53 protein-coding genes, 1 rRNA gene, 1 pseudogene and 1 other annotated feature (1 of these 56 cut by a window edge) are annotated in these 51,786 nt (G+C 43.5%); of the genes and pseudogenes, 37 read left to right on the top strand and 18 right to left on the bottom strand.

All coding sequences use genetic code 11. The features are described 5' to 3' along the window. Positions 1–95: ribosomal RNA gene (gene rrf, locus MHN02_RS08125) — 5S ribosomal RNA — on the top strand; the annotation flags it as partial. 326 nt (positions 96–421) lie between these two features. Next, positions 422–1,159: a transporter substrate-binding domain-containing protein gene (locus MHN02_RS08120; RefSeq protein WP_171338675.1), complete on the top strand. Its 738-nt coding sequence runs from the start codon at positions 422–424 to the stop codon at positions 1,157–1,159. A 224-nt stretch (positions 1,160–1,383) separates the two neighbouring features. On the opposite strand, the pseudogene MHN02_RS08115 reads toward MHN02_RS08120, so the two are convergent. Further along, positions 1,384–1,740, bottom strand: a pseudogene (locus MHN02_RS08115) (transcriptional regulator); the annotation flags it as partial. A 47-nt stretch (positions 1,741–1,787) separates the two neighbouring features. Between MHN02_RS08115 and MHN02_RS08110 the strand changes: the two are divergent. The 7 genes from MHN02_RS08110 to MHN02_RS08085 all read left to right on the top strand — a co-directional run bounded on the left by MHN02_RS08110 (position 1,788) and on the right by MHN02_RS08085 (position 8,354). Continuing rightward, entirely contained in the window at positions 1,788–2,219 is a 432-nt protein-coding gene (locus tag MHN02_RS08110) for a hypothetical protein (RefSeq protein WP_014976963.1), read from the top strand. A gap of 149 nt (positions 2,220–2,368) precedes the next feature. Next, entirely contained in the window at positions 2,369–3,220 is an 852-nt protein-coding gene (locus MHN02_RS08105) for a DUF692 domain-containing protein (protein ID WP_239245446.1), read from the top strand. Then, positions 3,217–3,981, top strand: coding sequence for a putative DNA-binding domain-containing protein (locus tag MHN02_RS08100; protein WP_239245443.1), 765 nt, complete (start codon positions 3,217–3,219; stop codon positions 3,979–3,981). The genes MHN02_RS08105 and MHN02_RS08100 overlap by 4 nt, the downstream gene beginning before the upstream one ends. A 153-nt stretch (positions 3,982–4,134) precedes the next feature. Beyond that, positions 4,135–4,257 carry a hypothetical protein gene (locus tag MHN02_RS21640; RefSeq protein ID WP_256253717.1) on the top strand — a complete coding sequence of 41 codons (123 nt, stop codon included), beginning with the start codon at positions 4,135–4,137 and terminating at the stop codon, positions 4,255–4,257. 22 nt (positions 4,258–4,279) lie between these two features. Next, on the top strand, positions 4,280–4,816 hold the full coding sequence (gene apt / locus MHN02_RS08095; RefSeq protein WP_014950051.1) for an adenine phosphoribosyltransferase: 537 nt from the start codon (positions 4,280–4,282) through the stop codon (positions 4,814–4,816). Positions 4,817–4,857: 41 nt separating this feature from the next. Next, complete coding sequence (gene dnaX, locus MHN02_RS08090; RefSeq protein WP_239245441.1) at positions 4,858–7,989, top strand: DNA polymerase III subunit gamma/tau; 3,132 nt, start codon at positions 4,858–4,860, stop codon at positions 7,987–7,989. 38 nt (positions 7,990–8,027) lie between these two features. Next, positions 8,028–8,354 (top strand): YbaB/EbfC family nucleoid-associated protein, encoded by a 327-nt coding sequence (locus MHN02_RS08085; RefSeq protein ID WP_014950049.1) that lies wholly within the window; start codon positions 8,028–8,030, stop codon positions 8,352–8,354. A 136-nt stretch (positions 8,355–8,490) separates the two neighbouring features. Here MHN02_RS08085 and MHN02_RS08080 read toward each other — a convergent pair whose 3' ends face one another. After that, on the bottom strand, positions 8,491–9,279 hold the full coding sequence (locus MHN02_RS08080) for a ferredoxin--NADP reductase (protein WP_239245439.1): 789 nt from the start codon (positions 9,277–9,279) through the stop codon (positions 8,491–8,493). 237 nt (positions 9,280–9,516) lie between these two features. Between MHN02_RS08080 and MHN02_RS08075 the strand changes: the two genes are divergently transcribed. The 7 genes from MHN02_RS08075 (at position 9,517) to MHN02_RS08045 (ending at position 16,290) form a co-directional block, all read left to right on the top strand. Beyond that, on the top strand, positions 9,517–10,239 hold the full coding sequence (locus MHN02_RS08075) for a hypothetical protein (RefSeq protein ID WP_239245437.1): 723 nt from the start codon (positions 9,517–9,519) through the stop codon (positions 10,237–10,239). Between the two features lie 241 nt (positions 10,240–10,480). Then, positions 10,481–11,428 (top strand): hypothetical protein, encoded by a 948-nt coding sequence (locus tag MHN02_RS08070; RefSeq protein ID WP_239245435.1) that lies wholly within the window; start codon positions 10,481–10,483, stop codon positions 11,426–11,428. 5 nt (positions 11,429–11,433) lie between these two features. Continuing rightward, complete coding sequence (gene recR / locus MHN02_RS08065; RefSeq protein WP_014950045.1) at positions 11,434–12,033, top strand: recombination mediator RecR; 600 nt, start codon at positions 11,434–11,436, stop codon at positions 12,031–12,033. 240 nt (positions 12,034–12,273) lie between these two features. Further along, entirely contained in the window at positions 12,274–14,196 is a 1,923-nt protein-coding gene (gene htpG / locus MHN02_RS08060) for a molecular chaperone HtpG (protein ID WP_239245433.1), read from the top strand. Between the two features lie 338 nt (positions 14,197–14,534). Continuing rightward, on the top strand, positions 14,535–15,179 hold the full coding sequence (gene adk / locus MHN02_RS08055) for an adenylate kinase (RefSeq protein WP_014950043.1): 645 nt from the start codon (positions 14,535–14,537) through the stop codon (positions 15,177–15,179). Between the two features lie 147 nt (positions 15,180–15,326). Next, positions 15,327–15,722: an MAPEG family protein gene (locus MHN02_RS08050; RefSeq protein ID WP_014976958.1), complete on the top strand. Its 396-nt coding sequence runs from the start codon at positions 15,327–15,329 to the stop codon at positions 15,720–15,722. Between the two features lie 253 nt (positions 15,723–15,975). Continuing rightward, a complete protein-coding gene (locus tag MHN02_RS08045; RefSeq protein WP_156086625.1) occupies positions 15,976–16,290 on the top strand; it encodes a hypothetical protein in 315 nt (104 codons plus the stop codon). Between the two features lie 361 nt (positions 16,291–16,651). Here MHN02_RS08045 and MHN02_RS08040 read toward each other — a convergent pair whose 3' ends face one another. Both MHN02_RS08040 and lepB read right to left on the bottom strand, forming a co-directional pair. Continuing rightward, on the bottom strand, positions 16,652–19,246 hold the full coding sequence (locus MHN02_RS08040) for a TonB-dependent receptor (protein ID WP_156078560.1): 2,595 nt from the start codon (positions 19,244–19,246) through the stop codon (positions 16,652–16,654). Between the two features lie 448 nt (positions 19,247–19,694). Further along, positions 19,695–20,348, bottom strand: a complete 654-nt coding sequence (lepB, locus tag MHN02_RS08035) for a signal peptidase I (protein ID WP_061486123.1) — start codon at positions 20,346–20,348, stop codon at positions 19,695–19,697. Between the two features lie 330 nt (positions 20,349–20,678). Between lepB and MHN02_RS08030 the strand changes: the two genes are divergently transcribed. The 3 genes from MHN02_RS08030 (at position 20,679) to MHN02_RS08020 (ending at position 25,650) form a co-directional block, all read left to right on the top strand. Continuing rightward, the gene (locus tag MHN02_RS08030; protein ID WP_343212215.1) at positions 20,679–23,594 is read left to right on the top strand and encodes a pitrilysin family protein; all 2,916 of its coding nucleotides are present in this window, start codon (positions 20,679–20,681) and stop codon (positions 23,592–23,594) included. A gap of 258 nt (positions 23,595–23,852) precedes the next feature. Continuing rightward, on the top strand, positions 23,853–24,698 hold the full coding sequence (locus tag MHN02_RS08025; protein ID WP_049588640.1) for a formate/nitrite transporter family protein: 846 nt from the start codon (positions 23,853–23,855) through the stop codon (positions 24,696–24,698). 91 nt (positions 24,699–24,789) lie between these two features. Continuing rightward, the gene (locus MHN02_RS08020; RefSeq protein WP_168463728.1) at positions 24,790–25,650 is read left to right on the top strand and encodes an alpha/beta hydrolase-fold protein; all 861 of its coding nucleotides are present in this window, start codon (positions 24,790–24,792) and stop codon (positions 25,648–25,650) included. 157 nt (positions 25,651–25,807) lie between these two features. Here the strand turns inward: MHN02_RS08020 and hisIE are convergent, their stop codons facing one another. From hisIE to hisG, 8 genes are read right to left on the bottom strand one after another with little or no spacing between them, the layout of a single operon-like run. Beyond that, complete coding sequence (gene hisIE / locus MHN02_RS08015; protein ID WP_239245429.1) at positions 25,808–26,425, bottom strand: bifunctional phosphoribosyl-AMP cyclohydrolase/phosphoribosyl-ATP diphosphatase HisIE; 618 nt, start codon at positions 26,423–26,425, stop codon at positions 25,808–25,810. After that, complete coding sequence (gene hisF, locus MHN02_RS08010; protein ID WP_239245427.1) at positions 26,422–27,234, bottom strand: imidazole glycerol phosphate synthase subunit HisF; 813 nt, start codon at positions 27,232–27,234, stop codon at positions 26,422–26,424. The genes hisIE and hisF overlap by 4 nt, the downstream gene beginning before the upstream one ends. Further along, positions 27,216–27,953, bottom strand: a complete 738-nt coding sequence (gene hisA, locus MHN02_RS08005) for a 1-(5-phosphoribosyl)-5-[(5-phosphoribosylamino)methylideneamino]imidazole-4-carboxamide isomerase (RefSeq protein ID WP_039225201.1) — start codon at positions 27,951–27,953, stop codon at positions 27,216–27,218. The genes hisF and hisA overlap by 19 nt, the downstream gene beginning before the upstream one ends. Beyond that, positions 27,953–28,582, bottom strand: coding sequence for an imidazole glycerol phosphate synthase subunit HisH (gene hisH, locus MHN02_RS08000; RefSeq protein WP_187446637.1), 630 nt, complete (start codon positions 28,580–28,582; stop codon positions 27,953–27,955). The genes hisA and hisH overlap by 1 nt, the downstream gene beginning before the upstream one ends. Beyond that, positions 28,582–29,652 (bottom strand): bifunctional histidinol-phosphatase/imidazoleglycerol-phosphate dehydratase HisB, encoded by a 1,071-nt coding sequence (gene hisB, locus MHN02_RS07995; protein WP_239245425.1) that lies wholly within the window; start codon positions 29,650–29,652, stop codon positions 28,582–28,584. Before hisB ends, hisH begins: the two co-directional genes overlap by 1 nt. Further along, the gene (gene hisC / locus MHN02_RS07990) at positions 29,649–30,728 is read right to left on the bottom strand and encodes a histidinol-phosphate transaminase (RefSeq protein ID WP_239245422.1); all 1,080 of its coding nucleotides are present in this window, start codon (positions 30,726–30,728) and stop codon (positions 29,649–29,651) included. The genes hisB and hisC overlap by 4 nt, the downstream gene beginning before the upstream one ends. Beyond that, positions 30,728–32,032, bottom strand: a complete 1,305-nt coding sequence (hisD, locus tag MHN02_RS07985; RefSeq protein WP_239245420.1) for a histidinol dehydrogenase — start codon at positions 32,030–32,032, stop codon at positions 30,728–30,730. Before hisD ends, hisC begins: the two co-directional genes overlap by 1 nt. 13 nt (positions 32,033–32,045) lie before the next feature. Next, positions 32,046–32,948 (bottom strand): ATP phosphoribosyltransferase, encoded by a 903-nt coding sequence (gene hisG, locus MHN02_RS07980; RefSeq protein ID WP_014950027.1) that lies wholly within the window; start codon positions 32,946–32,948, stop codon positions 32,046–32,048. Positions 32,949–32,998: 50 nt separating this feature from the next. Further along, positions 32,999–33,117, bottom strand: a sequence feature (His leader region). Positions 33,118–33,347: 230 nt separating this feature from the next. Here hisG and MHN02_RS07975 point away from each other — a divergent pair. Continuing rightward, complete coding sequence (locus MHN02_RS07975) at positions 33,348–33,587, top strand: hypothetical protein (RefSeq protein WP_049588649.1); 240 nt, start codon at positions 33,348–33,350, stop codon at positions 33,585–33,587. A 15-nt stretch (positions 33,588–33,602) separates the two neighbouring features. Here MHN02_RS07975 and MHN02_RS07970 read toward each other — a convergent pair whose 3' ends face one another. The 4 genes from MHN02_RS07970 to MHN02_RS07955 form a co-directional block, all read right to left on the bottom strand. Then, positions 33,603–33,899, bottom strand: a complete 297-nt coding sequence (locus MHN02_RS07970; RefSeq protein WP_336246532.1) for a hypothetical protein — start codon at positions 33,897–33,899, stop codon at positions 33,603–33,605. 372 nt (positions 33,900–34,271) lie between these two features. After that, a complete protein-coding gene (locus MHN02_RS07965) occupies positions 34,272–34,844 on the bottom strand; it encodes a YSC84-related protein (protein ID WP_239245418.1) in 573 nt (190 codons plus the stop codon). A gap of 180 nt (positions 34,845–35,024) precedes the next feature. Next, positions 35,025–35,294 carry a DUF6482 family protein gene (locus MHN02_RS07960; protein ID WP_257721543.1) on the bottom strand — a complete coding sequence of 90 codons (270 nt, stop codon included), beginning with the start codon at positions 35,292–35,294 and terminating at the stop codon, positions 35,025–35,027. A 116-nt stretch (positions 35,295–35,410) separates the two neighbouring features. Continuing rightward, positions 35,411–35,893 (bottom strand): DUF2244 domain-containing protein, encoded by a 483-nt coding sequence (locus MHN02_RS07955; protein WP_239245416.1) that lies wholly within the window; start codon positions 35,891–35,893, stop codon positions 35,411–35,413. A 153-nt stretch (positions 35,894–36,046) separates the two neighbouring features. Here MHN02_RS07955 and MHN02_RS07950 point away from each other — a divergent pair, with 153 nt between their 5' ends. From MHN02_RS07950 to MHN02_RS07905, 10 genes are all read left to right on the top strand, one after another. Further along, the gene (locus tag MHN02_RS07950; RefSeq protein ID WP_014976941.1) at positions 36,047–36,955 is read left to right on the top strand and encodes a sulfite exporter TauE/SafE family protein; all 909 of its coding nucleotides are present in this window, start codon (positions 36,047–36,049) and stop codon (positions 36,953–36,955) included. Between the two features lie 113 nt (positions 36,956–37,068). Further along, positions 37,069–38,373 carry an alpha-amylase family glycosyl hydrolase gene (locus tag MHN02_RS07945; protein ID WP_239245414.1) on the top strand — a complete coding sequence of 435 codons (1,305 nt, stop codon included), beginning with the start codon at positions 37,069–37,071 and terminating at the stop codon, positions 38,371–38,373. An 85-nt stretch (positions 38,374–38,458) separates the two neighbouring features. Further along, a complete protein-coding gene (locus MHN02_RS07940) occupies positions 38,459–38,677 on the top strand; it encodes a hypothetical protein (RefSeq protein ID WP_061095423.1) in 219 nt (72 codons plus the stop codon). A gap of 318 nt (positions 38,678–38,995) precedes the next feature. Beyond that, positions 38,996–39,793, top strand: a complete 798-nt coding sequence (locus MHN02_RS07935) for a DUF3800 domain-containing protein (RefSeq protein ID WP_014951205.1) — start codon at positions 38,996–38,998, stop codon at positions 39,791–39,793. A 14-nt stretch (positions 39,794–39,807) separates the two neighbouring features. After that, entirely contained in the window at positions 39,808–40,563 is a 756-nt protein-coding gene (locus tag MHN02_RS07930; RefSeq protein ID WP_032096156.1) for a hypothetical protein, read from the top strand. Beyond that, a complete protein-coding gene (locus MHN02_RS07925; protein ID WP_032096157.1) occupies positions 40,553–41,338 on the top strand; it encodes a DUF5677 domain-containing protein in 786 nt (261 codons plus the stop codon). The genes MHN02_RS07930 and MHN02_RS07925 overlap by 11 nt, the downstream gene beginning before the upstream one ends. A 200-nt stretch (positions 41,339–41,538) precedes the next feature. Beyond that, positions 41,539–41,922, top strand: a complete 384-nt coding sequence (locus tag MHN02_RS07920) for a MerR family transcriptional regulator (RefSeq protein ID WP_014951206.1) — start codon at positions 41,539–41,541, stop codon at positions 41,920–41,922. A 77-nt stretch (positions 41,923–41,999) separates the two neighbouring features. Then, on the top strand, positions 42,000–42,344 hold the full coding sequence (locus tag MHN02_RS07915) for a mercuric transporter MerT family protein (RefSeq protein ID WP_014951207.1): 345 nt from the start codon (positions 42,000–42,002) through the stop codon (positions 42,342–42,344). Between the two features lie 32 nt (positions 42,345–42,376). After that, the gene (merP, locus tag MHN02_RS07910) at positions 42,377–42,652 is read left to right on the top strand and encodes a mercury resistance system periplasmic binding protein MerP (RefSeq protein WP_014951208.1); all 276 of its coding nucleotides are present in this window, start codon (positions 42,377–42,379) and stop codon (positions 42,650–42,652) included. Between the two features lie 49 nt (positions 42,653–42,701). Continuing rightward, positions 42,702–42,914 carry a GDCCVxC domain-containing (seleno)protein gene (locus MHN02_RS07905; RefSeq protein WP_080589192.1) on the top strand — a complete coding sequence of 71 codons (213 nt, stop codon included), beginning with the start codon at positions 42,702–42,704 and terminating at the stop codon, positions 42,912–42,914. A 30-nt stretch (positions 42,915–42,944) separates the two neighbouring features. On the opposite strand, the gene MHN02_RS07900 is transcribed toward MHN02_RS07905, so the two are convergent. Together MHN02_RS07900 and cadR are read right to left on the bottom strand one after the other, a co-directional pair. Continuing rightward, positions 42,945–44,465: an ISNCY family transposase gene (locus MHN02_RS07900; RefSeq protein WP_024016316.1), complete on the bottom strand. Its 1,521-nt coding sequence runs from the start codon at positions 44,463–44,465 to the stop codon at positions 42,945–42,947. 327 nt (positions 44,466–44,792) lie between these two features. Next, positions 44,793–45,215 (bottom strand): Cd(II)/Pb(II)-responsive transcriptional regulator, encoded by a 423-nt coding sequence (gene cadR, locus MHN02_RS07895; protein ID WP_014951210.1) that lies wholly within the window; start codon positions 45,213–45,215, stop codon positions 44,793–44,795. 79 nt (positions 45,216–45,294) lie between these two features. Between cadR and MHN02_RS07890 the strand changes: the two genes are divergently transcribed. The 7 genes from MHN02_RS07890 to MHN02_RS07860 form a co-directional block, all read left to right on the top strand. Next, positions 45,295–45,921, top strand: coding sequence for a cation transporter (locus tag MHN02_RS07890; RefSeq protein ID WP_014951211.1), 627 nt, complete (start codon positions 45,295–45,297; stop codon positions 45,919–45,921). Continuing rightward, positions 45,918–46,283, top strand: coding sequence for a DUF3703 domain-containing protein (locus MHN02_RS07885; RefSeq protein ID WP_014951212.1), 366 nt, complete (start codon positions 45,918–45,920; stop codon positions 46,281–46,283). Before MHN02_RS07890 ends, MHN02_RS07885 begins: the two co-directional genes overlap by 4 nt. After that, entirely contained in the window at positions 46,270–47,169 is a 900-nt protein-coding gene (locus tag MHN02_RS07880) for a cation diffusion facilitator family transporter (RefSeq protein ID WP_014951213.1), read from the top strand. Before MHN02_RS07885 ends, MHN02_RS07880 begins: the two co-directional genes overlap by 14 nt. Positions 47,170–47,188: 19 nt before the next feature. Beyond that, the gene (locus MHN02_RS07875) at positions 47,189–47,566 is read left to right on the top strand and encodes a hypothetical protein (RefSeq protein WP_014951214.1); all 378 of its coding nucleotides are present in this window, start codon (positions 47,189–47,191) and stop codon (positions 47,564–47,566) included. A 72-nt stretch (positions 47,567–47,638) separates the two neighbouring features. Continuing rightward, positions 47,639–49,036 (top strand): TolC family protein, encoded by a 1,398-nt coding sequence (locus tag MHN02_RS07870; RefSeq protein ID WP_014951215.1) that lies wholly within the window; start codon positions 47,639–47,641, stop codon positions 49,034–49,036. After that, the gene (locus MHN02_RS07865) at positions 49,029–49,958 is read left to right on the top strand and encodes an efflux RND transporter periplasmic adaptor subunit (RefSeq protein WP_014951216.1); all 930 of its coding nucleotides are present in this window, start codon (positions 49,029–49,031) and stop codon (positions 49,956–49,958) included. The genes MHN02_RS07870 and MHN02_RS07865 overlap by 8 nt, the downstream gene beginning before the upstream one ends. A 60-nt stretch (positions 49,959–50,018) precedes the next feature. Then, a protein-coding gene (locus MHN02_RS07860) for a CusA/CzcA family heavy metal efflux RND transporter (protein WP_032096159.1) crosses the window boundary here: on the top strand, positions 50,019–51,786 show its 5' portion. The gene runs 1,340 nt beyond the window's last position; 1,768 of the gene's 3,108 nt are visible here — the first part of the coding sequence; its start codon is at positions 50,019–50,021; its stop codon lies beyond the right edge, outside the window.

Here is a 51,786-nt window from a genome sequence, read left to right as displayed (position 1 = left end):
GTACCACCTGACTCCATTCCGAACTCAGAAGTGAAACGTATTAGCGCCGATGGTAGTGTGGGGTTTCCCCATGTGAGAGTAGGACACTGCCAGGTCCCAATTAAAGAAACCCGCCTAACGGCGGGTTTTTTGCGTTTGGAAGAAAGAAAAATAATGGGGTCAGAGTACATTAATCCCCAATCCCCTCAGCAAAACCTCAAATTGGGGTCAGAGTACTTTATTGCTTTAAACATCAGAACATAGTCATTCCCTTACCCCCCAGTGCCGCTAAATCAGTGAAATGTACTCTGACCCCATTTCTTGTGTGCTTGTGCTGTAAGCATATTTTGACTGGGAGAGATCTAGTAATAACATCTCCTTCCTATAATTTATTCACAAAATCCTATATAAATAATTTATCAGTGAATAAATCGGTAAAAATGTGAAACGTAAGGTTCTTTTAGGTTATTGCTTAATTCTTATTTCTTGGGCGTATTGCGCAAGCTCTGAAGAAAATTTAAAAACAGAAAAGTCTATTACGCTTGGTGTTGTTGAGTTCCCACCATTAGTGATTAAAGAACCCGACTCTTCGCGTTGCCATGGTGTAGCGATAGATGCAACTGTAGCTATATTGGCTAAAATGAATTATCACGTATTAGTTGAATGCATGCCTCCGGCCCGTTTGTTTGAACGTGTGAAGACCGGGAAGGTCGATGTCACAATTAATGTCAGAGGTACTTCAGCGTTAGACCAGAACGCTACATTTATAGACGCTCCATTTGTTTACTTATCTATTGTACTTCTACATAACGGACAACTTGCGGATGATAAGTCAATTTCGGCAATTCGCGGCTATGACTATTTAGGTATTCGACAGGCACTTAAGCAAGAAGGTTTCGAATTTTTTGATATGCCGACAAGTAGCGACGCAATTCACCTTTTTGATGTTGGAAGAACGTCTTATCTAATTAGCTACAAACAACCCTATCAATTTTATACAGAGTCCTTAGGTAGTCGATTGGTTGAGGTAAGTATTTCAGACAAATTGACCGTACCTTCCTATTTTGCAGTTTCAAATCACAGCAGGTACAAAGATGAACTTGTTGATAGTTTGAATCTAGTTACTACACATATAAGCGACTCTACAATATTAGAATCCTATCGAAGTGCGAATAAATAACTCTTTCCTTACCAAGCTGCACAACTATTGCCTATACGAATCGAGTGGCTCCGTGCCCCACTCAGTGTCAGGCACCTCATACTCGTGTCGAATAAAAAGCTCACTGTTAATATGGGAGTGGCAACGAATGAAAATCTTTGTTATGAGATCATAACTTAGCTGTTGCAAGCGGCTGATACGCTTTTGTATAAAGCTAAATTTCGAGGCAGTGAACAAATATGTTTAGGCCAGCACTGAGCAACGATCTCGTCAGAGGATACTACTTCTCCTTTTTGCTGGCACAACAGCAGCAGAACATCCATGGTTTTCGGCTCTATAGTCCTCTTAAGCTTGCCGAGAGATAGAGTATTGCTGGTTACATCGACTTGCCATTGACCTAGATAAAATTGTTGCTTCACCGCGTTTACCCTGTACTTTTTGTAGGTACTGTACTTAACTTTTTCTGTTAACTTATTGTAAAAGTATGCAGATGCACTTTTGTTAATATAAAACCTTTTAATATCAATGTCATAAAAATTAATTGTAAAAAAATTAATTTTTGTGAAATATCCTTTAAGCCCACAGGGTCTTTTAAAGTACACGTGCTTACTGTACGTCAAACATGACTAATATTATTGAGGGTACATCAATGAAACAAATCAAAAAATCATCAGTAGCGACAGCGTTGGGTGCAGTTGTAATTGGCTCTTTGGCGTCAACGGTTGCAGTAGCAGATGTAAATCCATTTGGTATGCAAGCATTAGAATCTGGTTACAGCCAATTCGCTGCGGAAGGCAAGTGTGGCGAAGGAAAATGTGGCGGCGACAAAGCAGAGAAAGAAGGCAAGTGCGGAGAAGGTAAGTGCGGCGGCGACAAGAAAGCTGAAAAAGAAGGCAAGTGTGGCGAAGGTAAGTGCGGCGGCGACAAGAAAGCTGACAAAGAAGGCAAGTGCGGCGAAGGTAAGTGCGGCGGCGACAAGAAAGCTGACAAAGAAGGCAAGTGCGGCGAAGGTAAATGTGGCGGCGATAAGAAAGCTGGTAAAGAAGGCAAGTGCGGCGAAGGTAAATGCGGTAGCATGTAACCGCCATTCAAAAAACATCGTGTAGCTTGAAAAAGAATGATGAAGGCTACACGAGTTACGCTTAGCAAAAAATGGCTGTCGAATGATGGCCTTTTTTGTCTAGTAACGTACGTTACTATTGTGCAATCCCATGCGGTAAAGGGGAAGATATGAAAAACATCTGTGGCGCAGGTCTTGGGTTTCGTCGGGAAATGCTAAAAGCGCTTTTACCTACATTGCCATCTGAAGTCGATTTTTGGGAAGTAGCCCCTGAAAATTGGATCCCACTTGGTGGGAAGTACCAAGAACAATTTCAGCAAGCGTCTTCGCAAGCTCCCTTTACAACTCATGGTTTATCTTTGTCTATCGGAAGTAGCGACAAACTAGATGTCGAGTTTGTAAAAACCGTTAAGCGATTTTTAGATGCAAACAATATTGCATTGTATAGCGAGCACTTAAGCTTTTGTTCTGGCAACGGGCATATGTACGATCTGATGCCAATTCCTTTTACTGAAGACGCGATTAAGCACGTAGTATCTCGAATTGTTCAAATTCAAGATATCATTGAACGACCGCTGGTCTTAGAAAATGTCTCTTATTACATTGCGCCAGGCCAAGAGATGGATGAGCTCGAATTTACCAAGAGCATACTAAATGAATCGGGTTGCAAGATGCTTCTCGACGTAAACAATGTTTACGTGAACAGTATCAACCATAAATACGATGCGAAAGCGTTTATTAACGGCTTGCCCTCAGACAAAATAGTATATGGACATATTGCTGGTCATTATGATGAAGCAGAGGATTTGAAAGTTGATACTCACGGGGCTGATGTCATTGAGCCAGTTTGGGCGCTGTTGGAGCACGCTTACCTTACTCACGGCGTATTTCCAACTTTGCTAGAGCGTGATTTTAATATTCCCCCGTTAAGCGAATTATTAGCGGAAGTGAAGAAAATTAAGCAAATTCAAGCAAAATGCGAAGCTCTTCGAGCATCAAACGTTGAAGGAAGTGTTGCGTGACTCAGTCATTTCAAACCACTCAAAAAACGTTCGTTGATGCGATCAAAGACCCACAGACATTTTGTGATAGCGACGCTGATCACATTCGTCGGATGAAAATCTATCAATCCCTGTTTTTTAACAACATCGATAATTTCGTCAGTACCGGTTTTCCCGTTTTAAAATCTATTGTGGTAAAACAGTATGGTGAAAAAGGATGGGAGAGTATTGTGCGTCAGTTTTTTATTGAGCACGAATGCCGCTCTCCTTATTTTGCTGAAATAAGTAAAGAGTTCGTTGAGTACCTTTCAACAGAGCCAAACTTCGATATTACTCTGCCTGACTTTGCTGCGGAGCTTGCTCACTATGAGTGGCTTGAGCTTGACGTTAGTATCAGAAAAAATGAAGATAATGTTGAGTTCTATCAGCAAGAAAACAATGTTTCCGCCATTAGAGTGTCACCGTATGCCTCGTTGGCGGCATATCAGTTCGAAGTCCATCTAATTGGTGAGGATTATATCCCAGAGCAACCTGCCGAAGAACAGCAGTTCTACGTTGTTTACAGAGACCGTGAGTTTGACGTTCAATTTGCTCATGTTAATCCGGTGACGGCTATTTTAGTCAACACGCTGGAACAAAATGAACTGGGAATGGAAATAGAACAATTAGCTGAGTCGTTGTGTCAACAACTTCCCCAAATTCCTTCAAACGTGCTTATAAATGGTATGAACCAGACCCTCACTGACATGTTACAAAAAGGAATACTGCTTCCAGTATCCTAAGTAACCATTACTATTTACCTGCTTTATTTTAAACTTTCGCCAGGATCTGGTCTGAAAGTGAGCGATCGATCATATTAGCGCTGTCAATCGGGCTTGCTTTCGATTAACATTTAGCACCATTTTTTTGTTCACAAAATTGTTTAGGTAGTGCAAATGGCTGACAATTCAGATTTCAAAGAAGTCTATAACAAGTGGTACTTTCTAGCATCGCTAGTAACTCTAATCGCGTTCCCGTTGATGCATATCATCGCCGGCTGGTTCACCTTCTGGTTATAACGCAGACATTCAAGGCATAATTGTGACTGCAGAATATATTAAATCAGTAGTGAAAACCGTACCTGACTATCCAAAGCCAGGTATTTTATTTAGAGATGTGACCAGCGTTTTAGAAGATCACAAAGCATTTAGTAGCTGTATCTCGTTACTTGTAGAAAAGTATCAAGGTATGGGATTTACCAAGATAGCAGGTACTGAAGCACGCGGGTTCCTTTTTGGTGCGCCATTGGCCATCGAAATGGGCATTGGTTTTGTTCCAGTGAGAAAACCCAACAAACTTCCTCGTGAAGTAGTTAGCGAGAGCTACGAGCTTGAATATGGCATGGATACATTGGAAATCCATAAAGATGCCATTGAGCCAGGTGATAAAGTCCTTCTTATTGACGATTTACTTGCAACTGGTGGAACGATAGCCGCTTCTGCGAAACTAATTCGTTCACTAGGCGGTGAAGTAAACCATGCAGGTTTTGTTATTAACTTACCGGACCTAGGTGGCGAGAAGAAATTGAGTACGCTTGATATAGAAAGCTACTCTATTTGTGAGTTTGAAGGCGAATAATCGCTATAAAGCATAACTAGCAAAAGGCGAAATACGTAATAATGAGTTATCAGGTACTAGCAAGGAAGTGGCGACCGGGCAAGTTCAGTGAACTTGTGGGTCAGGAACATGTTGTCTCTGCCATTTCAAATGCTTTGGATAACGATCGTCTACACCACGCTTATCTGTTTACAGGTACGCGAGGCGTAGGTAAAACTACCATTGCACGTATTTTTTCGAAAAGCCTTAACTGCGAAGAAGGACAAGGGGCAAACCCTTGCGGTCAATGTAACACCTGTAAAGAGATAGAGCAGGGGAACTACGTTGATTTGTTAGAGATTGACGCTGCATCAAGAACCAAAGTTGAGGATACTCGCGAGCTTCTTGATAACGTGCAATACAAGCCCACTCGCGGGCGTTACAAAGTGTACCTTATCGATGAGGTACACATGCTTTCAAAACACAGCTTTAATGCCCTGTTAAAAACGCTGGAAGAGCCACCCCCACACGTTAAGTTCTTACTGGCGACCACCGATCCTCAAAAGCTTCCAATAACCATCTTATCCCGTTGCTTGCAGTTTAACTTGAAAGCTATGTCTCGGGAGCAGATTGTTGGACAGCTACAGCATATTTTGCAGCATGAACAGCTGCCTTTTGAGCCACAAGCGCTAGCGCTTTTGGCAAGAGCCGCCCAAGGCAGTATGCGTGATGCGCTGAGTTTAACTGACCAAGCGATTGCACAGGGTGGAAATCAAGTGCTGGCATCGGTGGTAACCGATATGCTGGGGCTGATGGACAAGAACCAGTTGCTTAAAGTGGTTCATGCTGTGGTAAGTAAAAGTCCTGCTGATGTATTGCAGTTGGTCAATGACATCGCAGAGCAAGCCCCCGATTATGACAACGTACACAGCGAATTGGCTAGCCTGCTGCACCAAATAGCATTAACGCAATGGGTGCCTGAAGCATGTAAGCTAGAAACCACATCGGCTAAAGCGATATTTCAATTAGCGAAAACTATTCCAGCTGAGCAAGTGCAGCTGCTTTATCAGATTGCACTGCAAGGAAGAAAAGACTTACCGTTTGCTGCGGATGGAAAAAGTGCGTTTGAAATGACATTGATGCGAATGATGTCGTTTGCTCCAAATACCCCCATCGACGACACGGCAAGTGAAATTGAAAACGGGAGGAGTGAGCATAGTTTACCTGTAGATCATGCTTCTTCCAGTGGTGGCCCGGGAAACGTCGGTAAGCAGGAGGAAACGCCGTTAAGCGAAACTTCTGCAACCAATGTGCAGGAGGAGACGCCTTCACATCTATCGGTTGAATCTACCTCTGAACAGTCGTTAGAAAGTGCGCCATCTACCCCAGACTCACTTGCTACATCAATAATCGAAAAAGAGCAGCAAGAACAATCTACGTCTCCATTTGAATCACAGCAAGAGCAGGAACATGCAGCCGCTGATGAAAGCGAGTTGAGTGGAAGTGATACTCTGTCGGCGCTACCTCATGCAGAGTCAGGTGCAACGACAACTCAAACTACAGCACTTGAGCGTGATGCTTCACATGATGATGAATCCGTAAAGCCAGCTCCAACTTCGTCTATTGAAGAACTACCCGTAGAAAACACCGCGGAACAAGCGGTACAAACAGAAAGCGTTGCTGCAGAGCTTGAACCAACGCCAAGTGAAGTCAGTGCGCCCCATAACGAAGCAGCGCAATATTTCGATGGACCTCCGTTAGATGCGTACATGGACGATATGCCACCTCCGTCAGAAGATGATGGTTCCTTAGGTTTTGAAGGTTTTCAAAGCGCTGAGGGTTTTCATAACGCTGAGGGCTCTTATGACGCTGAAGGTTTTCATAACGCTGAGGGCTCTCATAACGCCAAAGGCTCTGATAAAAACAGCGAGTCGTTGGCGCACGAGAACGAACCGTCCTCATTAACCGCTGAAGAGCAGCTTACCTCTACGGCTGATATGTTGGCACTTCGTCAAAAGTTAAAGCAAAGAAAAGCACAAGACGCAGAGGCAAAAAGTACCAGCGCAGCAAATGCTAAGACCGAAAGTGCAAGTGATATTCAAGCGCGCTTTACCAGAAGTAAAGCCGAGGCTTTGAGTACTGCACAAACTGCACATGGAGTTAACAAGGGTAGCGATAATAGTGCAGGGCAGGCTAACGCTGATAACGAAATCAAGAGTGGTGATTTAAACCCCGTTGGGCATGAAGACAGCCTTGAGCTGCAAGACCATAGCCCTGAGCCTCTAAATAGTAGCCCTAAGCCTCTAAATAATAGCCCAGAGCTTAGAGAGAACACCCCGGAGCGTATAGATAGCGGCTCAGAACATAAAGATAATAGTGTTGCGCGAGGTGACACTACTCAACTGGAAAGTACAAATTCAGGCTCGTTTTTAGGTAATACTCACGCGCATTCTTCTGACACTATGCATACTAGCGAGTCAGAAAAGAGTCATTCTAGCTCAAACAACACGAGCGATTTCTCGCTTGATGAATTTGAAGAGGATATGCCTTTTTCAAATGACGAATCTGAGGTGCAATCAAACTCGGAAACACCGGTTGAGGATATGCCACCTTGGGCTACTGATTACGATAATCACCCACCTCAACACGTTGAAGGTGCTGACTATGTTGAAACTCCCTCTGATAGCAGTTCGAATTACGATAGTGCCCCTGAGCAGATGGAAAGTGCGGGAGATCGGTCTTTTGCGCGGGATGCTCTAAATTTTGATACGCCGCTGAGCAGTACCTATGACGGGCAGTTAAAAGCGTACTTAAATGACGGAAGCAAATTAACTCACGCTAGCCAAATTGACGAATGGAGCAATCTAGTTGAGCAAATGCCAGTTGCTGGTCTACTCAAACAATTGGTGCTGCACGCATCATTTTCTCGAGCGGGCAATCAAGTGTCCCTTGAAATTGACCATAGTCAGACGCATTTATTAAATGATAGTGCGAAAAAGCAATTGGTTGATGCAATTCATCATGGGTTGGGTGAAAACGTTGAAGTAAATATCACGTTAGGTGAACCAGCATCTACACCTTTTGCGTTACAACAAGAGATTCATGCCATGCGCCATGCGCATGCACACTCGGTGATTAAAACCGACGATACAATTCAAGCATTGCTATCGACTTTCGATGCGTCAGTGCTAACCGATTCGGTTAAAGCGCGATAGCAGAATTATTAACACCAAAACGAAGCGAGACAAAAATTATGTTTAAAGGTGGAATGGGCAATATTATGAAGCAGGCGCAGCAAATGCAAGAGCGCATGCAAAAAGCACAAGACGACCTAGCCAAAATTGAAGTAACAGGTGAAGCGGGTGCAGGCATGGTTAAAGTAACCATGACGTGCAACCACAACGTGCGTCGTGTAGACATTGATGAGTCATTGATGGACGACGACAAAGATATGGTTGAAGATTTGGTTGCTGCAGCATTTAACGACGCGGTACGTCGAGTTCAAGAAACTAGCAAAGAGAAGATGGGTGATGTAACTGGCGGAATGCCATTACCTCCTGGCTTCAAAATGCCGTTTTAAATAATTATGTAAAGCTAGAAGCGATACAGCTTGCAAGTGTTTTGCGAGTGAAATCATAGAAAGTCGCCGGCAACACGCCGGCGATTTTTATTGAAAACTTAAAATGTTGCCGATGGTCAGGCAAATGCGTTGCGCATTACTTTTCTATAAATGCTTGTTCAATTACGTAATGCCCCTGACGACGCGAGTTAGCTTTCGAGAAGCCCTTGCCGTCTAGCATAGACATAAGGTCTTGTAGCATGTTGTCGTTGCCACATAGCATGAATCTGTCATTTTCAGTGTCTAATTCAGGCATACCTATATCATCCAGCAACTTTCCGCTTTCAATTAGCTTCGTTATCCGTCCTTCATGAGCGATACCGTTTTTCTCATAACTTTCTCTCGTAACAGTAGGATAGTAAATGAGTTTCTCATGCACTTCGTCACCGAAATAAGGGTTGTTAGGAAGTTGGTGCTCAATTTCGTCTTGATAGGCAAGTTCAGAGCGCCACCGCGTTCCGTGAACTAATATAATTTTTTCAAAGCTTTCATAAATGAAAGGATCTCTGATAATACTCATAAATGGTGCTAGACCTGTACCAGTGCTGAGCAAATAAAGATGTTTTCCGGGTAACAAGAAACCAGGCACGAGCGTACCTGTAGGCCTAACATTAATCATTACCTGGTCACCAGGTTCTATATTTTGAAGGCGAGAAGTAAGCGCACCATCTGGCACCTTAATACTAAAAAATTCCAATTCCTCATCATAATTTGGGCTTGCGATGCTGTAGGCCCTCATCAGTGGCCTACCATCTACTTCAAGACCAATCATAACGAATTGACCACTTTCAAAACGAAAAGATGATTCTCTCGTTGTTTTGAAACTAAACAGAGTGTCATTCCAATGGTGAACTTGGGTTACGGTTGCGTTTATAAGATTTCGCATTCGTTTTCCTACTTACTTAGTCATCAAGCCATGCTGCCATTCTCGCACACTTTACAATGTGATAATAGTTATCATTAACGTTTGTGGTGTCGGTATACGCACGTAAAATCTAACGTGCTATCAGTTTTAAATAAGTATTTTTAGCAATAGTTCAACCAGGCCTTTCTTCCGTAACATTAAAACACTGTCACATTCAGTCATTTAGCTTGCGCATAGCAAAGGAACACAAATAATAGAATGTGGCAGTTCGAAATGAGGGGGGACGCTGTGTTAGCAAAAATGTTAAAACGCTTTCAGGCCCAACGTGATTGTGCCGTCGAAAACCCATCTATCAATAATACCGCTGTATCCCTTTGGAAGGACACAGGCCAAGTCTACTATCTAGAGAACACGCTGAAGCTCACTTATCAGTCCAACGCGGGAAAGATAACAATTGAAAAGCTCTCAATGACGTCTTTACCTCAAGTTCTTGCTGAGCTTCAAGCATTGGATACCGTCTCAACGCTAGCGCGAAAGGAAACTGCTAATCAGGTGGATGCATTTAGTGTTAGTGTGTGTGGTGTAACTTGGCAAACCGCAGACAATTGTCAGAGCATCCGTATTAAAGCGCTTCCAGAAGCTGCTACTCTGCGCAGCCCTACTGCCTGCTTCACAAAGTCTCAAGCAATTTTCAAACACGCCTTTATGCTTGAACATGATGACTTACTCACACCTGCATCATTGAGTAAGCCCAGGATCTTTACATACAATCGGATATCGTTAAATGATTTCATTAGTCAGTTAGCGCTGGCTAACGAAAAGTTAGCAAATGGGCAAAAAGCTACAGTGAGCGTTGGTCATCAAAATTTTGAAACTGCATTTACTGACCATGAGCAGTCAATCATTGAAAAATTCATAAAGCACGATGAAACCGTATTCAATAAAGATGGACGTCAACGTCTACTTACTGATAAAGGTTAGGCTTGTTTTCAGCATGATACGTTGATAATTATGGGCTGATACACAGCTTACAAATATTGAGCGCATGCCCAACTCATCGACATTAACTGTAAAATCTCATTTAACCGTTGTTCCGTAGAAAAAGTGTCCCAAATAGTTGAATGATCGTTGTATCATTGCGTTTTTTATCTTTCAGAAAACTCAACGTGTTCAGTTAACCGCTAATCGCGAAAGTTAACTCGTTAAAATAGAGGTTTTAGTAGTGCTAAGGAAAGGCTTAGTTATCACCACGGTTATTTTACTACCCATCGCAACTGTGTTGTTTTTTATGAGTATTCACGACCTGTTTAAAATGAAAACAGTAACGGTCGACCCGAAGCTTAAGGAAATTTCAGGTATAGAATACGATAAATACAAAAGGCTTTGGGCCATTAACGACAGTGGCGATGGACCTATCCTTTATATGCTCAATAAAGATGGAACTATTGAGAGGGAAGTTACAGTTGCAAATGCCAAAAACGTCGACTGGGAAGACATGACACAAAACAGTTTCGGTCATTTCTTTTTAGGAGACTTCGGTAACAATGACAACAAGCGACGCTGGTTAACGATTTATAAAATTGAAAACCCCATTGACATAAAAACCGATACCACAGAAGCAGAAATCATTAAGTTTACTTACCCGGAAATGGGAAAAGGAAAAGTAAAACCGAAAGACAAGAACTACGATTTGGAAGCGTTCGTAGAGTACAAGCGTAACCTCTACCTGTTTACAAAAAATAGAACAAAACCCTTCGATGGCATCACCAAGTTGTATAAGGTGGGAGATCATGCCGCTAACTTTGACGCACAGCTCATCGGCGAATTTAAAACCTGTACCACCCTTGAAAAGTTATGCTGGATCACATCGGCTGCAATAAGCCCTGATAGGACTAAACTGGTGCTGTTAGATTCAACAAGCCTGTGGTTATTTGAAAATTTTGAAGGCGATAACTTCTTCAGTGGCGATGTGTCGCGTATTGATTTAGGCGTAGTCACACAAAAAGAGGCAGTGACGTTTTATGACGACAACACGCTGGTTTTCACCGATGAAGAGTACAAGGGGTTATTTGGGGGCAACATTTATGAAGTTAAGCTCGACCAAGCAAAGCGGAACGTGATTAAATACCGCGAAAGCTCGAATCAAAAAGAAAAAGCACCAAAGCAGTAAATACTATGAAGTTCAGTCCGCTACTCTCAGAATTAATTCAGGCACTAACGTGTCTTCCCGGCGTTGGCAACAAGAGCGCTCAGCGTATGGCATTCCACCTATTAGAGCGTAATCGTACTGGGGCAATTGATTTAAGCAACGTATTACACAATGCCATGGAGCATATTCATCATTGTAAGCGCTGCAGAACATTTACTGAAGACGAGCTATGTGACATTTGTCGTCACCCTGAAAGAGAAGCAAGTGGCTTGTTATGTATTGTTGAAAGCCCACAAGACGTACTAGCAATCGAACAAACCTTAAGTTACAAGGGGCAGTATTTTGTGCTTATGGGTCATTTGTCTCCTATTGACGGCGTTGGGCCAGAAGAAATTGGTCTTACTGAGCTTGAGGCTCGTCTTGCCGCAGGTGGGATAAATGAAGTTATCCTCGCCACAAACCCGACAGTAGAGGGGGAGGCCACGGCACATTATATCGCTCAACTTTGTGCGAGTCATAACGTTGATGCGTCTCGAATTGCCCACGGCGTGCCGGTTGGGGGAGAGCTCGAGTATATTGATGGTAATACTCTCACCCACGCATTTTCGGGTCGCCGCAAACTATAGTACTGTAAATTGGGGTATACCCATTCTTAGTAATTAAAACACTCAACGTGGGTCTGCATCTGGCGGGCCTACGTCACGTTCTCTCTTATCGCTCGCCCACAAAATACTCAACATCAAACTTTATTGAAGATAAATCTCCTTATAAAAAATAAATTTTCGTTCTAAACGTTGAAAAGTGCGTTGAGCGACCTTACCTGTTTAACATCAAACGTGATCCATTCAACGAGGAGATATTGGATTATGGCTGAAGCAGCCCAAAAAGAAACCCACGGTTTTCAAACAGAAGTAAAACAGCTTCTTCATCTGATGATTCACTCTTTGTATTCAAACAAAGAAATTTTTCTACGTGAGTTAGTGTCAAACGCGGCAGATGCTGCGGATAAGTTACGCTTTCGTGCGCTAGAAAATGACAGTCTTTACGAAAACGATGGCGAGTTAAACGTAAAGCTTAGCGTCGATAAAGAAGCAAATACCGTCACCATTACCGATAACGGTATTGGTATGACTCGCGATGAAGTCATTGCGAACTTGGGTACAATTGCTAAGTCAGGCACTAAAGACTTCTTTAGCAAACTTTCTGGCGATAGCGCTAAAGACTCACAGCTCATTGGCCAGTTCGGTGTTGGCTTTTACTCTGCGTTCATCGTAGCTGACAAAGTAACGGTGCGAACTCGTGCTGCTGGTGCAGATGCATCGCAAGGTGTTGAGTGGATTTCAGACGGTGAAGGTGAATTCACTATTGCCGAAATCAACAAGCCTACACGCGGCACCGAGATTACGCTTCACCTACGCGAAGACGAAAAAGAATTTGCTGATGCATGGCGTTTACGCTCTATCGTAAGTAAGTATTCTGATCACATCAGTATTCCTGTGCAGATGTGGAAAGATGAAGTGCCTGAAAGTGAAGGCCCTGATGGCGAAAAAATTGAAGGCCAGCCTGGTGAATGGGAAGTAGTAAACAAAGCCACCGCGCTTTGGACTCGTGAAAAGTCTGAGATTACTGATGACGAGTATAACGAATTCTACAAGCATATCTCTCATGATTTTGCTGATCCGCTTGCATGGGCGCATAACAAAGTAGAGGGTAAAACAGAATATACAAGTTTATTGTATATCCCTTCTAAAGCGCCGTTTGATATGTGGAATCGCGACCAAAGTCATGGTCTTAAGCTTTACGTTCAACGCGTTTTCATTATGGACGACGCCGAACAGTTCATGCCTACTTATCTACGTTTTGTTAAAGGTTTGCTAGACAGCAATGATCTTCCGCTTAACGTGTCTCGTGAAATTCTACAGGACAATAAGATAACGCAAGCGCTACGCCAAGGTTGTACTAAGCGCGTATTACAGATGCTTGAAAAAATGGCGAAGAACGACAATGAAAAATATCAGTCGTTCTGGAATGAATTCGGCAACGTGTTAAAAGAAGGGCCGGCTGAAGATTTCAGTAACCGCGAAAAAATTGCTGGCTTGCTACGCTTCTCTTCTACACACGGTGAGTCTGATGCACAAACCGTATCATTAGCTGACTATATTGAGCGAATGAAAGAAGGCCAGGATAAGATTTACTATGTGACAGCAGATAGCTTGCAAGCTGCCAAGTCTAGTCCTCACCTTGAGATTTTCCGCAAGAAAGGAATTGAAGTGCTATTGATGGGCGAGCGCATTGACGAATGGTTAATGTCTCACCTTACTGAGTTTAGCGAGAAGCAGTTTGTCTCAATTGCGAAAGGAAACTTAGATTTAGGCGACTTAGAAGACGAAGAGTCTAAGAAGGCGCAAGAAGAAGCAGAAAAGCAAGTTGAAGGTGTTCTTGAGCGAGCTAAAACTGCACTTGGCGATAAGGTTGTAGACGTTAAATTTACCCATCGCTTAACAGATTCACCTGCGGTCATCGTAGCAGATGACAATGGCATGACTACGCAAATGATGAAGCTTATGCAGGCAGCAGGGCAGACCGTGCCAGACGTGAAGTATCACTTTGAGCTTAACCCTGAGCATAGCTTGGTGAAGCTGCTGGCAGATACCCAAGATGAGGAGCTGTTTAATCAGTGGGTAGGCGTATTGTTTGACCAAGCTGCATTGTCAGAACAGGGTAGCTTGAAAGACCCATCTAGTTTTGTACAGAACTTGAACACGCTTCTAATGAAGTTAGCTAAATAGAGCAATAAACCATTAGGTTTACATTTAAAAACGGGCGTAATGCCCGTTTTTTTATTTCTACGACTAACAAAAGTAAGTTTAACCATTTTATTGTGCTATATTTTGGCGGTCTAAAATTTCAAGTTAATCATATTAAGAGTTAGCTTATTCATCTTAAATAAGATGAGTTACTGAATGGGTGTAGGCGCAAATTTACAAAAGTGCCTATAAGCTGAACATATATTCGCCATTAGTCTTAAGATTAACTTTACGGTACTGCTTACACTTGTCACCCCAGTGTTGAATGTGTAAAGTGCCCGAAGTAAAAAGTTTAAAAATCATAAGCGGAGAACGCACTCATGCGAATCATTCTTCTCGGCGCTCCTGGCGCGGGTAAGGGCACACAAGCTCAGTTTTTAATGGGCAAATATGGCATTCCACAAATTTCAACGGGCGACATGCTTCGTGCTGCAATTAAAGCAGGTACAGAGCTAGGCCTTGAAGCAAAGCGTGTAATGGATGAAGGCAAACTAGTATCTGATGAGATTATCATTGGCCTAGTAAAAGAGCGTATTGCACAAGATGACTGTAAAGACGGTTTCTTGTTAGACGGTTTCCCTCGCACTATTCCTCAGGCTGACGCAATGAAAGAAGCAGGTGTCACTGTTGATCATTGCATCGAGTTTGACGTTCCTGATGATGTAATCGTAGAACGTATGGGTGGCCGTCGTGTACACCCTGCATCAGGTCGCGTTTACCACGTTGTTTACAACCCACCAAAGGTGGAAGGTAAAGACAACGAAACAGGCGATGACCTAATCGTTCGTGATGACGATAAAGAAGAAACAGTGCGCAAGCGTCTTGCGATTTACCATGAGCAAACAAAGCCGCTTGTGAACTACTACAGCGCTGAAGCGGAAGCTGGAAACTGTGAGTACCACAAGCTTGACGGTACGCGCCCAGTTGAAGAAGTGAGTGCTGAACTTGCTGAACGTTTAGGTTAATTGCCAACAACGTCAACAAAAGGTCGCTTAGGCGGCCTTTTTTGTTGCTTGTAACTTATTAGCGGATAACGTTTAATGACAACCATGAATGTTGAATTAAGCGCTGATTAATACAACGCGATATAACTAGAACATGTGGAGTAGACCATGGTTTTGCCAATCACGGCGTTTTACGCCAGCTTACTGGGTATTTGCTACCTGTATTTGTCGTTTTTAGTCATTGGCGCCAGACGTCGCCATCAAGTGGGAATTGGCGATGGTGGCCATGAAGATCTGAGTCGTTTGACTAGAGCGCACGGCAACTTTAGCGAGTACGTACCCATCACCCTTATTATGATAGCGTGTTTTGAAGCTAATACTGGCCAAGTGTGGGCTGTTCACGCATTGGGGAGCGCACTGTTATTTGGCCGTGTATTACATGCCTATGGCTTAGGTCGTCACTCAGGCGTTAGCTGGCAGCGCTTCGCGGGTATGATCCTGACTTTCCTTGCTATGCTATGTGCAGCAATAGGTAATTTGGTGCTCATTCATTTCGGATTGTAAGCGTTGCAAAAGAAGTAAATACATATATAAAAAATGCCAGCTTAGCTGGCATTTTTTATATGCGAGACTAGAGAGTTAAATGCGAAACAAGATTTAAATTTCATCAAACTACTAAAGGTAGCTGTTAATCAGGCATGTGGGACAGGTCTTTTTTCTTATCTTTACAGATATAGTGGCTTTGTCGGCACAGTTTCCGCTTTGGAAATATACAGTGTCGGAAAAGTCTTAAATTTATTAAATATAAGGAAGTACCATGGAAAGCAAAACACATTTACATTCAAATGAACTTGCACAAGAAGAGCTAGAGCAAGTTAATGGGGCATGGCTCGCTAACGTTGTAGGCGCTTTTGCTGGAGCTATTGGAGGGGTTTATGGAGCGGCTATAGCTGGAGGCGGCGGCGCTAGTTCTAAATCACTTTGGTCAGCTGGTTTAGCAGGGGCTGGCACTGGCTTTTTCAACCCTATCGGCAGTGTAGGAAGATTAGCAGGAACCATAGGGTTAGGAGTTGGTGGGGGGGCAATTGGTAATGCCGTCGATTCGCAGTATGAGGAAACAACAGACGAATAAACCTTGCAAATTAAATACGCTTTTAGAAGTCTGTAGTTTTAGAGCAAGTCAGAACATAGAAATTAGTTGATAAATTATATGCTAAAAACTCTAGTTTTATTGATACTAATAATTTTCTACACTTTTTTACTGAAGAGTAGATTTAAGGTAAAGATGATGGACGCTTGGCGTTCTGAAACAGTAGGCTCGGAGGTTATGGTTTATGTGATGATTGTATTGCCTGTGATTCTCGCATGGCTCACTACGGTGCTCTTTGAATATCTTTTTTCCTAAACACACGTTAATACATGAATGAAAAAAAGCGCTCAAGGCATGCCATTGTTAAGCAATGCCGTTGAGCGCTTTTTCGTTTTAAAGGCTTTTAGAAGCGGTAAGTTAGTTTAGAGTATACGAAGCGGCCACGTGGGTTGTGCACGCCGCCTACATAGCCGTATAAGTCACCATCACCATCACCGATAGCAAACGGAGGCTCTTCGTCAAGCAAGTTGTTTGAACCAATTACAAGGCGAAGGTTGTCGCTGTAGTTGTAACCAAACTGCAAGTCTACCAACATTTGAGAATCAACCGTTCTCGAGGTATTTTCTTCAAAGTCCAACACACCGTCGAAATCAATGTCAGGCGTGTCTTCAAACTCACCAACAAAGCTAATGTTCAAGTTGGCATCGAACGCACCTTTAGACCAGGTTGTGCCGAATAACCAACGGTGTTCTGGATAGCCATATTCGCCAGTGTACTCAAGACCGTCTTTTTCGAACTCGTTCATGTAAGACCAATCAAGGTTAAAGCGTACGTTACCGAACTCTTGCAACTCCATGCGGTAGTTGGCGCTGAAATCAACACCAGACGCTTCTTGAGATGATACGTTTTGGTAGGTGTTGAAAATCTTTTGAATTACACCTAATGACTCGCCTGGCTGCGGATCTAATCGAACACAGATTGTGCTGTCTTGGTTATTACATTCCGCGTCGTAAACTAAGCCGAATTGCTGCTCATCAATTTTGTTATCCTGCGTAATACTCCATACATCAATGCTCAGGCCTAATTCTTGAATAGGTGCGTAGATAACACCTACGTTCCAAGATTCTGACTCTTCTGCATCCAAGTTAGGGTTACCTGCAAACTCGATATTGTAATCCAACGATTCACAATCCTGACCTGTTGCATCACAGCGATATTTGTCTACAAAGAAAACACTTTTCTGTGATGGACCAAGGCCAACTTGTGCAAGAGACGGTGCTCTAAAGCCCTGAGCCCATGAACCGCGCACGGTTACTTCATCACTTGGCGCCCAACGTAATGCTATTTTAGGATTAGTTGTACTACCAAAGTCACTGTAATGGTCATAGCGGCCAGCTAGTTGAAGCTCAAGCTGTTCAGCTAAAGGTATAGATAGCTCTAAATATGCAGCATACTGGTCGCGTTCAGCAGAGGCAGAAACTGATTCAGTACCGAAGATTAATCCGCGCTGGAACTGAACATCAGGAACGTCAGATACTTGCTCTTCACGATATTCAACACCTGCTGCCATCATGACAACATCGTCGCCGAAGCTGAATGCTTCACCGGTAATGTGAGCGTCAACGCTGGTCATTCGAGATTCACCACGGCGCACAAGGCTAGTAGTAATATCATCAATTACACTTTGTGGGTTAGTAACGCCACCAAACGGGTTGTAGTTACCAAGGTTAATTTGTTCCTGAAGCCAGTCAACGCGAACCCACCCTTGTGACTGATCACCACTTTGTTCTGAACGGCTGCGGCCTTTTTGTACAGATGCTTCCCAATCGTAATCATTGAACGTGCCACGAAGGCCTGCGACTAAACGAAGAGTGTCAGATTCGATATCCCAGCGACGGGCACCTGCGTCAACAGGGCGGTAGCGACCAATTTCAATGTCTTGTCCAAACGGGTTATCAGGATGAGTACCCGGAACGGTTAAACCAGCATCTTCATCAAGAGGTGTTGCTGCACCGCCTGCTTCAGACGTATTGTGCTGCATTGCAACTTCCATAAATGCTGTGGTTTCGTCGCCAATTTTATAGTCGAACTGACCAATAAAGCCTACGCGCTCAGAAGCCGGTATGGTTAAACCAAATGGGCCATAATCGAACAAGCAGCTGCCAGACGCCGTTGCGCTATCTTCTGGACAATCAGGGTCGATAGTTTTAACGCCATCCACATAGAAGTAACCTGGGTAACCTCGTGAAGAACGGAAGTCCATACCACCATAAGGTGATTGGTTAGCTGTTCCGAATCGGCCCATTTCGTCAGCGCCAAGCGTGCTGTTGTTGAAGTAGTCGATGATAACTGTAGCACTGCTTTTTTCGCTTTGAGAGCCCCATAGAATACTGGCGGTGGTCTCATCATAGCTTGGGCCTGTTGTACCACCATAACCTGCATTAATCTCTAGACCTTCGTAGTCTTTCTTCAGTACTACGTTTACGACACCAGCAACAGCGTCTGAGCCGTAAATCGCAGAAGCGCCATCTTTTAATATATCGATTCGTTCGATGGCAGATACAGGAATAGAGTTAATATCAACAAATGAGTTAGTGATACTTTCAGCAAAGGCACTTATTGCCACGCGACGTCCGTTTATTAGAACAAGCGTTGCATCTGGTCCCATACCTCTGAGGGATACCGCTGCCGCGCCATTGGCTGTTGAATCTTGGCTGTTATTACGTGTCGAGAAGGTACCCGCACCTGTGGCCGGCATACGCTCGAGTAATTGTTGAAGGTTTTCATAGCCCATGCCTTCAATCATTGTTGCATCTATTGATTGAATAGGTGAAGGGCCTTCCATATCTGTACGTTTGATACGAGAACCGGTGACTGCAATTCGTTCAAGGTTGGCTGCTTCTTCGTCAGCTTGCTGTGCATACGCAGGAGATAGAGAGGTTAATCCTGAAAGTGCTAATCCCACTGCAATTGCACTTACTTTACGACCTTGTTTCATTGTTATTTCCTTATTTCCATTTTACTTGTTGTGTGTTTTTGCAACACGATGATGTTGCAAAATTATGAATAGCACTCCTAATACTTAAGTTGCAATAGGGGAAAACACGAAAGATGTGACACTTGGTTACAAAGTGTGTAAACCATGTATTACTTTTTTAAATGTGAAGCGGGATTAAGCGGCCGTGAAGTTAAACTAAAAACAGCGTAAAAATAAAGGGTTGCGGCTTAGTTAATTGGTGTTGAGGAAGTGGGAATTTGATAAGGAACAAGACCGCTATTTGTAATTCATTAGTAAGAATTTACGTATATGCAATTGCTCCTACATTTTTCTTCATATACGTGAATATCACCGCTTTATCAGATCTGACCAGATTTTTTTTGCCGAAAAATTGAACGCAAGTAAAGGTCTAGCTTGGCCTTTTTGCAAGTAACGGTATTGTTCAGCCCTACTGAAGTGATGTGAAAAGCCTGTCTTTTCGCGGTAAATACATATCGTCCGGATCTAGTGAAAATGCAACCGAGTTGGCTTTGCCCTGAATTTCTTCAATTGGAATGAAGCCATAATAACGAGAATCAACGCTATTGTTCCTATTATCCCCCATTGCCAGCACGTGATCTCTGGGCACAGTGATCAAATTAAAGTTTTTCGCAGGGCTAGGTAATGGGTTAAGCGCTATGGTTCGTGTTTGGCCTAAAATCTGCTCGGAATAAAGATTGTGACCTTTGACGCTTAACGTTGCTTTTTCACCATTGATAAAAAGAACGTTGTTTTCTAATTTGACCTTATCACCTTCAATGGCAACCACACGTTTAATGAGTCTGGTATCAGCTGCATTACTGTCAATGATTACAATGTCACCGCGATTGATGTTACCAGTTTTCGCGACAACAACGTCTGTGAACGGCAGTTCTAGCGTGTAGGCTGATTTATCAACCACTACGCGGTCGCCTACTTGAATGGTGGGCTCCATAGAGCCTGTAGGGACATAATACCAATCAGCAACACTGCTTCGAAACGAGAAAAGCAAAACCATAAATAAAATGAAAGGCAGGTTGTTCTTAACGCTCTGTTTTAGATTTAACACGGCTTCGGTTCTCACTTTTCGTAGATTGCTCGTTGGATCAAAGTTTTATCACGACATGGCTTGTGTAATAGATGTAGATTGTAAATTACCTAATTTGTTCAAAATTGAGGTGTGGAAAATGTAACGAACTATGTCGGTAGCTAATTAAGGTTGCTCTAGCTACAGGGTATTGAGCGTTGAAAAAAAGCAATAAAACTCATGTAAATCATATGTTTATATTTCACTCTGTAAAAGATGAACGCCGCCCGTTTAGGCATGCTTAAAATGTCTGAAAAAGGAATGTCATGGCACTGGTGGTGCACTTGTGGTACTTGTTACATTTTTGACTCGCAAAGAACATACATAATGCTTGAAACATTCAAACGAACAAGAATGTACACTGCAATTGCTGTAATAACATTAAGTGCAGTTTCGACAGGGTGTACGCATAACACCAATGATCCACAAAATGTACGAACTGCTTCCGATATAACCAGCGAAACAACCACTAATGCAGATAATAGTACTGCTTCCCTAAATACGTCACTGTTCAACGTGGACTACGAGCGTTTTACTCTGGATAACGGGCTTACCGTTGTACTGCACGTTGACAGGTCTGATCCCGTTGCTGCAGTCGCCCTCACTGCGCATGTGGGTTCAGCCAGAGAAAAAGAAGGGCGAACAGGCTTTGCGCACTTGTTTGAACACTTACTTTTTCTCGAATCAGAGAACTTGGGAAAAGGCGGTCTTGATAAACTCAGTGCGAAAATTGGCGGCTCAGGTGCAAATGGCTCGACGAGTCGTGATAGTACCAATTACTTCCAAACTGTACCCATTGATGCTTTAGAAAAAATGATCTGGGCTGAAGCCGATAAGTTGGGATTTTTCATTAATACCGTAACAGACCCTGTGCTCGCCAAAGAAAAGCAGGTGGTGAAAAACGAAAAGCGCCAGAGTGTGGATAATCGTCCTTATGGTCACAATCAATATGTGATTGATAAAAACCTTTACCCTGAAGGGCATCCTTATAGTTGGCAAGTGATTGGGTCGTTAGATGATCTGCAAAACGCAACGCTTGCTGACGTGAAAGAGTTTTTCAAAAAATGGTATGTACCTAATAATGTGGTGCTTACCATCGCGGGTGATATTAACGTAAATCAAACTAAAGCGTGGGTTAAAAAATATTTCGATGAAATTCCTGCGGGAGAGCAAATCAACAAATTACCGCCTCAACCTGCGAAGCTCAATGAGACTAAAAAACGATTCCATATAGATAATTTTGCACAAGCGCCACTTTTAACTATGGTGTGGCCAACCGTACCTGAATATCACGATGACTATTATCCACTTCAAGTACTTTCTCAGTACTTAAGCCAAGGCAAAAATGCTCCGCTGAACAAGGTGCTTGTTGACGAGAAGAAGCTCACCAGTGATGTTTATCTTTATGGCTATGATGCTGAGATCGCTGGACAGCTACAGCTGCAGGTTATGGCATTTAATGGCGTGAACTTAAACACTGTTGCAGATGGAGTTAACGAAGCGTTCGCCCGTTTTGAGAAAGACGGGATTTCTTCCAAGGATTTGGCGCGCATAAAAGCAGGTCAAGAAACAGAATTTTATCAAGGACTTTCAAGCGTCTTAGGTAAAGGTTTTCAATTGGCACAATACGAAATCTTTGCGGGCGGGGCTGAATTTATCAGCCAAGATGTTCAGAAAATTCTGGGCGTTTCACAACAAGATGTAATGCGTGTTTATAGCACCTATATCAAGGATAAACCGTTTGTGGCCACCAGCTTTGTACCTAAGGGGCAGCAAGAGTTGGTGTTAAGCGGCTCTACTGAAGCTAATGTAGTGGAGGAGCAAATTGTCGCGGGGGCGGAAGAGAGCTTTGATGCGTTAGTTGCGGCTGAATACGAACGTACTCCGTCATCGTTTGATCGCACGAAAGAGCCTGCTTATGGTGAATCAATAGAAATTACACCACCTAAGGTTTGGCAAAATACACTGTCGTCTGGCATCAAAATAACGGGTATTGCTAATGACGAAGTGCCATTGGTCGCGTTTGAGTTAAAGCTGGATGGTGGCATGCTTCTAGACTCAGAAGGTAAAACAGGAACCGCCAATTTACTTGCCGCAACTTTGCTTAAAGGTACGGCGGACAAAACACCCGAGCAGCTGGAGCAGGAAATTGAGCTTTTAGGCGCTTCTCTGGAGGCCAGTGCTTCTGAAACTGACATTACTATTAGCGGAACGGTATTGTCTAAGCACTACAGTGACTTAATGCAGCTCGTCACTGAAGTGATACTTTCTCCTCGCTTTGATGAACAAGAGTTTGAATTAGCTAAAGACGATACAATCAACCAGATTGAACAAATAAAAGCGAACCCTAATGCCATTGCATCGGTTGAGTTTAAAACACTGCTTTACGGAGAGGCGCATCCGTTTGCTCAAACGGTTCTTGGAGATAAGCAAACTGTAGATGACACAACGCTCGAAGATGTTAAGAAGTATTACGAGAAATACTTCACACCGTCATTGGCAAAGTTCCATGTTGTGGGAGACATCAAACAACAGGACGTTGTAAAAAGCCTAGCGCCACTTAATGCGCGATGGTTACCAAAAGATGTTACTTTTGCGAAGGTACCAGAGCCCAAGCTGCCAGAAAGCGCCCAAGTCTTTTTCTATGACGTGCCTGGGGCTAAACAGTCAGTGCTTTATTTCGGCCATTCCGCCCCGAATGTTACTCATGATGATGCTTATAAAGTCAGTGTGATGAATTATCGTTTAGGCGGGGGCGGTTTCGCCTCACAGCTTATGCAGGAACTACGTGAAAACAAAGGCTACACCTATGGCATTCGTTCATCGTTTTCTAGCGATAAATATACCGGTGAATTCACCATACGAAGCGCCGTAAGGTCGAACGTTACCTTAGAAGCAACGCAAGCTATCATGGATATATTAGCAGAGTTTGGTGCAAACTATTCAGATGAAGATTTAGGCGTTACGAAAGGATTCACACTTAAATCTGGTGCAAGGGCGTTTGAGACGCTAGGCGCTAAACTGAGTATGGTTAGCGAAATCAGCGATTTTGGCTTGCCCAATGATTACGTTTTACAGCAAGAAGCTGAGGTAAAAGCGTTAACCGTTGGTGAGATAAAGCGCCTTTACGGTAAATATGTACATCCTGATAGAATGATTTATTTGATAGTAGGGGACAAAGATACCCAGTTTGAGCGTTTACAAGCGCTTGGGTTAGGGCAACCAACCTTGTTAAACCCTTAGTTCATGTTTGACGTTTTGCGAGCATTATAACGACCGGCAATAAGACCAAAGCCCTTGTGAACAGCGTTCACGCGGGCTTTTTTATTAAAATGGGTGCTATATCTGAAATAGGCAAATTTATTGTGACCAAAAACGTGCTTAATCAACGTAACCTAATAGGGAGGTCTGGTGATGCCTGTTAAGTAGCTGTGTCGTAGACCAAATACTATGTAATTGAGGTAAACGTCCTAGTTAAGCGCAGAGTTGCAGGAGGCATGAGTGACAGAAAAAGTGAAGGAGTCTGGGCATAGAGAGCAAGACGTTGCCCTTAGTCATACTGAAGAAAAAGATGTACGAGATAATCAGAGCTTAAATTCTGTTTCTTTGTATGCCATTGTCCACAGGGAAGGGTTAGAAGAACTTCAACGTCCTATGATGTCATTGTGGTGGTCTGGTGTGGCAGCAGGCATTGGTATCTCGATTTCAATTCTTGCTGAAGGAATTCTGCATCACCTCTTTGCAAACTCTCCCAATCAGTTTGTTATCGAAAACCTGGGCTATACGGTTGGTTTCGTGCTGGTGATTGTTGGTCGCCTACAGCTATTTACCGAAAATACGCTGTCAGTTATCCTGCCTTTGCTAAGCAAGCCATCGGTTAACATGGGAGTGTGCATCGCGCGCTTGTGGGGCATTGTCTTCGCCGCCAATATGTTCGGCACCTTTTTGGCTGCGTTTTTCAGCTTTTCGCTGCAATCTGTTCCACCAGAGCTGGTTGAAGGGATGACCGCTATTTCTGAACATTATGCCAAGCTATCACCGTCAGACGCCTTCTCATACGGCATTATATCTGGGTTTATCATTGCCGCTATTGTATGGATGAAGCCTTCGGTTAAGCATTCTCAAATATTGATGATAGTTATTTTTACTTATTTAATTGCTATAGGAAATTTTACGCACGTGATAGCCGGTTCAACAGAACTTTTCTTGTTAGCACTGCAAAATAAAATAAGCGTTCTTGAAACACTCTCACTAATTGGTGCAACATTACTAGGAAATATTGTGGGCGGAACGGGGCTGTTCGCGCTGCTGGCTTATGGCCAAGTGGTAAGAGAAATCGAGAAATAGAGAAGTCAAAAAGTGACCCTTGGTGTGCAAACAGTGGTTAATTGAAATTAGCTGCGTTATAACATTCCGTTTAAACCACTAAGGGATTACGGTGCTTCGCTTTCTAACAGCAATAATTCTTGTCGGAAGTGCATTTTCATGTGCTTTTGCTGAATCAATCATTAAACCTATCATTTCTGAAGCGTCTGTTTCGTTACCTAGAAGCAAAATGGTGACAATAGAAGATACGGAAACTGCACGTAAATATACGTTATTTGTACAGTTGCCAAAAAGCTATAACACATCTCCTTCCAAGGATTACCCCGTAATATACACAACAGATGCGCCTTACAGTTTTCCTATTATCGTAGGCTCTATGCGAATGCCAGTAAACGTAGGCCAAATGGAAGAAGCGGTCATAGTGGGGTTGTCTTATTCCCTAGAATCAAAAGGCGTGGAGAGTAGAGTAAGGGACTACACTCCTGCCATAGCCAATAGTTGGAAACTGGAAACCGGTCTTGCTGCTGAGTACCTGTCATTTATTAGACGAGATGTATTAACATTTATTGAATCTACATATCGAGTAGACGCCAATCGACGGACTTTTATTGGGCATTCATTAGGCGGGCTATTTGGCGGCTACGTGCTCATGCAATCTCCTGAAACCTTTTCTAACTATGTGCTTGTTAGCCCTTCAGTGTGGTTTAATGACGATTACTTACTAACCTTAGAAATGGCTGAAACTCAATCGCCCAAGCGTGTTTATATTGGTGTGGGAAGCTTAGAAACGCCTGAGTTTGGCGAGGGTCAAGATATGGTTGCGGGGAGCAAAGCATTGGCAAGTAAAATCATCGCTAAGGCAGATCAAAACATAACACTACAATTGCATGTTATCGGCGGTGCGTCACATGCGACCGTGTTTCCCACCGTTGCTATCCAAGGGATCGATTGGATATTGGGAACGCCGCGCTAGTCGCGTTTTCTTTAACTGACGGATTATTTCATGCTCAATTTTTAGGCAGGCTAAACAATGTTAATTGCAATGAAGTGCAAAGCTCTGCGATACAAAAATGCCCTTCGCGTAGAAAACGAGAAGGGCATTTTGAATAATAAACGAGTTTTACAACGGATTACTTATGACGCTCACGCAACACATCAAGTGCATCGTTTAACGACATATCGCTCGCCTGAAGCAGTACCGTTAAGTGGTACAACAAATCAGCGGCTTCATTTTTAAGCTCTTCCTTGTCGTGCACAGTCGCAGCCAATGCGGTTTCTACCCCTTCTTCGCCAACCTTCTGCGCTATTCGCTTAATGCCTTTGTTGTAGAGGCTAGCGGTATAGCTGCTTTTTGGGTCGGCATCTTTGCGGGCAGCCAACACTCGCTCTAAGTCAGCAAGGAAAGTAAAGGTTGGTGTGTTGCCCTCAAACCAACAGCTTTCAACACCAGTGTGGCATGTCGGGCCGTTAGGGTTGGCAAGTACCAACAGTGAATCTTGGTCGCAGTCACAAGCCACGCTCACTAAATCTAGCGTGTTACCTGACGTTTCACCCTTGGTCCAAAGTCGCTGTTTTGAGCGGCTGAAAAAGGTCACTTTGCCCGTTTCAAGGGTTTTCGCCAATGCGTCTTGGTCCATGTAGCCCTGCATTAACACCTTGCCAGACAGTGCGTCTTGTACAATGGCGGGCAACAGGTTGTCCATTTTATCCCAAGCTAATTCATTGCTGTTTTCGTTGGTAATGATCACGGGTTTACTCCTTCTGCTTGCGCCGTTAATCCGTGACGCTTACGCATGGCAATGCCATTTCTGGTTAACTCTGCTTTTAGCTCATCAATATTAATGATGCCTTTATGAAATACCGATGCCGCCAGAGCGCCATCGACATCAGCTTGTTGAAACACATCCGTAAAGTGAGCTATTTCACCTGCACCACCTGAGGCAATTAGCGGCACTTCACATACATCGCGCACGGCTTTCAGCTGCTTCACATCGTAGCCTTCGCGCACGCCGTCTTGGTTCATGCAGTTCAGAACAATTTCACCAGCACCGCGCGACTGAACTTCTTTAATCCAATCGATGGTCTGCCATTGGCTTTTTTGAGTACGCGCTTCATCACCAGTGAATTTGTACACTTCGTATTGGTCGGTTGCTTCGTTATAAAAGCTGTCGATACCAATCACGACGCACTGTTGTCCATAAACGTCGTGCAGCTGGTTAATAAGGTCTGGATTATTAAGGGCAGGGGAGTTAATCGAAATCTTATCTGCACCCATTTCCAAAATGCGCCCAGCGTCTTCAATACTCTTAATGCCGCCCGCTACGCAAAACGGGATATCAATAACCTGTGCTATACGGCTTACCCAGCTTTTGTCTACCACGCGGGCATCAGAACTTGCGGTGATATCGTAAAATACCAACTCGTCGGCCCCCGCTTTTGCGTATTGCTCGGCAAGAGGCACAATATCACCAATAATTTCATGATTTCTAAACTGAACGCCCTTAACAACTTTGCCGTCGCGTACGTCTAGGCACGGTATTATGCGTTTTGCCAGCATGCGATAGCCTCCTTCACCGTAAACTTACCTTCAAGTAGTGCGCGCCCAAGAATAACGCCGCCAACGTTTGTGGGTTTTAGCGCTTCGATATCAGCGATGCTGCCAATACCGCCAGACGCTTGCCAGCTAACGTGTGGGAAACGGGCTGCCATTTCTTGATACAGCTCAGTGTTCGCACCTTGTAGCGTGCCGTCGCGGCTAATGTCGGTACACAGCACATGCTTTGCGCCTACTGTAGCGAAGTCTTCAAGTAAGCCTTCAAGGGCTACTCCAGAATTCTCTTGCCAACCGTGGGTAGCAATAAGCTTTTCACCGCTGTCGCTAATATTGATATCAAGGGCCAATACAATGTGCTCTGGGCCGTATTTTTCTACCCAAGACTTCACAAGCTCGGGTTGTTTTACCGCCAAAGAACCAATCACTACGCGGCTTACGCCCGTTTCTAGTAATTGCGCTACTTCTTCTTCACTACGAATACCGCCGCCAGCTTGAAACTTCATGCGCTTGGTATCGACCATAGACTTAATTAGTGAAAGCTGACGTTTACTGGTGTCTTTAGCGCCTGTTAGGTCAACAATGTGCAGCCAGGTTGCACCTTGGTCGGCATAGTCGTGAACCACGTCTACTGGGTCCAGTTCGTATTGGGTTTTCTGCTCGTAGTCGCCTTGATAAAGGCGTACTACGCGTCCGTCAATAAGATCAATCGCTGGAATAATCATTATAGGTTCACAAAGTTAGTCAGTAATTGTGCTCCGGCCTCGCCAGAACGCTCTGGGTGAAATTGCACCCCGTAAAAGTTGTCTTTATTTATAGCTGCTGAAAACGTATTACCATAAGTGCAGCTTGCAAGCGTGTGCTCGTATTCAGGAACGGCAAAACTGTGCACAAAGTAAAAGTAGGTATCTTGTGGGATGCCCTTAAATAAACTTTCTTCTTTATGAGAGACTGTGTTCCAACCCATATGAGGTAAGCGCACGCCTTTTGATTCCATGCGAGCCACATGACCTGGCATTAGGTTCAAACAGTCGATGTTGCCTGTACCTTGAAAACCACCTTCAGCGCTGGTTTCAACCATAAGTTGCATGCCTAAACATACGCCTAGCACAGGTTGGGTAAGCGACTGCAGGGTTTCCACTAGCGCTTTTTGCTTAATGCTTGCCATCGCTGCTGCCGCTGTTCCTACGCCGGGTAAGAACACTTTATCAGCGTTTTTTATCACGTTTACATCGTCAGATACGTCCACTTCAACGCCTAAGCGCTCAAGGGCAAAGCGTACTGATGAAATGTTCGCGCAGCCGGTATTTACTATGACTATTTTTTGTCGCTGGCTGGGGTTTACCACTGACATTACAGGGCTCCTTTACTACTTGGTAGTGCATCGCCTTGGCGCGTAATGGCTTGACGTAGCGCACGGCCAAATACTTTAAACAGGCTTTCTACTTGGTGGTGAGCATTACCTTCGCTGGTGGAAAGGTGTAACGATAGCCCCATGCTTTGTGCAAGCGAATAGAAGAAGTGCGGTACCATTTCGGTGGCCATTTCACCTACCTGGTCGCGGCTAAATTCAGCGTCAAACTTAAGGTGTGGGCGGTTAGAAATGTCCATAATACATTCCGCACGACATTCATCCATTGGCAACGCGAAACCAAAGCGACCAATACCGCGTTTGTCGCCTAGTGCCTTTTTAAGCGCTTCACCAAGGGCAAGCGCGGTGTCTTCTACACTGTGGTGGTCGTCAATGTGCAAATCGCCATCGGTAGTGAGGTTTAGCTCAAAACCACCGTGGGTAGCAATTTGGTCTAGCATGTGGTCAAAAAAGCCCATGCCGGTTTGAATTGTCGACTTAGCCTGCGAATCAAGATCTACACGCACGCGAATGTCGGTTTCAGAGGTGGTACGTACCACCTCTGCAATACGTGACGACGCAAGCAAACTTTTCTGAATATCGTTCCAGTTTAAGCTTTCACGGTTGTACTGAAAGCTGCGAATACCCATGTTTTCAGCAAGCTGTACATCGGTAACTCTGTCACCAATAACAAACGAACGAGTGAAGTCCACTTTGCCTTGCTGCAGGTATTCTTGTACTAAGCCAAGCTTGGGTTTGCGGCATGTGCAGTTATCAGCATCGAAGTGCGGGCAAATAAGCACGTCGTCAAACACTACACCCTGGCTTTCGAAAATGGCCATCATGGCATTGTGTGGCTTGTCGAAGTCTTCTTGCGGGAAACTGTCTGTACCCAAGCCGTCTTGGTTACTTACCATCACGAGTTTAAACCCAGCTGCCTTTAGTTTAAGTAGCACAGGAATAACGTTTGGCTCGAAAACAAGCTTCTCTAAACTATCTAATTGCTTATCTACTGGCGGCTCTTCTACGAGTGTACCGTCGCGGTCAATAAATAAAATGGCTTGCTGACTCATGCCGCGTCCTCATTATTTTTAAATTCGTTAATTAGCTGCATTAAACGCTGGTTTTGCTCTTCAGTGCCTATGCTTACGCGTAAACAGTTTTGTAAGTTAAGCTGTTTTGATTGATCGCGAATAAGCATGCCTTGGCTTACCAAGTACTGCATTAGGGCTTGCGCTTTTGCGTAGCGGAATAAGATAAAGTTTGCTCGTCTATCACCCACTAATTCAAAGCCTTCGATAGATTCCAGCGCTTCGGCTAGGGCCTCTTTTTCCCGGTTAATAGTAGCCACCTGAAGCTCAAGTAACGTTAGCGATTCAGCCGACAATGCTTGTGCAGCAATCTGCGCTACTGGCTCTGGAATGGGATAGGGCGCTATCACTTTAAGTAGTGCTTGGATGACGGGTGCCTGAGCAAGTGTAAAACCACAGCGAAGACCGGCAAGAGCAAACGCTTTAGACAGCGTACGAAGTACCACCAAGTTTGGATAGTTGTTTATTTCATTTGCCCACGTATTGTCGGCATCGAACTCAATATACGCTTCATCTACAACAACCAGTGCTTTATCGGCAAAGTGATTGAGCACGGTTTTAATGTCTTCACGAGCAACTGGCGTACCGGTTGGATTGTTGGGCGCACAGATGAAAATCACGTTAACGTCATCTTCAGCGCATACAGCATTCACGTTAAGGCTAAAGTCGTCGTTAAGCGGCACTTTCTTAATGCCCACATCACAGGTTTCAGCACTGATTGCATACATACCGTAGGTAGGCGGGCATATCAGAATGCTGTCTTTACCCGGCGTGCAGAAGGTGCGAATAAGCAGTTCAATGCCTTCATCTGCGCCGCGGGTAACAATAAGCTGCGATTTGTCTAGCCCGGCGTAGTTTGCGTAACCACTGACTACCGCTTCGGGCTGACATGACGGATAGCGGTTAAAGTTGCTGCTATCTACGCTGTATTCGTTGGCATAAGGTGACTCGTTGGCATTAAGCCAGTCTTGACCACCTGAAAATAAGCGACGAGCCGATTCATACGGCTTTAGCGGCACTAAATTTTTGTTAATTAGGTTATCGATAAGTGCCGACATTAGGCGTTTCCTTGCTTAAGTGCCTGCATGCGAAGTGCAACGGCCTGTTCGTGTGCATCCAAGCCCTCGGCAGCTGCAAGTGCCATAATCGCAGGGCCTAAATTACGCATGCCGTCTGCGCTTAGTTCTTGAATAGTGTAGCGACGCATAAAGTCTAATAATCCAAGGCTAGAGTAATTCTTAGCATAGCCATAGGTTGGCAGTACGTGGTTAGTGCCCGACGCGTAATCACCTGCAGATTCTGGTGACCACGGGCCTAGGAATATAGAGCCTGCGTATTTAATTTTTGGCAAATAATCACGGGCATTCTCTATTTGTACAATTAAGTGCTCAGCAGCGTAGGCGTTACTTGCTTCAATGGCTTGCTCAATGGAATCAGCCAAAATATAACGCGCATTTTCCATAGCAGGGCGGGCAATCTCAGCGCGAGATAGAGTTGCTAATTGACGTTCAACCGCGGCTTTTGCTTCTTCAATAAGTGTAGCGCTGTTAGACACCAAAATAGCCTGCGAGTCTGGACCGTGCTCGGCTTGGGAAAGCAGGTCGGCCGCTACAAACTCAGGGTTTGCGAACTCATCAGCAAGTACCAACACTTCTGATGGGCCGGCCGGCATATCAATAGCTGCACCATCAGCACGTTGGCTTACTTGCTGTTTAGCTTCAGTCACAAAGCTGTTACCCGGGCCAAAAATCTTATCTACTTGAGGAACGCTGTCTGTTCCCAAGGCCATAGCGGCGATTGCTTGGGCACCACCACACAAGAAGATCTTGTCGATGCCGCATTTTCTGGCCGCATACGCAATTTCAGGCGCGATAAGCTGTTCTTTGTTTGGTGGAGTACAAAGTAGCTTATTTTCGCAGCCCGCCACCAATGCAGGTACGCCTAGCATCAATACGGTTGATGGAAGTGGAGCGCTGCCGCCTGGAATATAAAGACCCACTGCATCAAGGGCGGTGAAGCGCAGCTCGCATTTAACACCAGGCGTTGTGGTTAGCGCGATATCACTAGGCATTTGCGCTTCGTGAAACATTTTTATGTTGTTGAACGCAGTATCGATAGCACTTGCTACATCTGGCGTTACCTTCGCAGCAAGAGCATCAATGTTTTCTTGTGAAAGGACAAGGCTAGTTAAGTCTGGGCAGTCAAATTTACGTGTGTAATCAAGTACTGCCTCATCGCCTTCTTTTTCAACGCGGGCGATAATGTCGCCCACGGTCTGCTTTAACTGTTGGCTATTGGCCATAGCCGGGCGGGCTAGCGCCTGTTTTTTCTCATTTACCGAAAGAGATGACCAAGTAATCATAATTGCCTGCCTTTTAGCCCATCATTTTTTCGATTGGCATTACAAGAATAGAGCTACAACCAAGGGCTTTAAGTTTCTCCATGGTTTCCCAGAACAAGGTCTCTGTAGAAACAACGTGGATAGCAACTTGTTCTTCATTTCCAGCAAGTGGTAGAACCGTAGGATTTTCAGCACCTGGAAGTAGGCTTTTCACTTGCTCTAAATACGCTTTTGGTGCGTGTAGCATGATGTACTTGCTTTCTTTTGCTAATAATACGCCATCAACACGTGGCATTAGTCGGTTAACCAGTGTTTCTTTCTCGTCGCTAAGCTCGCCATCAGCGCGCTTAATAAGTACCGCTTTACTGCGGAAAATAACGTCTTTTTCAACAAGACCGTTAGCTTCAAGGGTTGCACCGGTAGATACAAGGTCACAGATAGCGTCAGCTACACCTGCTCGTGGAGCCACTTCCACAGAACCTTGTAGCATTACAGCCTTTGCATTTATGCCCTGTTCTTTGAAGTAGCGCTCAAGTAGGTAGGGGTAAGTTGTTGCTACTTTTTTGCCTTCTAGCGACTGGATTCCTTGATAATCCATCTCATTAGGTACCGCAATAGACAGGCGGCAGCCGCCGTAGTCTAGACGACGCAATACTTCATATTCGAATGGCTTGCCCGCAGCTTTACGCTCTAGCATTTTCTCTTCTAGCTCATTTTCGCCAATAAAGCCTAGGTCTACTACACCATCCATAACAAGACCTGGAATATCGTCGTCACGCACGCGAAGCAAATCAATAGGCTGGTTCGTAGAATGCGCAATCAGCAGGCGATCACGAATATTGAGTTTAATGCCTATAGCTTTCAGTAGGGCAATGCTGTCATCGCTCAATCGACCTGATTTCTGTACGGCAATTCGAAGTCTTTTGCTGTTACTCATTGAAACATTCCTTACACGTTGTGTTTTAACTTTTGATTGCGCCTAAAACGAAAAACCCCCGGAAGTTTCCTTCCGAGGGTCGAGAATTTGTTTTATCTGCGCCACTGGAAGGATACATAGACCTTCCAGCACGAACCTGAAAGGTTATGCTTTGTGGTGATGGTGATGTTTCGTCGCGCAGTTAATCATTTTGAAAATTTTAATTCCTAATTTCGAACGGCTGAAACATTAGCGTTTTGAATTAGGATTTGCAAGGTTAAAGTGAACTCTTTTGGCACATTAACTCTAATTTAATGTGTATATAATAAAACAATTCGTTATGAATTAGTTTTAAACCGTAATTTTTGGCAACTCGTTGCCGATAAGTTATAGAGACAAATGCAAACTTCTGGAGGGCGTATGAGCAACGATCTACTGTTTCCCATTTTGCCTCGCAACACAAAAGTGCCGATTGAGACGGACGACCGCGTGAAGAAAGTGCAAAAGACCAAAAAGACCGAGCATTTTAGTGAAGAAGAGCGCGATCAGTTTCAAGACGTGAAGCGAACTGAGATTATCGAAAAATCAGCTGAAAACTCGAAAGATAAAGAGCGAGGTAACAGCGAGGGTGGGCTTAAGCATATTGATATTGATGTTTAGCGAAACTTGTTAGCGTTAGGTTTTGCTCGCATTGAGTTCTTCAAATAAAGCCGCAATTTGATTCGTCACTTTGTGCTTAGGTAAGTAGAAAGGCAGCGGCATTCGCTTAGAGTGAGACTCTTTCACTTTTACCGTGGCACTTATATAACTTTCTAACACTGGCAAATCTTGCTGCTTAAGTGTCTCAATTAACTCTCTTGGAAGCTTTGCTTGGCTATTGAATTGATTAACAACAATACCCAACAAACGCAGTTCAGGGTTGTGGTCTTCTTTTAATTCCATTGCATTTTCAAGTAATCGCTCACTAAACAGCGAAAAAAATCAACACCGCAAAACCACGTGGTTTTATATACCTAGAATGGAAAGCGTTATGGTTAGTATAAAAAAGTCTGTATGGCAGCTTGCAATAATGCTTCTGGCGTTTGGATGTCCAATAATACTTACTCAGCCGATGTATACACTGCGCAATATTACGCAAATAAAGGTCTGAAAAGTGCTAAGCATTTTCCTGGATTGGCGAGTCTTTGCGATATTAGTCAAGAGCCGCGGGATATTTTTATTGTAAAGGTTTAGAGCGGTAGCGGGCAGTTGTGCAGAAAAAATAAAAAGGCCTCTTGCATTCAAGAGGCCTTCGGTGTGTTGGAGCGCTAATCGCTAATATGGTTAGGAATAGTTAGGGCGGAATTAGTTTAGTTCTTTATCTACCCAAAATTTCGTGCCTTTAACAGTGGCCTGTAATGTAAGGCCGCTTTCAGTCATAGTATACACTGTGACGTTACCCAAGTACCCTTCGCCTTCTGCAGATGCGCCTTTGTTACCGGCTTTCGCTGCTACATCCGCGTTGCCACCTACGGTCCATCCATTTTCAATAAAGTGATTCATCGCTTTTTGTGTGTGGAAAACCATAACAATTCGGTAATCTTTTGCGCCTAAGCCAAGGCCTACACCACCTTCGGCCATATTCATATATGTTTTTGCGCCGTTTACATTATTGTTTACAACACCGTAGCCTGTGCCCGCCGCCACAAAGAATACGTTGATGTTAGCATTGGTAAATACGGCGTAGCCGGCAGCGTCTTTTACCTGAGAGCGCGTATCGGGCTTTTCAGAATAAAGGCGGGCGAGCGCGTTATCTTGCATATCTAAAATAGCTTGTCGCTTTTCAGCAACAGTTCCGTCGCCCATCGAAGCGCACGCCGTCAAGGCTAACACGGCAGCCACAAACACAGATTTAATAGCTAACTCACTTATTTTCATGCAATTCTCCTTAGCATGTAGGTATTTTATTAACTACAGAAGAAGACCATTCTTACTGTTTCTAATTCAATAAAATACCGTTTTAATTTACGTCACATTAGTTGTACGCAAAAAACGTGCTAAGTGGTGCATGGAACATTGAAAACTATTGGTCTTACTTGCTAGGACACCTGCAAGTCGCTACCACTCAATTTCAAGCTCTAACGCACCGGGATGATCGGTTTGACCAACCATTTCTTCATACGGTGTGCTTTGACGGAGCCAAACTTTCTCAAAGGCTTGAGAGTCAAAATGCTCCCTAATCTCGTTCAAACAGTGAAACGTTTTAGGTTGTGACTTGTTGTCGCGAACCAAGGTGCGTGAGGCGCCCATACCGGTTGATGCGAGGTAATTGCCGCCTTCTAGTGACTCGATGTATAAGTTCATAGTGTAACCCTCATTAGGTCGCAACTCGTTATAGCTGCGTCTTATATCTAATTAGTCGAAAATAGCCACAATGATCATTAATTTTGTGTCATGCACGATAAGGAGCCTTACGCATTGGTTGCATTTCAAAGCAACACGAATTACCACCACTTATTCGAACATACTGCGATCCCCGCCTTTTGCATACATTTATGGACACGCTCTTTGTCTTCTAAATTTAAAAATGATCCCACTTCAAATTGCTGCAGAGGGGCTTGTAGCACAAGCTGTGGCGCACATTTTAAGCTCAAGTCTTTTTTATAGTACAAGGACGTATCAGGGCGGAAGAATTCTATGCTGATACCGTTCGAGCTAGTGACTTGAATGCTGTTTGATGAAATTAAGAGCGTCTCCCAGCGGTATGTTGCTTTAGAAACCAAATACATAATCAGTGCCAGTAACCCGACCTCCAATCCTGCAAAAGGTAATATGACCCACGCACCGGCCAGTGACCAAGCAATAGCTATCGAGCTGATAAAAAGGGCAAAAGCTGCAATAAGGTGCTTTGTCTGTTGCCATGTTGCTGAGCGGTTTGGCGAAAGATGCAGTTGCACCTGGTGCTCAAATGTAGATACTTCAACCATGTTTTTTAAAATGCTGTATATGATATCTGTGTAAGTAAAACCTTATACGTAGTGGGATAACAATAGTATGAAAATTGTACAGGTGCTAGTTGGCTGCGTACTTAGAAAAGTCATGCCGTGTAACTTGCCGTATTTTCTGCCTTAAGGACGTATGTGATTTCTCTCATCAAGCAAAACGCTGGTAAAACAGCGTTGATAGTACTTTTATTTTTATGGATCGGCAGTTTGCTAGCGCAACCAGCCCCTATTGAGCTTGTTAAAGAGTTCGGGCTTTTCAGCGTTCTTGGCGTTATTGGTGCTATATTTGCGAATGCCACTGGAGCTGGCGGTGGCGTGGTTTTCGTTCCGTTTTTTAACTACCTGTCATTTTCTGCGCAAAGCGTTGTGGCAACGAGTTTCGCCATCCAATGCTGTGGTATGACCGCGGGGGCACTAACTTGGGCCGCGTATTATAAACACCAACACAAGTATGATCAGTATTGGAAAGCATTACCCAGTGTACTGATGTTAACGGTTCCCTCGTCAATATGCGGCATAGGATTCGCTCAGTATTCATCTCAAAGTACAAGGCTTCTAGAGCATTTGTGGGGTGGGGCCAATAACCTTCACATCGCTTTTGGTAGTTTTTCTATTCTATTAGCAATCGCAATATTTGCTTCTATTCCGCTAATGAAGCGTACCCATTTCAAAAAAGACTTACATACGAAAGATCTTTTGCTTTTACCTTTCATTGGTTTTTTAGGAGGCATTATCACCGCGTGGCTTTCGGTAGGAGTAGGAGAGTTAGTCGCTGTTTACCTCATAATTCGAGGGTTTAATGTAACTTTGTCTATTGCCAGCGCGGTTATCTTGTCGGCTTTTACTGTGTGGTCTGCATTGCCGTATCACGCTTTTATAAGCGAGTCTGTGGTATGGCAGGTTGTTTTGTTTGCTGGGGCAGGTGCAATAGTCGGTGGAACGATTGCAAAGTTTGTTGTTTTAGCATTTTCGGTTCAGCGTCTAAAACTTTTTTTCGGTATTTGGGTACTAATTTTAGGTGTTACAAGTTTACCTATTCTTTAAGCCACGAGCTTGCGGCAGTTAAAAGCCCAGCTCGCTGCAATTTGAAGCCTAAAGTAACGCGACGCAGAACCAGATTCTTCTTCTAAACGCTAATCTCGATAAGGAAAGATAATATGGATATCAATCCTGTTCCTAAGAAACGATATAACGTGCTTCAGCCAGAATGGTCATCTCACGCTGTTATTTATCAGGTCAACACACGACAGTTTTCAGAGCAAGGTAATTTTGAAGGAGTGAGAAAGGGGTTATCCCACATTAAATCACTTGGCGCTGATATTGTTTGGCTTATGCCTGTACACCCTATTGGTGAAAAGAATAAAAAGGGAGAGCTTGGAAGTCCCTATGCAGTAAAAGACTATCTGGCCATTAACCCTGAATTTGGTAGCGAAGAGGATTTCAAAGCGCTGGTGGATGAAGCGCACAAGCTTTCGCTAAAAGTTATCATAGACTGGGTGCCAAATCACAGTGCGTGGGATAATCCTTTGGTTGAACAGCACCCCGAGTGGTACGCCAAAGACTACAAAGGAGATTTTCGTCCATCTCCGTGGTGGGATTGGAGCGATATCATAGAGTTTGATTATGAACACGTTGGCCTTCGCAAATACATGATTAACGCGTTGTGTTATTGGGTTGAAAAGTTCGACATTGATGGGTTTCGCTGTGATGTAGCGGGGTATGTCCCCAACGATTTTTGGCAGCAAGCAGTGCAAACGCTAAGCGCAATCAAACCAGTCTTCATGTTGGCTGAATGGGAGAATCGAGATCTTCACGAAAATGCGTTCAATATGACATACGCATGGAGTTGGAACGAGACGCTACACGAACTCGCACACGGACAATGTTCGCTGGATAGGTTGCGCAAGTATTATTCGTGGAACGAACGCAGCTGGCCTCACTCCGCTTACAGAATGACCTTCGTTAGTAATCATGACAAAAATGCCTGGGATGGCACTCAGCGCGAACAATTTGGTGATGCGCTTGAAGCCTGCATTGCGTTGTCGGTGGTAGGTGAAGGTATGCCGCTCATTCACAACGGGCAAGAAGCTGGGGAAACCAAGCGTTTAGCGTTCTTTGAGCGCGATCCAATACACTGGCAAGAACATGAAATAGGCAACTTGTACCGCAAGCTAATTGCTCTTAAAAAGTCCAAAGCCGTGCTAGGGAACGGAGAGTACGGGGCAAGAATGATTCAGGTACCAAATTCTGAGATGGATAAGGTTTTTAGTTTTGTACGTTGTAGTGAAAATGAAAAAGTGTTCGTTCTGATTAATTTTTCAAATGAGCAGCTAGAAGTAACCTTTGAAGAACCATTGTTTGAAGACGAATATACACAATGGCAGCATGAGGAGAAGCGAAATTTTGAAGCTGGTTCTGTCTGTAAGCTTGAACCTTGGCAGTTTGAAATTTGGGTAGCTTGAAGCGTTGATCGTTTGGCGTAGTGTTTAACTACAAAGGGTATATGAGATTTTTCATTTTTTACTGAGTAAAGATTAAGGACTAACTATGACTGCGAATGATTCAGCTGAAAAAACAGAAGACCGCTCGTTAAATAATCATGCAGCGCTTAAAACTTCTATTGCCAATGGTGATGTTGAAGAGGTAAAAGCGCGACTTGAAGGACACACTTTGGATAAGCTAGAAAAAGGTTATCTTATCGATCTCGCACGCTTGAGTGGTAACAGTGAAATCGAGGAAGTGATCAAGTCCATACCCGAAAGTTAGGTGCTTACTTAATTCATCTAATGTGAGTCTAATGTGATTCTGATGTGAATCAGTCTAAACTTGATCTGTCAGATTCGAATAATAGGACTCAATCAAATCTGAGGGTCGCATATGTGCCAAAAGCAGCCGTTCAAATATTTGTAATTAAACGGCAGAAAAGTACGTACTCCGGTCGTTCAGGAATGTTTGGTGCAATCAGCGCTTAACGGGTCAATAGGTCCAAATTTTCACAACATCGCCTACCTGACTAAAAGTTAAACTTGCTAATACTATATGTTGCATTGTTTAATATGATTATGCATACGGAGGCGTGTATAAATGGCAAAAGGAAAGCTAATTTGGCATATTGCCTGTGACGAATCTGGTATAGATGGGCAGGTATACTACGGTTTTGGTTCCTTGTGGATGAAGTACCAACGTCGCGGCGATTTTGTTCGTATCATCAGAAATCTTAGGGAAAAGTATCGATATACAAACGAAATTAAATGGCAACGTGCTCATCAGAAAAATAACATTGATTTTTACAAAGAGCTTGCCGATGTATTTTTCAAACACGCGTGGCTGGCTTTTCATTGCATAGTTATTAGAAAAGGATTGGTAGATAAATCATTTCATGACGGTGACTACGACCTTGCAATGCGAAAACACTTCACAACTCTTATTTCTTCAAAAATAAAAGCAGTTAAAAAAGCACATCCTAATCAGTTATCAGAATTTCGAGTCGAAGTCGACCCATTACCGTCGCGATACAATAAGGCTGACGAAGCGTTTCATACAATCGCTAACAATATCCTAAAACAAGAATTAGGCGGTGATGCTCTGATTCAAACAGTTGTGACTAAAGACTCAAAAGATTCTCAGCAAATACAGCTGGCTGACTTTCTGTTGGGAGCAGTTATGAGCGCGTTTCAAGGAAAAGTAACCTCTGATAGAAAGCGAGATATGGCGAATCATATTGCATCATATTTAGGCTGGGACTCGCTCAAACACGACACTTGGGACTATGAGCGAAAATTTAATATTTGGTATTTTCATGATATCAGGCGAGATCAACGTGAAATTCATACGAAGAATGTAGAGCTGAGATATCCGCTCCCTGCAAAATCACTTAAGTGAAGTAGAAAAAAAGAATGAAAAAAAGTAACCACCAAGGAAAGGTGTTAAAAGATCATAAAAAAGTGGGCAAAAAGTTCATCCCCCCTTTAATGCAAATCGACAAGATGAGAGAAACATCGTTTGTAAACGACCGGCTTCCGTGCTTAATTTGGATGTCGTCATTATATCTTCGTCTTGGCGATAGGAATGCAACTAAAGTCATTGTTGATTTTATTGATACTGCGTATAACTGCTTTGAGGGTGAAAAAATTGCGCCGCTTCAATACATGGGTAGCTATACAACTCTGTCAGATTCAAAAAAGAATGAATTGTATGAGACATTAAGAACGAAACCATATTTCAACGACGTTTTAAGTAATCTCGAACATCAGTATCACTTATTAAAGAGCTATCCATTAGCGTTTCTTTTTTCTGAGCACCAGTATGGTGTTGACCGTGAAGATGCCATTGAAATGCTGAAAGAGGATGTAGAGGCGCTTTTGGATAGACTGTCATCAAAAGCGACCAAAGTTCAGGTTACTGCGGTTTACGCAGAGATAATATCTGGGCGAATGAAAATTTCTGCTCATATCGACTTGCCTGACTTCAATGCAATATTCAAAGCGCCAGAGTCTGATGATGCAAAGCGTGTTGCAAGTTTTGCTCGCGCTCATATCAACGGATTTGCAGCAGCTTCTTTTTTGAAAGAAATAGGGGTTCCTGAAAACAATTGGCCAGAGACTTTTTGGAATGAGGCTTTTGATTTAGATGGATGCGACAATGGATATTGAAGAATTAGTAAGTGGCTACGTCGATTATCTAGTGGACAGTTTCGATGAAGTTTGGACTAAAGTTAAAATTCCCGCGGATAAACTGGAGGCATTATCTGCCATTGGTGGTCTTTTATCTCGACAAATTACTCTCTCCATCGAGTTGGCTCAAGCTCCCTCAACATGGAACGGACATTCTGCACCATTATTCTTACGCTCTATGACCGATTTATATATCACGCTTGCGTGGATGATGGATGATTTGGAAGAGCGACCCCATAAATACATTATGCATGGTCTGGGTGAAGCAAAGTTACTTATCGAACACTACAAGCTCCTGTTAGAAAAGGAGGAATATCAAGAAGACAAAGAAGATCTTCAACAAATGATAGAGTTTAGAGAGCATTGGATTAATTCACAACGCAATGAATTTTTTGTCGAAGTGGATGTTGGAACGTGGTCGAATTTAAATTGTAGGAAAATGGCGCAAGAGGCAGATTGCGAAGACCTTTATAATTTTGCTTACACGCCCTTTAGCCAAGTGGCGCATAGCATGTGGCCCCATGTTTCAGTTTACAATATGACTCGTTGCAAAAATCCACTACATAAGCACCACTTGATTCCTGCTCTACTAGACGTGCCGCTCGACCCCGACTACTTGTATAGATCCTGCAAATACGTTGACAAGACTTATCGGTTGTTTGAAAAGCACTTTGAAGTATCAATAAAACTAATGCCGCTCGATTGGTGGAACAACTATTGGGAATCTATTCCAATAGAAGAAGATGTAAAGTAGCGCCTTTGAAGAAGTCCGCTAAACTGGATTAGTGTGATTACCAAGGGATTATGTCGGTCTAATTACCGAGCGACTTTGTCGCATTTAAGGTAACAGTTAGTATTATCCACTTCAATAAATATGCAAATATTTCCTTTGAAGCATGAGTTAATTAGACGTTTTGTATATTATTGAATTAACCAGAATATTAAAGGTAGCCAATGTATACAATCAGTAAACTCGCCAAAGAGGCAAATGTTGGTGTAGAGACCGTTCGTTTCTATGAACGCAAAGGCTTACTTGAACAACCCATCAAACCGATACAGGGATACAGGCAATATACAGAACAAGCACTTTCAAGACTATTGTTCATAAAGCGTGCACAGTATTTAGGTTTTACATTGGCGGAAATATCATCATTATTAATATTAAGTGCTAGTAATTGTGAAGATGTTCAGCAACTCGCTGAGCAAAAGCTTGCAGTAATTGAAGATAAGTTAAGAGATTTGCTTAACCTTAAAGACAGCCTTGTCTCGCTCATTTCAGACTGTAAAACTAATCCAAGTGATAAAGATTGCCCAATCATTCAGTCACTTCAACCGTAAAATGACTCATCACTTGACTCCGTACCCATATACGGAGTTTATGCTGTGCTTAAAAGAACAGTGTAATAAACGTAAATATGGCAAAAAGTAGTCAACTATCAATCTTAGGCGGGCTTGCCGCAGCAATCGGTGCAAGTGCCTGCTGTGCCGGGCCTCTTGTTTTACTTTTATTGGGTATAAGTGGTTCATGGATTAGTCATTTAACACTCTTAGACCCTTATCGTCCTATTTTTATATTCGTGGTTGTAGTTTTATTTGGCTTTGCTGGGTGGAAGATACATCAGCCTGTTGAAAACTGTGCGGATGACGAGGCTTGTGCAGTCCCAAAGGTAAGAACACGACGAAAAGCAGTATTTTGGTTTACCACACTGTTGGCGTTTGTTTTTGTTACCAGCAACTACTGGATCATATGGGTCGTGTAGGTGCTACCACTTAACTCTAATTGGAGAGAAAAATGAAGAAGTTATTGATTACAACTTTATTGTTGATAAGCAGCACGGCGACGTTTGCAAAAGATGTAACTGTTACGTTAGAAGTTCCGTCTATGGATTGTGTAACGTGCCCGATAACAGTAGAAAAAGCACTTGAGCGCGTTAAAGGCGTTAAACAAGTGGAAGTGACATTTGAAAATAAACTTGCTGTTGTAACATTTGACGATGAGATAACAAATCCTGATGCACTAACAAAGGCTACAAAGAATGCTGGTTATCCTTCATTAGTGAAGTCGTAAGGCCGTCGCTAGTTGAACGATATTGAAACCCTCAGAGGAACACAAAACTATGGCGAAAATAGAACTCTCATCGACGATTACTTGCCCACATTGCGATTACAGCCAGCAAGAAGAAATGCCAACCACTGCATGCCAATTTTTTTATGAATGCACTAAATGTAAAACACTGCTAAAGCCTTTGAGCGGCGACTGCTGCGTTTATTGCTCATATGGAACAGTGAAGTGCCCTCCAATTCAAGAGGGCAACAGTTGTTGTAATTGAAAAGTAGTCAGTTAAACAACTGGCTATTTATTATGCTGATTCATGCAAAGCTAGTGATCTCTCAATTCTCAGTGCGGTTGTATTCATATCATTTCTCAACCACATACTGCGCACGCCATTTGGGCTAACATCAATGCCTAATGCTTCTGTTAGCTTATGTGCCACCTTCTGCTGACCAAGGTGAGGATGTTCAAGAGAGAACTCGATTACCGCTTTCTCGATTTCCATATCTACACAGTTTTTATGCCGTATGTTAGGCGTTTCTTGCCGTTTTAGCGCATCAGGGCCACCTCGCTTAACCATTCTTAAGTGCCGATGAATAGTGTCTCGTGAGACGCCACTTTGGCGTGATGCAGCACTGACGCTTCCGAGCTTTTCGATTAACGCTAATACTTCAAGTTTCTTCTGTACTGCCAAGTCTTCTGATGCCAGTTTGCTTGGCTCATTAACTTCCGAGATCTTCAGTTTGCGACCAGCGAAGTGAGCGGTAAACCCTTTTTTACTCGTGTTCCTTATCTCGATTTTCTGATTGGCAATGGAGTGCTTGAGCGGTGAATCAATGAGGTAGAATTTGTTGCCATAACTGAAGGTATGGTCGTTACGTATTTTACGATGGTCTTTAATGACGCAGATATCATCAAGGTTGATGTGTTTTGACAGAGGCGTAAATTCAGGTGCTTGCTTTGATTTCACTTGGACTTTCGACTGCCAGAACTGCGGAATGAAGACATGCTTAAGGTAAGCATTGGCAGCGGCGATATCGTTGATATTGTTCAACCTAAGTTCGGGCACCAACCTGTCTTGGAAGGTTTCGAACGCTCGTTCAACGCGCCCTTTACCTTGTGGGGAATTGGCAAAGATAATTTCAATGCCCAGCTCCTCACAAGCGCGTTGCATTTGTGAGAAGTTACAACGCTTAGGCCCACCATAGATTCCGGCTCTGTCCACATAAAGTGTTTTAAACACACCTTTCTTTTCAAGGCAGTCACGCATGACTTTCAAACATCCAACGGTGGTCTCTGATGGGAAGAATTCAGCATAAACTTCACTGGTGGCATCATCTATCATCGCAATGAGACAATGCTTTTTGTTACCAAACCAACGGTGCGGACTACCATCCATTTGCATCATTAAGCCCGGTGCGGCCATACGTTCTCTGCGTTTACGAACATGGCTACGACGACGCTTAGCTCGCTTTACATGATGAATATCGTGCGCCCAACCACGTAAGGTCTCACGCTTAACAACAATGTGTTCATTCTCAGCCAACTGCTCGGCTAAGTGCAGTAAATTCAAATCAAAATACTTATCCTTAATTAACGCTTGAACGGCTTTTTTTATCGAAATAGGCGTTTTATTCGGGGGTGATTTACCGCAATTACCATGCACCACAAACTGAATACCGACTTCTTGATAGCGTTTTATATAGCGTTCAATTGAACGTCGGGATTTATTGAGTAACTTGGTAGCATTGGCAATCGATATTTTACCTTCAACCACTTTAGCTATTATATCAACGGTGAGTTGAGCTTTAGAATCCATCACAATCATCCTCAACATGCCTTCTAGTATTCAAAAAACAAAACACTAACAGGCACATAAAAAAATGACCGACAGAATCGCTTGGTAATTAAGATACGACAAAGTCGCTTGGTGTTAACACGCTAAACTGGATTAGTCGTCACTTAACCTGACACTTTCAGAGATAGAGCTAGACCAAAATTGACAGTCTCTTGTGCACGTGAAGCAGACCTTGGCTCATTAAGATTTTAATGACACGAATGAGGTAATCAACGGTCATGCTACTAATAAAAATTGAATGGCTGCTTTAGCCGAATACCTATGACAAAGCTCCAACATAAAACTGATAATTCGAGACTAATTCTCCGTACTAGAAGAACACACTTCTGCAATGCTATCTAATTGATGCAATACCCCGCACTCTTTAACCTTCTTATCATGATCGCAAGCAGAACGAATTGAAATCAGTGTTTCTTGTAGTACTTTTAATTCAGCTATCCGATGTTCGATATCGTCAACATGCTTATCTATTGTAGTATTAACGTTTTCGCAGCTATTCTCTGGGTTTGCTCGGGTTTCCAGTACTAATTTAATTTCCTCGATTGTCATATCTAATGCGCGACATTGCTTTATAAACAATAACTGCTTCAGTGCATCTTCAGAGTAGCTTCGATAATTCGATGCCGTTCGCTCAGGTGCAGCCAATAGTGATTTACGCTCATAAAAACGAATTGTCTGAATACTTAACCCTGTCTTAGCTGCCAGAAGCCCAATTTTCATTTTAACTTGCCTAAAGCTTGACTCTATACCAAGTATAGAGTTTACACTCGCGTTATAGGTGAGTAAAGCGAGTGTTTTTATGAGTGGTTGTGGGTGCGAAATTGAGATAAAAGACCAAGAACAAAAGGCAGTTCTCTACTGGCTATTGGGCATCAATGCTGTGATGTTTATCATTGAAATGAGTGTAGGGTTACTCGCTGACTCAACAGCACTTATTGCAGACTCCCTTGATATGTTGGCTGACGCAGTCGTTTACGGTGTTGGTATATATGCAGTAGGGAAAACAATTGTTCACAAAGCCAATGCTGCAAAGGTAAGTGGATATTTTCAATTGGCATTAGGCCTATTAATTTTGTTTGACATAGCTCGTCGCGCAACCTTTGGAAGTGGGCCTGAATCTATGCTTATGATGGGCATGGGCGGTGTTGCACTTATCGCTAACGTTATATGTTTGGCGATAATCAGAAAACAAAAAAATGGCGAGGTGCATATGCGAGCAAGTTGGATATTCTCGGCAAACGACGTCATTGCAAACATAGGAGTGATATTGGCGGGTGTGATGGTTTATCTATTCGATACTCGTTGGCCTGATTTGGTCATAGGTTTTATTGTGTCTATCGTTGTGTTACGAGGCGCAGTCTTAATTCTAAAAGACGCCAGACAGGAATTCCGTGAAAACAGCTCGACGAATGGAGAGATCGTATGAATTTCACTCAAGCAGCAAAACCTTACATACTTCAAAAACTGAGCGCCGCGCATCAATCCCTTTCGAACAATGACAATAAAGCAGGATTTAAGGCCTTAGAGGATGCTCATGTCATCGGTCAGCACTCAACATACCACCACACACGAGTGCATTATGAAATGCTTAAATTTGGAATAGAACGCCGCGACCTTAAAGAGATATTTGGACAAATTTTTAGAATGCTAGGTGCGCTGACTAAAACTCCAATTGGCTTATTGCCTGAGGGCAATACTGGTGGGGCAAACGTGAGTCCATTCAAGTCAATGTCTATTTCACCCGAAAACAAAGCCATATTGGAAAAAATTAGAAATGCACAGTCATAACCATTCACACTCGCAAGAGAATTCAACCGACGCGTCTAAACGTATTGGATGGGCGTTTTTCTTAAATGTGGTGTTCACTGTTATTGAATTCATTGGTGGATGGCTTACCAACAGCACCGCTATTATGGCTGACGCAGTGCACGATTTGGGTGATAGTCTTTCCATTGGTACAGCGTGGGGATTAAACAAGCTTAGCGATAAAGATTCTAATCAAACATTCTCATACGGCTACAAAAGATTTTCCTTACTCGGTGCATTGATTAACGGTATTGTGCTGACGGTAGGCTCCATTTGGATATTGCTTGAAGCGATACCTCGTTTGGCTGAGCCTGAAATGCCCCAAGTTGAAGGGATGGTTTTATTGTCTATCTTTGGGATGGCAGTAAACGGCTTTGCGGCTTATAAACTGAGTGAGGGAGACTCATTAAATGAGCGAGTCCTCAACTGGCATTTGCTGGAAGATGTGCTTGGTTGGGTAGCAGTATTTATCGTGTCCATCGTCTTAATGTTTAAGCCTTGGCCTATTTTAGATCCAATCTTATCCATTGGCTTTACTTTGTTCATCCTTTTCAATGTGTTCCGCAATCTCAAAGAAACCCTAATGCTGTTTTTGCAAGCAACGCCCGATGAAGAACAGCTTTCAAAGATTCGAAGCGATTTACTGGCAAACGATAAGGTAAGTGATCTTCATCATTTTCATATTTGGTCTCTAGACGGTGAGCGTAACGTAATGACGGTCCATCTTGTTCTTGATGAAGATGTCAGTCTTGAGCACCTCCAATCACTCAAAGAAAACATACACAGTTCGTTAGAAAAGTATAAATTTGAACATACGACAGTTGAGCTGGAGTTTGCTAATGAACAATGTCGTGACGAAGTGAATTAGGTTTGGTAACCTTTCATACATGAAAAATCTAAAACGCATAAGTTACATCGTGATCTCGCTGATACTCTTTCAGTCGTTTTCTGCTGTGGCGAATTCGTTAGATTTTCATGCAATAGACATTCAGCACTTGCAACACGAGCATAAGCATTCTGAGCACGAGCAAGTGCAGTCTGAGCTGTCTGCCAATGAAACCAGTGATAAAGTAAGTACAGAGCACCACAATCCTGCTGATTGTCACCATTGCGGCCACTGCCATGGCACACATGCACAATGGGTCAGTCAGAGTCATATCAACAGTCTGAAAACAGTGGTTTCAGTCCACAATTTCAACTATTTAGATGCGGTAATTGACGCACCTATTAACCGCTTACTTCGCCCCCCCAAAATTACTTCCTAGTACGTTTTTTCGATAGCACCGCGCTGATAACACTCGCGATGCTAAATATTGATAAATTATTAGGATATTCCAATGAAAATGTTTCCTATTTTCGGGCATGCATCTGCCATTGTGTGCAGTTGCATACTGGGCTTATTACTCAGTCCACCGACCGCTCATGCGGCGAAAACCAACAGATTTGTAGACAAAAGTGTCCAAGCGCCCATACGAGAAACGCTGACTCTTGAGGACGCTATTAGACTAACACTTGCCAATAATCCAAGTCTGTATGAGTTTAAATTTAAACAACGTGTTATAGACGGAGAGTCAAAAACGGCGGCGCTTAAACCCGCATTGAATGCAGGGGTTGAATTAGAGAACTTTTTGGGAACTGGCGAGGTATCAGGTCTCAAAGAGCTTGAAGTTACCTTGACATTATCATCAGTGTTACAGCTCAATGATAAGCCAGCAGCAAGGTTGAATGTACTCTCTGAACGAAGAATACAGCAAGATGTTGAAAAGCGAATACTCACCTTAGATATCCTCGGTGAGCTTAATCGTCGTTACATCAAAGTACTCGTATTGCAGGCGAACTTAGACGTCATAAAAGATGCAGAGGCACTTGCACTTTATACATTGAATGCCGTAACGAAACGCGTTGAAGCAGGCGCGTCCCCCTTGTTAGAACAAAAACGTGCCCAAGCTGCGCTGGCCCAAGCAAAGCTCGATGTTAATCTAGCTCAACAGGACCTAACGTTTGCCTTGCGCAGTTTATCCATCATGTGGGGGGAGCAGGTACCGAGCTTTAAGCGTGTGGAAGGCGATCTTTTTGCTTTTAATAAGATTGAGTCGTTTGATGCGCTGGCAGTCGCAATCCAAAATAGCCCTCACATTGACCTATACGCTAAACAAAGCCGTGTGCAAGCGGCGCAGCTTCGTTTAGTGCAAGCGAATAACCGCGCTGATATTGAGTGGTCAGCGGGGCTTCGCAGAATGCAAGGTATTGATGAAACAGCACTGGTTGCCGGAGTAAGCGTTCCATTGTTTCAAAAAGAACGAAACCTTGGTGAATATGAAGCAAACAGGGCACGTCTTGACGCAATAGAGCAGCAAAGACAAAGCAACGTTCGAAGCCTATTACATTCAGTTAATCAAGCGTTAGGCGAACATACACGAGCATTGCTAGAGATTGACACACTTCAGCGCAAGGTGATTCCTCCGTTAAAGGGCGCGTTAGATTTAGTCGAGAACGCCTATTTGGAGGGCCGTTTCAGCTACTTGGAATGGGTAACTACTCGACAAGAATTTCTGACAACCCGGCTGACATTAATAGAGGCAGCGTCTCAAGTTCACTTAAGCAAAACAGAAATTGAAACACTCACAGGTCTCGCGCTGACGAATGAGCACAATGATGACTCATTTCACCCAAGTCACAAAAGCAATTGGCAGCAGTCATCTAACATTTCGATAAGAAGTCATGATTATGAATAAATTCACAATACAAAAAGTACTTATTTCTATCTTCACCCTTAGCCTTTATAGCCTAACCGCAATCGCAGGAGGTAAACACAGTGATGTAAGTTCCAGCGATCAAGACAATCACGCAGGTGAAGTCGTAAGAATGAGCAATGAAACAGCAATTCAGAATGGTATTTCTGCAACTCCCGTGCTCGCACGCGATATTGCGTTAACGAGTACGCTTTATGGGCGAATTAGTGCAGACCCCGCCTCATTAAGTCATATAAGAGCACGGTTTGACGGTGTTATTAAAGATGTAAAAGTCAACATTGGCGATTCCGTTAAGAAAGGTGATATTTTAGCGGTTGTTGAGTCCAATGAGAGTTTAAAAAGTTATTCCATCACGTCACCTTTTGATGGCAATGTGATTGCGCGACATGCGAATAATGGTGAGTTATCAAACGGGCAAGTACTTTTTTCGTTAGCTAACTATAAAAACGTATGGGCACAGCTGACCGTTTTTTCACAAATGCTTAGCAGCATCAAGGTTGGACAGTCAGTTGAACTAAGCCACGCAGGTTTCAACCAAACCTCCAAGATTGCATATATTACGCCTTCAGCTGATGGCAATCCACACTCTCTTGCCAATGTAGCTGTCGATAATAGTACTGGATATTGGCCACTCGGTACGCTGGTCAAAGCACAAGTTACGACGTCAACTAAGTCAGTAAGTCATTCGGTTCCTCTATCTTCTGTGCAAGAGTATGAAGCCAAACAAGTTGTTTTTGTGGTTGAGGGTGATGAGTATGCGCCCAGAGCGGTAGAGCTTGGTGTCTCAGATGGTCACTATATCGAGGTTATCAGTGGCCTTGAAGCAGGCGAACGCGTCGTGGCTTCCAATAGCTACATAATTAAAGCAGATTTGGAAAAATCGGAGGCAGGCCATGATCATTAATGCCTCACTACAACTGATATTTCCCTGTCAAATGGCGTGTAGTTCTAAGGGAGGTTTAAGATGCTAGTTTCCATTATTCGTACCGCAATCGAAAAGCGCGGTATTTTTCTGATGCTTTCCTTTTTGGTGATTGGATTAGGCCTATTCAGTTATCAAAAGCTGCCTATTGATGCCGTACCCGATATCACCAACGTTCAGGTACAAATCAACACACAAGCAGAAGGTTATTCACCGCTTGAAACTGAACAACGTATCACCTTTTTGGTAGAAAACGCTTTGGCAGGATTACCAAACTTGGACTACACACGTTCACTATCGCGCTATGGCTTATCACAAGTGACGGCCGTTTTTGAAGAAGGCACGGATCTCTATTTTGCCAGAAACCTCATAAACGAACGGCTAGGCATTATCAAAAGCCAATTGCCCGATGGTATTGAGCCTAAGATGGGGCCGATTGCCACAGGTTTGGGTGAAATTTACATGTACACGCTTAGCGCGAAGCCCGGCACAGTAACTGTCGATGGCAGAAAATTTGATGCAATGGCGCTTCGAGAGTTACACGATTGGGTGGTGAAACCTCAACTGGCCTTGGTGAAAGGGGTAACAGAGGTTAATGCTATTGGGGGGTTTACCAAACAGTATCATGTGAAGCCTAATCCTCAACTTATGCTTAATTACGGCGTTAGTACTGACGATTTATTGCGGGCATTAAATCGAAATAACGCTAATCAGGGCGCTGGGTACATTGAACGCAACGGCCAGCAAATACTAGTACGTTCACAAGCGAGACTTTCGAGCGTTGAGGACATCGGTAACGTGGTGGTAACGCTTACAAACCGATCTCCCGTCACGGTAAGTGACATTGCAGAGGTCGCCATCGGTAAGGAGCTTAGAACGGGCGCTGCAACACGAGAAGGTCAAGAGACGGTGTTGGGCACAGCTATGATGCTAATAGGCGAAAATAGCCGAGCTGTTGCGCTAGACGTGGCTGATAAAGTGGATGAAATCCAAGCAAGCCTGCCAGAGGGCGTAATTATCCAAAGTGTATACGATCGCACTACGCTCGTGGATAAAGCCATCAATACAGTACAAAAAAACCTTGTTGAAGGCGCACTACTCGTTATTGTTGTCTTATTTTTATTGCTGGGCAATATACGGGCAGCAATTATCACCGCCGCTGTCATCCCACTTGCCATGCTTGCCACAATAATAGGCATGGTACAAACGGGCGTTAGCGCGAACCTAATGAGCTTAGGTGCGTTAGACTTTGGACTGATTGTTGACGGAGCGGTTATTATCGTCGAGAACTGTATTAGGCGATTAAGTGAATCGCAGCGGCGAACGGGTGCAATACTGCCTCTTAAAGAACGGCTGGAAGTCGTATTTGAGGCAACGAATGAGGTGATACGCCCAAGTCTATTTGGCGTGATGATAATCACGATTGTGTACATTCCTATCTTTAGCTTAACAGGTGTCGAAGGGAAGATGTTTCACCCAATGGCGGCTACCGTAATATTGGCATTGCTAGCGGCAATGGTATTTTCAATCACCATTGTGCCCGCAGCTGTTGCTATGTTTATGTCAGGCAAAGTCAGTGAAAAAGCGAGTCCAATAATCACTGGGGCTAAATCAGTTTACCGCCCTGTACTGGAGTGGGCATTAAAATTACGATGGTTGGTAGTAGGTGCAGCAACATTACTCGTAGTTATCAGTGTTTGGTTTGGGATGCGCCTAGGTTCTGAATTTGTGCCGCAACTAGATGAGGGTGACATAGCCCTTCATGCAATGAGAGTGCCCGGCACAGGAATTGAACAAGCTGTCGATATGC

Origin of the sequence: Alteromonas sp. CNT1-28, assembly GCF_022348345.1 — a bacterium.
In the GTDB taxonomy this organism is placed as follows: Bacteria; Pseudomonadota; Gammaproteobacteria; order Enterobacterales; family Alteromonadaceae; genus Alteromonas; species Alteromonas macleodii.
The sequence above is the reverse complement of the archived record's forward strand: the minus strand, read 5'-3'. Positions and strand labels throughout refer to the sequence as shown.

Bases quoted from the DNA above. Each gene is read 5' to 3' on its own strand.
- MHN02_RS08110 (WP_014976963.1), top strand. From the start codon at position 1,788: ATGAAACAAATCAAAAAATCATCAGTAGCGACAGCGTTGGGTGCAGTT.
- MHN02_RS08105 (WP_239245446.1), top strand. From the start codon at position 2,369: ATGAAAAACATCTGTGGCGCAGGTCTTGGGTTTCGTCGGGAAATGCTA.
- MHN02_RS21640 (WP_256253717.1), top strand. From the start codon at position 4,135: ATGGCTGACAATTCAGATTTCAAAGAAGTCTATAACAAGTGGTACTTT.
- dnaX (WP_239245441.1), top strand. From the start codon at position 4,858: ATGAGTTATCAGGTACTAGCAAGGAAGTGGCGACCGGGCAAGTTCAGT.
- MHN02_RS08085 (WP_014950049.1), top strand. From the start codon at position 8,028: ATGTTTAAAGGTGGAATGGGCAATATTATGAAGCAGGCGCAGCAAATG.
- MHN02_RS08080 (WP_239245439.1), bottom strand. From the start codon at position 9,279: ATGCGAAATCTTATAAACGCAACCGTAACCCAAGTTCACCATTGGAAT.
- MHN02_RS08075 (WP_239245437.1), top strand. From the start codon at position 9,517: ATGTGGCAGTTCGAAATGAGGGGGGACGCTGTGTTAGCAAAAATGTTA.
- recR (WP_014950045.1), top strand. From the start codon at position 11,434: ATGAAGTTCAGTCCGCTACTCTCAGAATTAATTCAGGCACTAACGTGT.
- htpG (WP_239245433.1), top strand. From the start codon at position 12,274: ATGGCTGAAGCAGCCCAAAAAGAAACCCACGGTTTTCAAACAGAAGTA.
- adk (WP_014950043.1), top strand. From the start codon at position 14,535: ATGCGAATCATTCTTCTCGGCGCTCCTGGCGCGGGTAAGGGCACACAA.
- MHN02_RS08050 (WP_014976958.1), top strand. From the start codon at position 15,327: ATGGTTTTGCCAATCACGGCGTTTTACGCCAGCTTACTGGGTATTTGC.
- MHN02_RS08045 (WP_156086625.1), top strand. From the start codon at position 15,976: ATGGAAAGCAAAACACATTTACATTCAAATGAACTTGCACAAGAAGAG.
- MHN02_RS08040 (WP_156078560.1), bottom strand. From the start codon at position 19,246: ATGAAACAAGGTCGTAAAGTAAGTGCAATTGCAGTGGGATTAGCACTT.
- MHN02_RS08030 (WP_343212215.1), top strand. From the start codon at position 20,679: ATGCTTGAAACATTCAAACGAACAAGAATGTACACTGCAATTGCTGTA.
- hisF (WP_239245427.1), bottom strand. From the start codon at position 27,234: ATGCTGGCAAAACGCATAATACCGTGCCTAGACGTACGCGACGGCAAA.
- hisA (WP_039225201.1), bottom strand. From the start codon at position 27,953: ATGATTATTCCAGCGATTGATCTTATTGACGGACGCGTAGTACGCCTT.
- hisH (WP_187446637.1), bottom strand. From the start codon at position 28,582: ATGTCAGTGGTAAACCCCAGCCAGCGACAAAAAATAGTCATAGTAAAT.
- hisB (WP_239245425.1), bottom strand. From the start codon at position 29,652: ATGAGTCAGCAAGCCATTTTATTTATTGACCGCGACGGTACACTCGTA.
- hisC (WP_239245422.1), bottom strand. From the start codon at position 30,728: ATGTCGGCACTTATCGATAACCTAATTAACAAAAATTTAGTGCCGCTA.
- hisD (WP_239245420.1), bottom strand. From the start codon at position 32,032: ATGATTACTTGGTCATCTCTTTCGGTAAATGAGAAAAAACAGGCGCTA.
- hisG (WP_014950027.1), bottom strand. From the start codon at position 32,948: ATGAGTAACAGCAAAAGACTTCGAATTGCCGTACAGAAATCAGGTCGA.
- MHN02_RS07975 (WP_049588649.1), top strand. From the start codon at position 33,348: ATGAGCAACGATCTACTGTTTCCCATTTTGCCTCGCAACACAAAAGTG.
- MHN02_RS07965 (WP_239245418.1), bottom strand. From the start codon at position 34,844: ATGAAAATAAGTGAGTTAGCTATTAAATCTGTGTTTGTGGCTGCCGTG.
- MHN02_RS07955 (WP_239245416.1), bottom strand. From the start codon at position 35,893: ATGGTTGAAGTATCTACATTTGAGCACCAGGTGCAACTGCATCTTTCG.
- MHN02_RS07945 (WP_239245414.1), top strand. From the start codon at position 37,069: ATGGATATCAATCCTGTTCCTAAGAAACGATATAACGTGCTTCAGCCA.
- MHN02_RS07940 (WP_061095423.1), top strand. From the start codon at position 38,459: ATGACTGCGAATGATTCAGCTGAAAAAACAGAAGACCGCTCGTTAAAT.
- MHN02_RS07935 (WP_014951205.1), top strand. From the start codon at position 38,996: ATGGCAAAAGGAAAGCTAATTTGGCATATTGCCTGTGACGAATCTGGT.
- MHN02_RS07930 (WP_032096156.1), top strand. From the start codon at position 39,808: ATGAAAAAAAGTAACCACCAAGGAAAGGTGTTAAAAGATCATAAAAAA.
- MHN02_RS07925 (WP_032096157.1), top strand. From the start codon at position 40,553: ATGGATATTGAAGAATTAGTAAGTGGCTACGTCGATTATCTAGTGGAC.
- MHN02_RS07920 (WP_014951206.1), top strand. From the start codon at position 41,539: ATGTATACAATCAGTAAACTCGCCAAAGAGGCAAATGTTGGTGTAGAG.
- MHN02_RS07915 (WP_014951207.1), top strand. From the start codon at position 42,000: ATGGCAAAAAGTAGTCAACTATCAATCTTAGGCGGGCTTGCCGCAGCA.
- merP (WP_014951208.1), top strand. From the start codon at position 42,377: ATGAAGAAGTTATTGATTACAACTTTATTGTTGATAAGCAGCACGGCG.
- MHN02_RS07905 (WP_080589192.1), top strand. From the start codon at position 42,702: ATGGCGAAAATAGAACTCTCATCGACGATTACTTGCCCACATTGCGAT.
- MHN02_RS07900 (WP_024016316.1), bottom strand. From the start codon at position 44,465: ATGATTGTGATGGATTCTAAAGCTCAACTCACCGTTGATATAATAGCT.
- cadR (WP_014951210.1), bottom strand. From the start codon at position 45,215: ATGAAAATTGGGCTTCTGGCAGCTAAGACAGGGTTAAGTATTCAGACA.
- MHN02_RS07890 (WP_014951211.1), top strand. From the start codon at position 45,295: ATGAGTGGTTGTGGGTGCGAAATTGAGATAAAAGACCAAGAACAAAAG.
- MHN02_RS07885 (WP_014951212.1), top strand. From the start codon at position 45,918: ATGAATTTCACTCAAGCAGCAAAACCTTACATACTTCAAAAACTGAGC.
- MHN02_RS07880 (WP_014951213.1), top strand. From the start codon at position 46,270: ATGCACAGTCATAACCATTCACACTCGCAAGAGAATTCAACCGACGCG.
- MHN02_RS07875 (WP_014951214.1), top strand. From the start codon at position 47,189: ATGAAAAATCTAAAACGCATAAGTTACATCGTGATCTCGCTGATACTC.
- MHN02_RS07870 (WP_014951215.1), top strand. From the start codon at position 47,639: ATGAAAATGTTTCCTATTTTCGGGCATGCATCTGCCATTGTGTGCAGT.
- MHN02_RS07865 (WP_014951216.1), top strand. From the start codon at position 49,029: ATGAATAAATTCACAATACAAAAAGTACTTATTTCTATCTTCACCCTT.